This is a genomic window from Rhodococcoides kyotonense, from assembly GCF_001645385.1.
Taxonomy (GTDB): Bacteria; Actinomycetota; Actinomycetes; order Mycobacteriales; family Mycobacteriaceae; genus Rhodococcoides; species Rhodococcoides kyotonensis_B.
On record NZ_LVHI01000023.1, the window covers coordinates 587,885 to 635,472 of the forward strand.

Sequence of the window (47,588 nt, forward strand, 5' to 3'; positions counted from 1 at the left end):
CGACCTCACGAAGCTGTAGCACTGCCGTGCAGCGGTGACGTCTCGCCGACGAGCACCGTCACCGCTCGCGGGACCGCTTCGATGCGGACCGGAAGTGGCGGAAACCGTTCGCCATCGGCATAGGCGACCATCCCCGGCGCCGTCAATCTCACGTGAGACGAGCGGTGCACGTCGACCTCGGGAAGCTCGACGTGCGTTCCCTTGTACAGCGTGGGGGACAGTCGCACGAGACGTGTCCGCGAACTCGCGCGGACCACGGTGACGTCCAGCAGGCCGTCGTCGACGCGGGCGTCGGGGCAGATCGCCATTCCGCCACCGTACGTGGGTCCGTTGCCCACGGTCACCAGCGTCGCCTCGAGATCGAGTGTCACGTCGTCGAGTTCGATCGAATACGGGATGGGGCGCAGCTTCGTCAGTTCGAGCACCATCGCGAGGTTGTAGCGCAGCGGACCCCGCGGCCATCGGAGCCGGTTGGCGCGCTCGGTGACGAGGCTGTCGAATCCGCTGGACAGTACCGTCGCAAACCATCGATTGTCGGCTCGGCCGAGGTCCATCGTGCGCCGAGAATTGCGTGCGACGATGTCCGCGGCAGCGGCCTGATCGCCGTGCGGCACACCGAGCAACCGCGCAAGATCGTTACCGGTGCCCGCAGGCACCACCGCGAGTGCCGTCGACGTGGTGGCGACGGCCTGCAGGGCGAGATTGACCATGCCGTCACCGCCGACGACCACGACGGTGTCGGACCCGGTGCGGACGATGCGCCGGGTCGCGTCGAGTGCGTCGCCGGGGGTGCGGCCCACCACCGTCGTGACATCCAGACCTCGCTCCCGTAGCCGCGTGGTGACGGCCTCGGTGATGGCGGGCGCACGGCCGTTCCCCGCAACGGGGTTGGTCAGGACCGTGACCGATCGAGTCATGGGATCAGCTTGCCAGGATTCAGAATTCCTGCGGGATCGACCGCGGACTTGATCGAACGAAGGATCGCGGCGCCGACTGCACCGACTTCCTGCGGCATCCACGCGCGGTGGTCGCTGCCGACGCCGTGGTGGTGAGTGACGGTTGCGCCCGACCCCACCATCGCGTCGGTCGCGGCGGCTTTCGCGCCTGTCCACTGAGTGATGGGGTCGGCTGCCGCAGCGCAGACGACGGTGAAGTACAGCGATGCGCCGGTCGCGTAGACGTGCGAGATGTGACACATGACGACGGCCGGAGTCCCTGCGGCACCGAGGGATTCGACGAGCGCACTCGCGACGGCCGTTCGGACGGAATTCAGCGACGACCACCGTGCCGCCGTTTCCAGCGTCTCTGCGAGAGCGCCCACGTCCAGCAGCGAATCGCGGAGGTACGGCGCATCGAAGCGGCCGCGTTCCCAAGCCCGTGCCGCACCCTCGTCGACCGAGGACCCGCCGGAGCGCTCGAGCACGTCGTCGACGTCGGCAACCCGGCGTGCGACGTCGGAGGCAGTTCCGTCGAAGGTCATGATCGCGAGGCAGCCGCCCTGGGGTGCATCGTCGTGACCGGACAGCGCTGCGTTGATGCCGGTTTCGGCCTCGTCGGACAGTCGCATGACCGTCGGCCGACCGGGGAGGTCTGCGATGATGCGGAACGCCTCCGCGCCCGCGGCGAAGTCGGGGAATCGCCATGCGCGGTACGCCGTGGTCTCGGGGGCCTCACGCACCCGGACGGTGACGTCGGTGATGATGCCGAGCGTGCCTTCGGATCCGAGAAACACCTGGCGCAGGTCCGGTCCGGCAGCCGACGCAGGTGCTCGGCCCGGCCGGGCGACACCGGTCGGCGTCACGACGGTGAGCGACTCGACCATGTCGTCGAATCGACCGTATCCCGCCGACGCTTGTCCCGACGACCGCGTCGCGGCGAACCCGCCGATGGTGGCGTACTGGAAGGACTGTGGGAAATGCCCGAGTGTGAGGCCGTGTCGGCCCAACAGTTCTTCGGCCTCGGGGCCGGTCACACCCGCCTGGAGTACAGCGGTTCTCGAATCCAGGTCGAGATCCGTCAGCGCACACATCCGTCGGGTGCTGACTGCCACGACGGCGTCGAACCAGTCACGTACCGGATCGAGACCGCCGACGACGCTCGTGCCACCGCCGAACGGGACCACCGCGATCGAGGCGTCGCTGCAGAATCTCAAGATCGCTTCGACCTGACGAGCGTCGGCAGGGAAGACGACGGCGTCGGGCGCGGACTGTGCGTCGGGACTGCGTCGGTTCAGCAGATCGATCGTGCTCTTGCCGCCGAGATGCAACAGCCGCACCGCGTCGCCCGTCGCCACGTGGTTCTCGCCGACGATCTCTTCCAGCGCACGCCGCGCGTCGTGGGTCAGTGCGCTCGAGGTCAGTCGGACGTCGGAGGCGTTCCGGTGCGCGGATTCCGGTGCGTCGAGCCCGAGGACGGTACGCAGGACGGAGCGCGTACGCGCAGGCAGCGGTGTGTGGTGCTCGCGCAACCCCCACGCGTCCCACGCCATCATCGGCGCGCGCGATGCGGGCCGCTCCACCGAGGGTTGTTCGCGCATGATCTATAGTGTTACACAGCATAGGTGTTTGTAACTCGGCAAGCGCGAGTTGCTCCGATGTCTTCTGCGAACGGGGTGTAGTGGTGGTCGAGCCGTCCGTCGTCCAGAGTGTCGCAACCGAAGCGCCGAGGACCGAAGTGACGCAGACCGTCGACGATCAAGTGCTCGACGCCGCGCGCTCGTGCATTCTCGAATTCGGTGTCCGGCGAACCACTTTGGCCGAGATCGCACGCCGCGCAAAGGTCAGTCGGCCTACCGTCTACCGGCGTTGGGCGGACACGCGCGCCGTGGTGTCGAGTCTTCTCACGCGTGAGATCGGCTCGGTGATGCCGTCGTTCGAGGCCGGTGCCGAGGCCCGCGAACAGCTCGCGTCCGCGGTGTCCGTCGTCGCCGATCGGGTGCGGCTCCACCCGTTGTTCGTCAAGATCCTTCGATCCGACCCCGACATTCTCGCGACCTACATCCTGCATCGGCTCGGAACCAGCCAATCGCTCATCATCGACGCTCTGGCGCCGATCCTCGAGAGCGGCCAGCGGGACGGTTCCATTCGTGAGGGACAGCCGGTCCACATGGCGACGGTGTTGCTGTTGATGGTCCAATCCGCCGTTCAGTCCGCCGAGATGGTGGCCGACAGAATTCCCGGTGACGTTCTGGTCGCCGAATTCGCGTACGCCGTCGACGCCTACCTACGTCCACGCGTCGAGTGACGCCTGCGGCGAGCACACGGCTCGACGGCGACCGCCGTCGGCGAGAACTCGCAGCGCTGTTCGACGGCTCGTCGGTCGACGTACTCGTCGTCGGCGGGGGCATCACGGGAGCGGGTATCGCGCTCGACGCCGCGTCGCGCGGACTTCGAACCGTGTTGGTGGACAAGCACGATCTCGCATTCGGCACGAGCCGGTGGAGTTCGAAGCTCGTCCACGGTGGTCTCCGGTACCTCGCGTCGGGCAATGTCGCCATCGCACACGAGAGTGCCGTCGAGCGAGGCATTCTGATGACGCGCACCGCTCCTCATCTGATTCGTCGTCTGGCTCAGGTCGTTCCACTTCTCCCGGAGGTGTCGCGGTCGTCTGCCACGGTCGTGCGCGCCGGATTCCTGGCCGGTGACGTGCTGCGGCGATCCGCAGGCACTTCCGTTGCAGTACTGCCGAATTCGCGGTCCACCGGTGCCGATGCCGTCGCGGCGCAGGTGCCGATCGTGCAGCGACACGGGTTACGCGGGGGTCTGATGGCGTGGGACGGCCAACTCGTCGACGACGCGCGTCTCGTCGTCGCCGTCGCGCGGACGGCCGCGCTGCACGGTGCGTCGATCCTGACGGGTGTGGCCGCGTCGGAGGTCGATCGCACGTCGGCGCTGCTGACGGACGGGGACACCGGCGCGTCGACGCGAGTGCGCGCAGGCGTCGTCGTCAACGCAGCGGGGGTGTGGGCAGGCCAGGTCGATCCACGAATCTCGTTGCGGCCCAGCAGGGGAACGCATCTCGTGTTCGACGCGTCCACGTTCGGCGGGATGACGAGTTCGTTGACCATTCCGATTCCGGGGGAGCGGAACCGGTTCGTGTTCGCGCTGCCTGCACCGCACGGCCGCGTCTACGTGGGACTGACGGACGTCGCGACCGACGGACCCATTCCCGACGAGCCGCGCGCGACCGACGACGAGATCGAGTTCCTGCTCGACGTCGTGGGTACCGCCGTCGATCCCGCACCGACGGTGTTCGACGTCGTGGGTACCTTCGCCGGTCTTCGGCCGTTGCTCGACTCGGGCGGTAGGAATTCGGCCGCTACGCGCACTGCCGACGTCTCGCGTCGGCATGCGATTCTCGACGACGGCGACGGACCGATCGGTGTCGTGGGCGGGAAGCTGACGACGTATCGCAGGATGGCCGAGCATGCCGTCGACGCCGCTGTCGCCGCGACGAGACTGACTGCGGGTCCCTGCAGGACCGCGTCGATTCCGTTGGTCGGCGCAGGGCCGATCGCGGAGCCGGTCCCGGAGCGGCTCGTGACCCGATACGGTGCGGAGGCTGCGCTCGTGGCCGCCCTCGCCGACACGATGCCCGACGGCACTGCGCCCGTCGCGGACGGAATCGACGTGTCCGTCGCCGAACTCGCGTTCGCGGTGCGCTACGAAGGAGCCCGCACCGTTGCCGATCTCCTCGATCGACGGACGAGAATCGGCTTGGTGGAAGCGGATCGCGAACGGGCGGTCGACGCGGCGACACGGGTGCTCGCCGAACACGACTAGCAACCCGCGGGTGTGGCACGCTGAGCGTCGTGCGAGTAGCGGTGGTGGCGGGACCTGATCCAGGACATGCTTTTCCGGCGATCGCACTGTGCCTGAGGCTGATCGAGGCGGGCGACAGTCCGGTTCTGTTCACCGGGTCCCGATGGCTGGTTGCGGGCACCGAGGCCGGCATCGACACTCGCTTGCTGAAGGGACTCGCGCCGCGCCCAGAGGACGACGACATGGATGCGGGTCAGCGCATTCACGCGCGCGCCGCGTTCATCTCGACCGAGTTGCTTCCCGATCTCAGGGACGTAGCACCCGACGTCGTCGTGTCCGACATCCTGACGGCGGGAGGAGGTATCGCTGCCGAACGTCTCGGCATTCCCTGGGTCGAGCTCGCGCCGCACCCCTTGTACGCGCCGTCGAAGGGCTTGCCGCCCATCGGCAGTGGGCTCGCCCCAGGAACCGGTATCCGCGGGAGGATCCGCGACGCACTCATGCGGTCCGCGACGGGACGGTCCATCGCGCGCGGCAAGGCGCAGCGCGGTGTCGCGCGCGAGAGCGTGGGTCTGCCTGCGGAGGATCCTGGGCCCGTTGCACGTCTGATCGCGACCATCCCCGCACTCGAGGTCCCGAGGCCGGACTGGCCCGCGGAGGCACACGTCGTCGGCCCGCTGTTGTGGGAGCCGACGGCCGAGACGTTGTCGGTCCCGGACGGCTCGGGTCCCGTCGTGATGGTGGCGCCGTCGACGGCGTTCACCGGCGCGCACGGCATGCTCGACGCGACCCTGGAGGGCCTGTCCGGACGTGGCGTCCGGGTGGTCGCGTCGATGCTCGACGAACCGCCCGCCGATCTACCGAGCTGGGCCAACGCGGGCCTGGGGCGTCAGGACGAGCTGCTGACGCACGCGGACGTCGTCGTCTGCGGCGGCGGACACGGCATGCTCGCGAAAGCGCTGATCCACGGAGTACCCGTCGTCGCGATTCCCGGAGGCGGGGATCAATGGGAGCTCGCCAATCGCGCCGAACGGCAGGGGAGTGCCGTCGTGGTTCGGCCGCCGAGCCCACAGGCAGTGGCCGACGCGGTTCTGCGTGTGATCGAGGATGCGGCGTTCGCACGTGCCGCGGAGGCGGCCGCAGCCGGTGCGGCCGACGTGAAGGACCCCGTGGAGGTCTGCCACCGCGCGCTGGGGTGACGCATCGTCGGTTACGGTTGACGTGTGCGTCTGACCGAGTTTCGTGAGTTGCTGACAGAAGAGTTCGGCCAGGTTCGGGGAGATTCCATGCTCGTCGATCACGTCATCCAGAGCCTGGGCGGGCAGACCGGGGCCGAAGCGATCGAAGCCGGGGTAGATCCACGCGACGTGTGGCGTGCCCTGTGCAGCGAATTCGACGTGCCGCGCGATCGCTGGTGAAAGTTCCGTCGGCGTGTCGATAGCCCGAATCGAACTATCGAACACGTGTTCGCCTATGCTGGTGTCATTCGGTGCGCAGCGGTTCGAGACGTTTTCTGTCGGTGCCTAGCTCTACCGTTACCGGCAACACGTTCGACGCGAAGCTGAACGAGACCATACGAGGAGATCACGATGCCTGCTTACGATCGCGACAAAGCGCTCGATCTCGCCCTTGCGCAGATCGACAAGAACTTCGGCAAGGGATCGGTGATGCGCCTCGGTGACGAGGTTCGTCAGCCGATCGCTGTCATTCCCACCGGCTCGATTGCTCTGGACGTCGCGCTCGGCATCGGCGGACTGCCGCGCGGCCGCGTCATCGAGGTCTACGGTCCGGAATCCTCCGGTAAGACCACGGTTGCGTTGCACGCTGTGGCGAATGCGCAGCGCAACGGCGGAATCGCCGCGTTCATCGACGCGGAACACGCACTCGATCCCGACTACGCCAAGAAGCTCGGCGTCGACACCGATGCGCTGCTGGTCTCTCAGCCGGACACCGGTGAGCAGGCGCTCGAGATCGCGGACATGCTGATTCGCTCCGGCGCACTCGACATCCTGGTCATCGACTCGGTGGCAGCGCTCGTGCCGCGCGCCGAGATCGAGGGCGAGATGGGTGACAGCCACGTCGGTCTGCAGGCTCGCCTGATGAGCCAGGCGCTGCGCAAGATGACCGGTGCTCTGAGCAACTCGGGCACCACGGCGATCTTCATCAACCAGCTGCGCGAGAAGATCGGTGTCATGTTCGGATCGCCGGAGACCACCACCGGTGGTAAGGCGCTCAAGTTCTACTCGTCCGTCCGCCTCGACGTTCGTCGTATCGAAACCCTCAAGGACGGTACCGAGGCAGTCGGTAACCGTACGCGCGTGAAGATCGTCAAGAACAAGGTCGCACCGCCGTTCAAGCAGGCCGAGTTCGACATCCTGTACGGCAAGGGCATCAGCCGCGAGGGCTCGTTGATCGACATGGGCGTCGAGCACGGATTCATCCGCAAGTCGGGCTCGTGGTTCACCTACGACGGTGACCAGCTCGGCCAGGGCAAGGAGAACGCCCGTAAGTTCCTGCTCGAGAACCCGGACGTTCGCGACGAGATCGAGAAGAAGATCATGGAGAAGCTCCAGATCGGCGCCGACGTCACGGCCACCGACGACGCGGCTGCTCCGGTCGACTTCTGACGCTCCGATGCCGGCAGTGGAGGGTGGTGGAACCGAAGCGCAGGCGAAGGACGTCTGCCTTCGGTTGCTGACCGACCGTGCTCGGAGTCGTCACGAGCTCGAGACGAGTCTGGCGAAGAAGGGCTTCTCTGCGGAAGTGTCCACTGCCGTTCTTGCTCGTCTCGAAGCGGCCAAGCTCGTCGACGACGCCGCGTTCGCGGAGCAGTGGGTGCACTCGCGGCACACGTACTCCGGCAAGGGCAAGCGTGCGATCGGCCTGGAACTCCGCAACAAGGGTGTCACGGGTGCGCACGCGCAGAACGCGCTGGATCAGATCGACAGCGACGACGAACGCGCACGCGCAACGGAACTGGTCCGCAAGAAGTGTCGAACGCTTCGGCTGCCGAGTCCGAATGACCCCGATGCGCGTGCAGAACGAGACAAGATAGTCCGCAGGCTCGTCGGAATGCTTGCGCGCCGGGGCTATTCGCAGGGCATGGCGTTCGGAATCGTCAAGTCCGAACTCGATGCGCTCGGCGCCGACACCGAAGACTTCGACGGTGAACACCTCGGGTGATCGTCCACCCGTAACTACCGTCGAAAACGCGAGGCCCGCAACACGATCGATCCGTGTTGCGGGCCTCGCCTCGTATGTGGGCGCCTCGTAGATCAGGATCCCGTGGAGATCAGGCTGCTCCGGCCGGACCGCCACCGAAGTCCGCGGCTGCCACCACACCGCCGCCGCCGGTCCTGCGCTTCTTCTGCCGCATCCGTCGTTCGACGACGGTCGCGAGCTTCGTCAGCAGCGAGTTCACGATGATCATGATGATCGCGACGATGATCAGAGCCGGCAGGTAGTTGCCGTAGAACGCACCGACCTGCTGACCGGCGCGGACCACTTCGACGTAACCGATGAGGTAGCCGAGCGCGGAGTCCTTCAAGGCGACGACCATCTGCGAGATGATGGCAGGCAGCATCGCCGTGATCGCCTGCGGCAGCAGGACGATTCTCATGACCTGGCCCTTACGCATACCGAGCGCCGAGGCGGCTTCGGTCTGGCCCTTCGGCAGCGAATTGACGCCCGCGCGAACGATTTCCGCGATGACCGAACCGTTGTACAGCGTCAGGCCGGTGACCACCGCGGCGAGAGCCAGGTACTTGACCTTGAAGACCTCGTACTCCGCGTACACCGCGTAGAGGAAGATCATCAGGATCAGAACCGGCACTGCTCGGAACAATTCGACGATCACGCCGCTGACGACGCGGACCGACCGATGATCGGACAGTCGGCCGATGCCGAGGACTGCACCGAGGATCAGCGCGAAGACGATCGACAGCGCGGCCGCGACCAAGGTGCCCTGGAGACCCGGCAAGAGGTAGGTGGTCCAGGTCGTCGATTCGAGGAACGGATCCCATTTGTCCGACGTCAACTGGCCTTTGGCGTCGAGCGCGCGGTAGATCAGGTAGGCGATGCCGAGGGACACCACCAGCACGACACCGGACAGGATGCGATAGCGAATTCGCGCTTTGGGTCCTGGAACGTCATAGAGAACCGCTACGGCGTCACTCATCACTTCACCGCCAATCGCTTGCTGAGGTAGCCGAACAGAAGCCCGGTCGGAAGCGTCAGGATGACGAAGCCGAGTGCGAAGATGCCACCGACGACGAAGATCGCGGCCTCGTTCTCGATCATCGTCTTCATGAGCAGCGAGGCTTCCGCGACGCCGATCACGGACGCGATGGTCGTGTTCTTGGTCAGTGCGATCAGGACGCTGCCGAGCGGCCCGATCACGGCTCGAAACGCCTGTGGGAGAACGACGATCGTGATGTTCTGGGTGAACGTCATACCGAGCGAACGGCCCGCTTCGGCTTGACCGACCGGAACGGTGTTGATGCCGGACCTCAGCGACTCGGCGACGAACGACGCCGTGTAGACACTCAGTCCGAGAATCGCGAGCCGGAAGTTGTTGTCCACCAAGAACGTCGGAGAATCCTGAGGCGCCAGTGCGACACCCATCGTCTGGTACAGGCCGAACGACGTGAACAGAATGATCAGCGTCAGGGGAGTGTTACGGAAGATCGTGACGTATCCGGTGGCGATGGCGCGCGCGATCGGAATCGGTGACACGCGCATCGCCGCGATGATGGTACCGATGATCAGGGCGCCGATCGCGGACAGAACCGTCAACTTGATGGTCATGATGAACGCGTCGACGAGTTGATCGCCGTACTTGCTCAGAAGGTTCAATGTGGGGATGTCCTATCGGCTCGAATGGGCCGCCTCGCCCCGGTGCGCCGACATTCGGTGCGCACCAGGGCGAGGCGCAGAGCGTCAGTAACGGTCGACGGTCGGCTCGGCGGGCAGCTCGTACCCGGATGCACCGACGGTCTCCTCGAACGCGGTCGCCCATGCGCCGCTCGTGACCATCTCCTCGATGGCGTCGTTGATCTGGTTGCGTCCCTCGGTGTCGTCCTTCGCGAGGCCGATGCCGTAGTTCTCGGTGGTGAACGGCTCTCCGACGACCTTCAGCTCACCGGGGTACTGCGCCGCGTAGCCGGCGAGAATGATGTCGTCGGTGGTGACGGCGTCGACGGCGCCGTTACGCAGGGCCTCGACGCATGCGGAGTAGGTGTCGTACTCCTGGAGCTGGACGTCCTGGGCGTACTTGTCCTTCACGTTCTGTGCCGGGGTGGAACCGGTGACCGAGCACAGCTTCTTGCCGCCGTTGAGCGAGTCGGGGCCCGTGATGTCGGTGTTGCTCTCGGAGACCAGGAGCGACTGTCCGGCAACGAAATACGGTCCGGCGAAGCCGACCTTCTCCTTGCGGGCGTCGGTGATCGAGTAGGTAGCGACGACGTAGTCGACCTCGCCGTTCTGGATCAAGGTCTCGCGCTGTGCGGACGGAGCTTCCTTGAATTCGATGTTCTCCTCGGACACGCCGAGCTGTCCGGCGACGTACTTGGCGACCTCGACGTCGAAGCCGCTGAAGGTGCCGTCGGGGTTGCGGAGGCCGAGGCCGGGCTGGTCGTACTTGATGCCGACGATCAAGTTGCCGCTCTCTGCGCTCGACGAGACGCTGCGTGCCTCTTCGCCGCCGCCGCAGGCGGTAGCGACGACGGCGAGAGCTGCGATCCCGGCAGCGAAGCGAAGCGTGCGGTTGATTCTCACTGGTGTTCCTCCATGGTTGGTCCTGCGAGTGATGCTGTGACGGTGAATGATCCGACGAGCTCGAACACGCTCAGTGTCCGAGGATCTTGCCCAGGAAGTCCTTGGCGCGGTCCGATTTCGGCGACGTGAAGAACGTCTCCGGGTCGGTGTCCTCGACGACGGCGCCGTCGGCCATGAAGATGACGCGGTCGCCTGCCTTGCGCGCGAAGCCCATCTCGTGGGTGACGACGAGCATCGTCATGCCTTCCTTCGCGAGCGAGGTCATGACGTCGAGCACTTCGTTGACCATTTCGGGGTCGAGTGCGGACGTCGGCTCGTCGAACAGCATGACCTTCGGGTTCATGGCGAGGGAGCGTGCGATGGCGACGCGCTGCTGCTGTCCACCTGACAGCTGTGCGGGGTACTTGTCGGCCTGGTTGGCGATCCCGACGCGTTCGAGGAGCTTCAGCGCGTTCTCGCGTGCCTCGTCCTTCTTCAGCTTGCGCACCTTGAGCGGAGCCAGCATGACGTTCTCGAGAATCGTCTTGTGCGCGAACAGGTTGAACGATTGGAACACCATGCCGACGTCCGCACGCAACGCGGCAAGCGCCTTGCCTTCGGCGGGGAGGACGGAACCGTCGACCTCGATCGTGCCGGAATCGATGGGCTCGAGCCGGTTGATGGTGCGGCACAAGGTCGACTTACCCGAACCGGACGGTCCGAGCACGATCACGACCTGACCGGTCGGTACGTCCAGATCGATGTTCTTGAGGACGTGCAGATCGCCGAAGTGCTTGTCAACCGACTTCAGTGAGATCATCGGGGGTCGCTTGGCAAGAGCGCCGGAGGCCGGCGCGTCGGTAGCGTGCGTCATACGGCAGAACCCTATTCGTAGTTTGGTTGTCGGCAGCGCTTTTCACCCGACAATGGGGATTATGTAATGGAAACTTTACTGTCGGTCGGTACCGGTCCTCGAGGCGCGTCGGTCCCCGGCGTCGGCACGACCTGCCGGGCCGTACCCTGGAGGGGTGGAAACGAGTCACCTGGATACCCCCCTCGGCACCGACGACACCGCGCGGAGCTACGAAGTTCGGACCCACGGGTGCCAGATGAACGTGCACGATTCGGAGCGTCTGGCGGGCCTGCTCGAGGACGCGGGGTACGTACCCGCAGCCGAAGGCGTCGACGCGGATCTGGTGGTCTTCAACACGTGTGCGGTGCGTGAGAACGCCGACAACAAGCTGTACGGAAATCTCGGCATGCTGCGTCCGGCCAAGCGTCGGAACCCGGGCATGCAGATCGCGGTCGGCGGATGCCTCGCGCAGAAGGACCGCGACACCGTCGTCACCAAGGCGCCGTGGGTCGACGTCGTCTTCGGCACCCACAACATCGGCTCGTTGCCGGTTCTGCTCGAACGCGCGCGACACAACGACGAGGCGCAGGTCGAGATCCTCGAATCTCTCGATGCGTTCCCGTCGACGCTGCCCGCCAAGCGTGAGTCGCCGTACGCGGGCTGGGTGTCGATCTCGGTCGGCTGCAACAACACGTGCACGTTCTGCATCGTTCCGGCGTTGCGCGGCAAGGAGATCGACCGTCGGCCGGGAGACATCCTCGCGGAAGTGCAGGCTCTCGTCGACCAGGGTGTGCTCGAAGTGACGCTGCTCGGCCAGAACGTGAACGCTTACGGCGCATCGTTCGCCGACCCCGAGTTGCCTCGTGACCGAGGTGCATTCGCGTCGTTGCTGAAGGCGTGCGGACACATCGACGGACTCGAACGCGTCCGCTTCACCTCGCCGCATCCGGCCGAATTCACCGACGACGTCATCGAAGCGATGGCGACGACACCCAACATCTGCCCGACGTTGCACATGCCGCTGCAGTCCGGTTCGGACCGCATCTTGAAGGCGATGCGACGTTCGTATCGGCAGACGAAGTTCCTCGGCATCATCGACAAGGTTCGTGCCGCGATGCCGAACGCTGCGATCACCACCGACATCATCGTCGGATTCCCCGGAGAGACCGAAGAGGATTTCGAGCAGACGCTCGAGGTGATGCGTCGCGCACGCTTCTCGAACGCCTACACCTTCCAGTACTCCAAGCGTCCGGGAACGCCGGCCGCCGACATGGACGACCAGGTGCCCAAGGAAGTCGTGCAGGAGCGGTACAACCGGCTGATCGCGCTCCAGGAGGAGATCGTGCTCGAGGCGAACCGCGAACTGGTCGGCACCGAGGTCGAACTGCTCGTCGCCTCGAACGAAGGCCGCAAGAACGCGGCGACGCACCGGATGAGCGGCCGTGCCCGCGACGGCAGGCTCGTCCACTTCGGTACCGAGAATCACCGCGGCGAGCAGATTCGTCCCGGCGACATCGTGACGACGACGGTCACCGCCGCCGCCCCGTACCACCTGATCGCCGATTCCGGAGTTGCGACGCATCGGCGCACCAGGGCCGGCGACGCCTACGAGCGCGGAGAACTACCCAAGACAGCCCCCATCGGCGTCGGTCTGGGGCTGCCGTCCGTCGGCGCCCCGGCTCCGATGCCCGTGCAGACAGGATGCAGCGCATGAGTTCCGATCGCAGGACCCCCGACAACACGACACCCGACGGCCAGAAGCCCGACTACGACACCGCCGAGCGTCGCATCGACTCCGAGATCGATCCGGGAGTGCGAGCGGTGGTCGTCGCCGTCCTCGTGCTCGTTCTGCTCGGCACGCTCGCGTTGCCGCACGCGGGCGGCGCGACGGGCTTCGACGTGCTGTCCGGCAACTCGTCCGCTCTGGGCGAGTCCATCGCACTGCCGTCGCGCATCTTCGAATGGTTCGTGCTTGTCTTCGGCATCGTGTTCTCGGTGCTGGCGTTGGTGACGCGAATCTGGGCGTTGGCCTGGGCGGCGCTGTGCGGATCCGCCGTCGCCTGCGTCTTCGGGATGCTGTCGATCTGGTCGCGTCAGACGTTGCCGTCCGACGTGTCCGGGGGCGGCCCGGGTATCGGCCTGATCGTCGCGTGGATCGCCGTGCTGCTGCTGACGTTCCACTGGCTCAAGGCCGTATGGAACAAGACCACCGCACAGCTCGAGGCGCAGGAACGCCGTCGGCGTGCTGCCACCGAGGCCGAGCAGAACTCGCAGTGGGCCGGACCCGTCCTGGGACGGCCGACCGACCGCAAGCGCTGATCGTCTACCGTTCGCCGACGGCGCCCTCGGCGGCGTCGGCCCATTCACGCCACTGCTGAGCCTGCTCGAGAGCCTTCTTCGCGTCCTTGTCCTTGCCTGCGGCCTGAGCCTTCGCAGCCTGCTCCTCGAACTGCGCGACGCGCTCGCGGAACTGCGCCGCGCGAGCCAATGCCTCCGGATCGGTCCGTCGCCACTGGTCGTCGGCGGCGTCGCGGACCGTCTTCTCGATGGCGCGTAGCTTGCCCTCCAGGTCGTGCATGCGATCGCGGGGAACCTTGCCGATCTCGTCCCACTTCTCCTGAAGATCCCGCAGCGACGCACGGGCAGCTTCGAGATCCTTGGCCGGATCGATGTGGGTGTAGTGGCTCAGCAGTTCTTCCTTCGCGGCGGCGTTGGCCTCGAACTCGGCGTCACGCTCGGAGGCTGCTGCGTTCCGCGCCGCGAAGAACACGTCCTGCGCGGCCTTGAAGTTCTTCCACAGTGCGTCGTCGGCGTCGCGTGGCGCTCGTCCGGCTGCCTTCCATTCGACGAGCAGGTCGCGGAACGCCCCGGCGGTCGGACCCCAATCGGTCGACGACGACAGCGCACGCGCCTGTTCGACGAGCTCTTCCTTGCGTGCCTTGGCGGCCCCGCGCTCGCGGTCGAGGTCGGCGAAGTGCGCGCCTCGACGACGGTTGAAGTTCTCGCGCGCCTTCGAGTAGCGCTTCCAGAGCGCGTCGTCCACCTTGCGGTCGACGCCGCGGATGGTCTTCCACTCGTCGAGGATCTCGCGAAGCCGGTCGCCGGCGTGCTTCCACTGCGTGGACTCGCTACCGATCTGCTCGGCCTCGGCCGCGAGCTCCTCCTTGCGCGAGGTGTGCGCCGCGCGCTCGAGTTCCTTCTCGTGCTTCGCCACGGCCGCCGCGGCCTCCGAATGCTCGACGACGACCTCGAGCCGACGGGTCAGCGCGTCGATGTCACCGATGATCGCCGCGGTCGGAATGGACTCGAGCAGCGCTTGCGCGGCCGCCTTCGTCTTCTTCGCGTCACCGGAGCCTGCCGTCAGCCGAGCTTCGAGGAGTGCCACCTCGGTGGACAGGTCGTCGTAGCGTCGTCCGAAGTGCGCGAGGCCCTCGGCCGCGTCGCCTGCCTGCCACGAGCCGATCTGGCGTTCGCCGTCGGGCGTCGTCACCCAGGCGGTGCCGTCGTCGTCGACGCGGCCGAACTTGCTCGGATCGCTCGGAGGCGCGACGGTGGGCGTCACGGACGCGACGTGCGACGAGACAGGATGAGGTTTGGCCACCCCCGGAGTCGACGGCTTGGCTGCCTTCTGCGATACGCCGCCAGGCTTCGGAGCGCCCGGCTTCGGACCGCCGGGCTTGGGGCTTCCGGGCTTCGGACCTGCAGATTCGGAAGAGCCGCTGCTGGTCGTGCCACTGGGGTCGGTCATTGTTCCTCGTCTCTGCCGCGCGTCACGGCTGCCTCTATCGCGCTGTGGTCACCGATGAACACCATTGAACTCGGTGTCGCCGGTTCCGACCATTGAAACAGGTCGGAGAGCAACAGACGATGTCGTACGCCAACGGCGGCATCCGTGTCGGCGCATTCGCGTCCACCGACTAGCGTGGTCGTCGTGTTCCGCGCAGTGGCCCTGGTGCCGTCCCCGCCCCTGTTGGTTCCGGAGTTGACCGGCGGTGGAGCCTCCGAGACGGACGCAGTACGTCGCGCGGCGCTGGATGCCGCGACCCGACTCGGCCTCGTCGCCACTCGCTGGATTGCGCTCGGTGTGGCCGATGAGCCTGCGACCGTGCCGCCCGTCGCGCGTGGCTCGTTCCGCGGATACGGGGTCGACGTCGAGGTCGGCCTGTCCACCGACGCGGCGCAGACGGACGACCGGATGCCGCTGGCGGCGTTGATCGCCGGGTGGCTGCGCGGCCATGCCGTTCCGGGCGCCGTCGTCGAGGCGCGCATCGTCGCCGCCGACACGGATGCGTCGACCTGCCGCCGCCTGGGCCACGAACTTCGGCAGCGCATGGACGCCGACGACGAGGACTGGGGTGTGCTCGTCGTCGCGGACGGTTGCACGACGCTGACACCGAAGGCGCCCGGCTCGTTCGACGATCGCGCGGCCGCGTTCCAGTCCGGGCTCGACGACGCACTCGAACGCGCCGACGTCTCGTTCCTCGCCGGGATCGACCGCGATCTGTGCCGGGAGCTCGGCGCGTCCGGTGCCGCAGCGTGGCAGGTGTCGGCAGCCGTCGTCGGCGACGTCGTCGTGAGTTCGATTCCGTTGCACAGGGGAGCGCCGTTCGGTGTCGGCTACTTCGCCGGATTCTGGGAGCTGCCGGCATGAGTTCGCGCACCCCGATCGCGGTCGTCGGACCGACCGCGACCGGGAAATCGGACCTCGGGCTCGATCTCGCCGAGACCCTGGACGGTGAGATCGTCAACATCGATGCGATGCAGCTCTATCGCGGCATGGACATCGGCACCGCCAAGCTGCCCGTGCACGAGCGGCGCGGGATTCCGCATCACCAGCTGGACGTACTCGACGTCACCGAAATCGCAACGGTGGCCAAGTACCAGGCGTCGGCCGTCCGGGACGTCGAGGAGATCGCGGCCCGCGGCAAGGTGCCGATCATCGTCGGCGGATCGATGATGTACGTCCAGTCGCTGCTCGACGAGTGGGCGTTCCCTGCAACCGATCCCGAGGTGAGGGCACGCTGGGAGCAGCTACTGGCCGACGGTGGGACCGAGGCGGTGCATCGCGCGCTGACCGCGGCCGATCCGGAGGCGGCGGCGTCCATCCTCCCGACCGACGGCCGTCGCATGGTGCGCGCACTGGAGGTCGTCGAGATCACCGGGCTGCCGTTCGCGGCGTCGGCGCCCACGATCGGGACGCCGCGGTGGGGCACGCGCATCCTGGGAGTGGATCGCGACACCGGCGAACTCGACGAGCGGATCGCCCGACGAACGGATCTGATGTTCGAGTCGGGCCTCGTCGACGAAGTCGCCGCGCTGGTCGATCAGGGGCTGCGTGACGGCGTCACCGCGTCGCGGGCCATCGGATACGCCCAGGTGCTGGACTACCTCGCCGGCGACACCGACCTGGATTACGCGCGGGAGCGCACGTTCATCGGCACGCGCCGTTACGTCCGTCGGCAGCGGTCGTGGTTTCGGCGTGACCCCAGGGTGCAGTGGCTCGACGGCGCGGACGCCCGGTTGTCCGAGACAGCACTTGCAGCCGTCTCCGGGCATGACGCCCAGCGGTAGGATTTCGACCATGCATTTTGCCAAGGGCCACGGAACGCAGAACGACTTCGTCGTGCTGTTCGATCCCGATGTGAAGATCGAACTGCTGCGCACCCGTGTCGCCGCGCTGTGCGATCGACGTCGCGGGATCGGCGCCGACGGTGTCTTGCGTGTCGCTCGAGCAGGCGCGCTGCGCGACGCAGGCGTCCTCGACCGACTGCCGGTCGGCGTCGGCGCGGACGACTGGTTCATGGACTACCGCAACGGTGACGGAACCATCGCCGAGATGTGCGGTAACGGTGTTCGGGTCTTCGCGCATTACGTGCGTGCACACGGCCTCGTGGACGGCGACCGGTTCGTCGTCGGGTCGCGGGCAGGAGCGCGACCGGTCACCGTGCACAAGTTCGACGAGACGAACGCAGACGTGTCGGTCGAGATGGGCGACGTGCAGCTACTGGGGGCCAGCAGCACGACGCTGGGTGGTCGGACGTTCGACGGCATCGGCATCGATGTCGGCAACCCGCATCTGGCCTGCGTCGACGCGTCTGCCGACGTCGTGTCGCTGCGAGAGCTGGATTTGTCGACTCCTCCCGATCTGGACGCGGACTTCTTCCGGAACGGCGCGAACGTCGAGATCGTGACGCGTCTGCAGTTCGGCCGGGTCGACATGCGTGTGTTCGAGCGCGGCGTCGGCGAGACCCGCTCGTGCGGCACGGGGACGGTCGCGGCGGCGGCAGCGGCATTGTCCTACGAGGGCCTCGATTCGGGTTCCGTCGTCGTCGGCGTTCCCGGTGGCGAGGTCACCGTGACGATCGACGACTCCGGCTCGATGCTGCGCGGACCCTCGGTTCTGCTCGCCGAAGGCACCGTCGACGACACGTGGTGGCAGGAGCTCGGCTGAAACTCACGTGCATGCGCTGCCGATTTCGTGGATGATGGACAGTACATGACTGAGACACATCACCCTGAAAACCACGTGGGCCCGCAGGCCGACACCGATTCCGCCGAGCGCTGGACGCCGCAGGAATCGGAAGCGTGGTCGAGGCGCATCGCCCGATCCCCACTTCCACTCGACGAGGACACTCCCTCGTCCGGTGACATGCAGCTCGAAGAGCGCACGGCGCTTCGACGCGTCGCAGGCCTGTCCACCGAGCTCGCCGACGTCACCGAGGTCGAATACCGACAGCTGCGCCTCGAACGCGTCGTGCTCGTCGGTGTCTGGACCAGCGGCACGGCCGCGCAGGCCGAGAACAGCATGGCCGAGCTGGCCGCGCTCGCCGAGACCGCCGGCTCCGAGGTGCTCGACGCATTGATGCAGCGTCGCGACAAGCCCGACCCCGCCACCTACATCGGTTCGGGTAAGGCACACGAGCTACGCGACGTCGTCCTGTCCACCGGCGCCGACACCGTCATCTGCGACGGTGAACTGACTCCCGCACAGCTCAATGCGCTGGAGAAGGTCGTCAAGGTCAAGGTCATCGACCGTACGGCGTTGATCCTCGACATCTTCGCCCAGCACGCGACGTCACGCGAGGGCAAGGCTCAGGTCGCGTTCGCGCAGATGGAGTACATGCTTCCGCGACTGCGCGGTTGGGGTGAATCGATGTCCCGGCAGGCCGGTGGTCGTGCCGGCAGCAACGGCGGTGTGGGTCTGCGTGGTCCCGGTGAGACCAAGATCGAGACCGATCGTCGTCGTATTCGCGAACGTATGGCCAAGCTGCGACGCGAGATCAAGGGCATGAAGCAGGCCCGTGACACCAAGCGTGAACGCCGGGTGGGAAGCACGACGCCCAACATCGCGATCGTCGGATACACCAACGCCGGCAAGTCGAGTCTGCTCAACAAGCTCACCGGTTCCGGTGTGCTCGTGCAGAACGCTCTCTTCGCGACGCTGGATCCGACGTCGCGGAAGTCGACGCTCGACGACGGTCGCGCGATCGTGCTCACCGACACCGTCGGATTCGTGCGGCACCTGCCGACCCAGCTCGTCGAAGCATTTCGTTCGACGCTGGAAGAGGTGACCGACGCAGATCTGCTGCTGCACGTCGTCGACGGGTCGGATCCGCTGCCGACCGACCAGATCAAGGCCGTGCGCGAGGTCATCATGGACGTCGTCAAGGAACACGACGCCCCGATGCCACCCGAGTTGATCGTCGTCAACAAGATCGACGCCGCCGATCCCGTCCAGCTGACGCAGCTGCGTGGACTGCTTCCCGGGGCACGGTTCGTCTCGGCGCGCACGGGAGAGGGCGTCGCCGAATTGCGCGACCATCTCGGCGAGATCCTTGCCTGGCCCGAAGCGGAGGTCGACGTGTTGATCCCGTACACGCGTGGCGATCTCGTCGCTCGTATCCACTCCGAGGGACGCATCAGCGAGTCGACGCACGAGGCGGGGGGCACGCACGTCGCTGCGCGAGTTCCCCACGCTCTCGCGTCGGTGTTGTCGGACTTCGCCTACGACGCCGTCACCGCCTGACCTTCACATGAGGGGTGTTGCCGTCACCGGTCTCGTCGGTGCGCTGATGCTCGTCCCGGCGACCGCCGACGCAGAGCCCGACGTTCGACAGGAACAGTTCGAGACCCTGTGCACACCCACCGATCCGGGCCTGGACGAGTTGTCGGGGCTCACGGCCATCGAGGGTGAGCTGTACGCGATCGGGGACAGCGGAACCGATCACCGGCTCGCGGTCCTCGACAGCTCGTGCGCTGTGACGCGGTGGCTCGACGTGCCGGTCGATCCGTACGACGTCGAGGATCTCGGCTCGCACGACGGCCGACTGTGGCTGTCCGATACCGGCGACAACCTGCGTAGCCGCGACACCGTCGCACTCGCGAGCATGGATCCGTCGTCCGGTGAGGGTGAGCTGCACCGGCTGACTTTTCCGGACGGCCCGCACGACGCCGAAACCGTCCTGATCGAACCCGGCGGACGTCCGGTGATCGTCACGAAGGAAGTGTCGGGCGTCAGCGGGATCTACGTCCCGGCCGGCGACGAGACCGTCGAGCAACTGGCGTCGCCCGGTCCCACTCCACTGAAGAGGGTGGGGGAGCGCGCATTCCAGCGGACCGACACGCCCGGGGGCCCGCCGTTCATCACCGGATCGATTCTCGCGACGGGTGGTGCGGTCAGTCGGGACGGTGCCGTCGCGGCCGTGCGCACCTACACCGATGTCTACCTGTTTCCGGTGACCGATGGTGACGTCGCGGGTGCGCTGACCGGAGACCCGGTCGTCGTCGCGCTGCCGTCGCAGCCTCAGGGTGAGGCAGTCGCTTTCGACACCGACGGCAACCTTCTCGTCGCGTCGGAGGCCGCGGGTGGACCGTTGCCTCCCATCCACGTGCTGCGTGACGCGACATCGTTGGTGGAAACGCCGCCGGCGACGGCAGCGACCGAGACGCCATCGGGTGGCCGATGGTCGTTCGGTGCGCTTGCCGTCGCCGGTGTTCTTGCTCTTGCGTCGACTGCCTACGCGTTCGGGCGGACCCGAACGCGTAGCTAGCTGGGAATCAGGCGTCGAGGTCGGACTCGACGAGAGCCACGATCTTGTCGAGCGTCGCCTGGTCGTCGCTCTCGACGGTCACCTCGGTGCCCTTGGTGGCGCCAAGGGTCATGATCATCAGAGCGGATCCGGCGTCGACCGGCTCCTGGTCCGCCACCGCGAGGGTGACGTCGACGCCGGCTTCGGCGACTGCCTCGGCGATCAACGCTGCGGGACGAGCGTGCAGACCGATGGACGATCCGACGGTGACTGTGGTGCTGGGCATGTGATTCTCCTGCAGGGTTCGAGAAGTGGGTGGGGATCAGGCGGGGACGACGTCGGGGTCGAGCGCTTCTTCGGTCGGAGCGTTCTTACCCTTGACGAACTGCTTGGCAAACACGACGAGCAGAGCCGACACGACGGTTCCGGCCGCGAGAGCGATGAGGAACCAGACGATCTTGCCGATGGCGAAGAAGACGAAGATGCCACCGTGCGGGGCACTGAGCGTGACGTCGGTTGCCATGATGAGGGCACCGGTGACAGCACCGCCCGCCATCATCGACGGAATGACACGCAGCGGGTCGGCTGCGGCGAACGGGATGGCGCCTTCGGAGATGAACGCCGCGCCGAGGAACCATGCCGCCTTACCGTTCTCGCGCTCGGCCTCGGTGAACAGCCTCGGGCGAATGGCCGACGCGAGTGCCATCGCGAGCGGCGGAACCATACCGGCAGCCATGACAGCAGCCATGATGCGCAGCGATGCGGTGTCGGTCACCGACAGGCCCGCGGTGGCGAATGCGTACGCGGCCTTGTTGACCGGGCCACCGAGGTCGAAGCACATCATCAGGCCGAGAATGACGCCGAGGATGACCACCGAGCTGCCGCTGAGGCCGTTGAGCCAGTTGGTGAGTCCGCTGGTGATCGCGGCGAGCGGCTTGCCGAGCACGAGGAACATGATTCCGCCGACGATCAGCGTCGCGAACAACGGAATGATGACGACGGGCATGAGGCCACGCAGCACGGCCGGAATGCGCCACTTGCTGATCCACAATGCGACGAAGCCTGCGATCAGACCACCGACGAGACCGCCGATGAAGCCTGCTCCGACGAGCACCGCAACGGCACCGGCCGTGAATCCTGGTGCGAGACCCGGCCTGTCGGCGATGGCGTACGAGATGTAGCCGGCCAGGGCGGGCACGAGGAAGCTGAACGACAGCGCGCCGATCTGGAACAACACGGCTCCGAGGTAGGCGGTCAATCCGCCGTCGGGAAGAGACGTGATGGAGTTGTTGACGACGATGTCCTCGGCGACGCCGGAGATCTCGTATCCGCCGAGCAGGAAGCCGAGCGCGATGAGCAGACCGCCTGCCGCGACGAACGGGATCATGTAGCTGACGCCCGTCAGTAGGATCTGCCGAATTCGCGTGCCCCAGCCGAGTTCACCTGCGGCCGCGCTGCTTCCGCTCGAGGATGCTGCGGTGCCGGACACGCGAGCTGCGTTCGGGTCGTAGGACGCACGCAGTGCCTCGGTGACCATGACGTCGGGCTCGTTGATGGCGCGCTTGACGCCGGACGACACGACGGGCTTGCCCGCGAAGCGTTCCTTGCCCTTGACGCCGACGTCGGTGGCGAAGATGACGGCTTCTGCGCTCGCGATGACCGACGGGTCGAGGGGAGTGCTTCCGCTCGATCCCTGGGTCTCGACGTGCACCGTGACGCCGGCTCGCTCCCCGGCTGCGACGAGGGAGTCGGCGGCCATGTAGGTGTGCGCGATGCCGGTCGGGCAGGCCGTGACGGCGACGATGTGCTTCGGCGCGTCGGCGGGTGCGTCGGCAGCGGGTTCCGCAGTGGCAGGCGCAGCTGCGGGAGCGGCGGCAGGTGCCTCGGCGGGTGCAGCCTTCGGTGCCGGGTTGATCACGCCGTCGACCAGTGCGACCACGTCGGCCGCGGTGGCGGCGTTGCGCAGCGACGCGACGAACTCCGGCTTGACGAGAGCACGCGCGAGGCTCGACAGCAGCTTCATGTGCGCGGATCCGGCTCCGGTCGGAGCTGCGATCAGGAACACGAGATCGGCAGGGCCGTCCGGTGCTCCGAAGTCGACCTTCGGGTTCAGCCGAGCGAAACCGAGCGAGGCCGAGGTGACGGCGTCGGCGCGGCAGTGCGGGATCGCGATCCCACCGGGCAGGCCGGTCGCGGACTGAGCCTCGCGGGCGAGGGCGGCGTCACGCAGCGGCGCGGCGTCGGTCGCGCGGCCTGCGGCGGCAAGAGTCTCGGACAGTCGTTCGATGACAGCATCTTTGGACTCGCCGAGGTCCGCATCGAGGAGGATGAGCTCCTCCGCGATGATCGCGGGATCGTGGGTTGGTGTGGACATGACGGCTCCTAGGAGAGTGTCGACGAACTGGAAGGGGTAGAGGACGAGCTGGCGGGAGGTGAATCGAGAGCATGCACGGTGACGGCGTCGGGCCGTGCTTGATTCGGCGTCGGCAGCGTCGTACCCGGTAGGGCGGTGGCTGCAGTTCCGAAAGCGACTGCGCGACGGAGACGATCGGCCGGCGAACAGTGTTCGATGTCGGCCAGGATGTAGCCGGCAAGAGAGGAGTCGCCCGCGCCGACCGTGCTGATGGCATCGATCCGTGGCGGGCTGGCGAACCAGGCACCCTCGGCGGTGACGAGGACGGCCCCGGCGCTGCCGAGAGTGGCGAGCACGCTGCCGACGCCGCGACCGAGCAGAATGCGGCTGGCTTCGACCGCTGCGGTCGGGTCGCCGGCTGACGCCGCCTGCTCGAGCGCGTCGCCGTCGACGCCGGTCAGCTGGGCGAGTTCCTCGGAGTTCGGCTTGATCAGGTCGGGAGCGGATTCGGGGAACGATTCGGCGAGCGACAGCAATGGCTCGTCCGAGGTGTCGACGGCGACCCTGCACGGCGTCTCGCGCAGTGCGCGAACGAGTTCCGCGTACCAACCGGGTGCGATTCCGGGCGGCAGCGATCCCGACAATGCAACCCACGCAGCGTCGCGGCCGAGATCGACGACGGTCTCGAACAGCGCGTCACGCGTTGCCGCGGTGAGCACGGCGCCGGGTTCGTTGATCTTGGTCGTCGTGCCACCGGGCTCGCTGACGGTGATGTTGGTGCGTGCGAGGCCGTCGGTCGGCACGCTCCAGAAGCGAACGCCCTTGGTGCTCAGTGCTTCCAACAGCGGGTCGCCGCTTGCCGCAGGCAGGACGGCCATGGACTGGACGCCCGCGCCCGTCAGCACTCGCGCGACGTTGACGCCTTTGCCACCGGGGTCGTTGACGGTGGTGCGTGCTCGATGCACTCCGCCGCGAACCAGTTCCGAATCGAGTACGACGGTTCTGTCGATACTCGGGTTCGCTGTCAGTGTGACGATCATGCGGTCACGACCTCGATTCCGTTGTCGGTCAAACTCTTACGATCCGTGTCCTCGATGTCGCCGTCGGTGACGACGACGTCGATGTGGTCCAGTCTGGCGAAGCTCACGAGGTGTTCGCGGCCGATCTTCGTCGAATCCGCGAGAACGACAACATGGTTGGCGCAATTGACCATCGCTCGTTTCACGGCGGCTTCGTCGCTGTCCGGTGTGGACAGCCCGTGGCCGATACTGAGGGCGTTGGTGCCGATGAACGCGACGTCGACGCGCAGCCATTCGAGCGCCTGCATGGCCTCGGGTCCGACGGCGGCCTGCGTCGTACCGCGCACGCGGCCGCCGAGCATCCGCAGGTTCACGCCGGTGAGCGGCGCAACCCTCGCGGCGATCGGTACCGAATTGGTGACGAGAGTCAGGTCGCGGTCGCCGGTCAGCAGGGAGGCCAGTCGCCCGGTGGTGGTTCCGGCGTCGAAGACGGCGCTGCCGCCCGCGGGAGGAAGGTAGTCGAGCGCTGCGGACGCGATCGCGTCCTTCTGCTCCGCGCGCGTGTACTCGCGCTCTCCGACACCGGGCTCGGTGGCCGTCAGCGCCGATGCGGGCACCGCTCCGCCGTGCACTCGACGCACGACGCCGAGGCGGTCGAGCACTGCGAGATCGCGTCGCACCGTTTCGGTGGTGACGCCGTAGGCAACGGACAGGTCGGCGACGGAGACGCGGCCGCGGGTGCTGATCAGTTCCGCGATGGATTGCTGTCGTTCTTCTGCGTACACCCCCGACTCCTTCCTGATTACTGTTGGTTTATGTTGTTTTACGCCCGTATCTGTTGACATGTCAAGGCCGACGAGTAATCTCGATCACAGACAACGGCGGGTGACGGGTCGAACACACCGAACGACGAAGGAGGACACATGACGGGATCGCTGCGATCCGATGCGCAGGACACGGTGTTGCGGGGGACTCCTGTCGTTCCCGGTGTGGGATTCGGCCCGGTCATCCGACCCGGCCGTCGCCCGGAAGTTCCGACCGACACGACCGTCGTCGACGACGCGGCGCGCGGCGAAGAGCTCGAACGCTTCCGCACGGCCGCCGCGACCGTGGCCGCCCGGCTGCGGGGACGAGCGGAACTCGCGACCGGGGCCGCGTCGGAAGTCCTGTCGGCGAACGCCGCGATGGCCCAGGATCGCGGATGGCTCGGTGCCGCCGAGAAGCTGATCTCCAAGGGCACCCGCGCGACGGCAGCGACGGAAGCAGCAACGCAACAGATCGCGACGATGTTCGAGAAGCTCGGCGGACTGATGGCCGAGCGCGTCACCGACCTTCGCGACATCCGCGACCGGGTCGTCGCCGAAATTCTCGGAGTCGACGAGCCCGGCGTGCCGGTGCCGACCGAGCCGTCGATCCTCTTCGCCGACGACCTGGCGCCGGCCGACACCGCAGGTCTCGACGCCACCCTCGTCGTCGGCTTGGCGACGTCGCTCGGCGGGCCCACCAGTCACACCGCGATCATCGCGCGTCAGCTGGGCATCCCCTGCATCGTCGCCGTTGCCGGTCTCGACGACGTGCCCGCGGGCACGACGGCCATGGTCGACGGCACGACGGGCGACGTGGTGCTCGACCCGAACGCGGACGACGCGGCGAGGCTCGTCGCCGACGCGAAAGCCGAACTCGCCCGTGTGTCGGGCTGGAGCGGTCCGGGCGCCACGGCGGACGGTCACCCCGTCGACATCCTCGCGAACGTCCAGGACGGCGCAGGCGCGCGCGCAGCCCGCAGTTCCGCGGCGGACGGCGTCGGACTGTTTCGGACGGAGTTGTGCTTCTTGGACCGCGAGGCCGAGCCGACCGTCGACGAGCAAGCCGCGATCTACGGGGAGGTGCTGGAGGCGTTCGCCGGACACAAGGTCGTCGTCCGCACACTGGACGCAGGCTCGGACAAGCCGCTGCGCTTCGCCAATCACGCCGACGAGGCCAACCCTGCCCTCGGTGTTCGTGGAATCCGCATCGCGGAACAGGATCGTGGCATCCTGTATCGCCAGCTCGACGGCATCGCCGCCGCAGCGAAGGCGACCGGCTCGAACCCGTGGGTCATGGCCCCGATGATCGCGACCGCCGCCGAGGCCGCTGCGTTCGCGGCCGACGTGCGTGAGCGCGGGCTGAAACCCGGGGTGATGATCGAGGTTCCCGCCGCGGCCCTGCTGGCCGAGCACATTCTCGAGCACGTCGACTTCCTGTCGATCGGCACGAACGACCTCGCCCAGTACACGATGGCAGCCGACCGGATGTCCTCTCAACTGGCCGCGCTGACCGATCCGTGGCAGCCTGCCGTGCTCGCGCTCGTCTCGCACACCGCCAAGGCAGGTGCCGCCGCAGGCAAGCCGGTCGGTGTATGCGGCGAGGCAGCGGCCGATCCGTTGCTCGCGTGTGTGCTCGTGGGTCTGGGCATCACGTCGCTGTCGGCTGCGTCGGCCGCCGTCGCCCACGTCGGAGCGAAGCTGTCGACCGTCACGTTCGACAAGTGTGTCGAGGCAGCCGACGCAGCTCTGCGCGCGGACAGCGCTTCCGCCGCACGCGCGGCGGTTGCTGCAATCCTGAACTGAATGCCCTCTAGGATTCATTCCTTGTGAGTCGAAACTTCGGATGGACCCTGCACGGCAACGGAAAGACTGTCGCTGCAGGCGCGGTGGTGGCCCCGGACGAACGTCTGTCGTGGCCGCGCACGATCGGTATCGGAATGCAGCACGTCATCGCCATGTTCGGTGCGACGCTGTTGGTTCCGACGGTCACCGGATTCCCGGTGACCACCACCTTGCTGTTCTCCGGAATCGGCACCGCGCTCTTCCTGGTGATCACACGCGGACGCATTCCGAGCTACCTCGGATCGTCGTTCGCGTTCATCGCCCCGCTCAGTGCTGCGCAGGCAGACGGGCCGGCAGCGCAACTCGGCGCCGTCATGTCCGTCGGAATCGTCCTGGCCGCAATCGGTTTCGTCGTCAGGTTCGCGGGCGGACGGGTGATCGAAGCCGTCATGCCGCCGGTCGTCACCGGAGCCGTCGTCGTCTTGATCGGGCTCAACCTGGCTCCGGCCGCGACGTCGTCGTTCGAGGCGCAGCCGCTCGTCGCGGCGGTGACGTTGATCGCGATTCTGCTCGTCACCGTCGTCGGTCCAGGACTTCTCGGTCGGCTCGGCATTCTGGTCGGCGTCGTGATCGGATGGGTCTTCGCGGCCGTTCTCGGCGAGATCGACCAGACCAGGCTCGACGCTATGCGCGACGCGGCCTGGATCGGCGTGCCCGAGTTCCGCGGGCCGACGTTCGAGCTGTCCGTCGTACTCATCGCCCTGCCGGTCGTGATCGTGTTGATCGCGGAGAACGTCGGACACGTCAAGGCCGTGTCGGCCATGACGGGGAAGTCGCTCGACGACCTGGCCGGTGACGCGTTGATCGCCGACGGCCTGGCCACCACCCTGGCCGGCGCGGCAGGTGGGTCGGGGACGACGACGTACGCGGAGAACATCGGCGTCATGGCCGCCACCCGTGTCTACTCGACGGCCGCGTACTGGGTTGCCGCCGCGACCGCCGTGGTTCTCGCGTTCTCGCCGAAGTTCGGGGCTCTCGTCTTCACCGTTCCCTCCGGGGTCATCGGCGGTGCGACGCTGGTGCTGTACGGCCTGATCGGTCTCCTCGGAGTACGTATCTGGTTCGACAACAAGGTCGACTTCACCGACCCGGTCAACCTGATGGTCGTGGCCGCGGCGCTCGTCGCAGGCATCGGGGACCTGACGCTGACGGTCGGCTCGGTCGAACTCGGCGGCATCGCATGGGGCTCGGTGGGCATCCTCGTCGGCTATCCGATCGTGCGCAGCCTGGCTCGGGCGCGACAGAACTGACGTACCGCGCGTTCGGTCACCGATGACGCACGAAACGGTCATCGACTGCGAACTCGGTTCGGTCGTAATGTTCGAACTACGCCAACCGTCGGCGGCGAGGTTCCATGCCGTCCGGCAGTACCGATGAGGAGTGATGAAGTGGAACGCACCCTGTTCGATTCGGAGCACGATCTCTTCCGCGAGTCGTACCGCAAGTTCCTCGAACAACACGTCGCTCCGAATCACGCGACGTGGGAAGAGCAGAACATCGTCGACCGTGACGTGTGGGTCGAAGCCGGAAAGCAAGGCTTTCTCGGTATGGCCGTGCCCGAGGAGTACGGCGGCGGGGGAGTCGAGGACTTCCGGTACAACTCCATCGTCACCGAGGAGACGACCAGGGGTGGCTACAGCGGCATCGGCTTCACACTGCACAACGACGTCGTCGCGCCGTACCTGATCAAGCTCACCAACGAGGAGCAGAAGAAGCGGTGGCTGCCCGGATTCTGTTCGGGCGAACTGATTTCCGCGATCGCGATGACCGAGCCCGGCACCGGCAGCGACCTGCAGGGCATCAAGACCAAAGCCGTTCGTGACGGTGACGAATGGGTGCTGAACGGCTCGAAGACGTTCATCACCAACGGGATCAACGCCGACATCGTCATCGTCGTCGCGTGCACCGATCCGGACAAGGGCGCGCAGGGCTTCAGCCTGCTCGTCGTCGAACGGGACATGCCCGGCTTCGAACGCGGCCGCAATCTCGACAAGATCGGCATGAAGGCGCAGGACACCGCCGAGCTCAGCTTCACCGACGTTCGAGTGCCTGCTGCCAACCTGCTCGGCGAAGAAGGCATGGGCTTCATCTACCTCATGCAGAATCTGCCGCAGGAGCGACTGTCCATCGCCGTCGTCGCTGCCGCCGCCATGGAGGCCGCCCTCGATATGACGGTCCAGTACTGCCGCGACCGCAAGGCGTTCGGCAAGTCGATCGGCAAGTTCCAGAACACCCGCTTCGTACTGGCCGAACTGGCCACCGAGACCACGGCGACCCGCATCATGGTCGACAAGTTCATCGAACTGCTCAACGCCGGAACGCTGACGGTGCAGGAAGCTGCGATGGCAAAGTGGTGGACGACCGAGAACCAGGTCAAGCTGATCGATCGGTGCCTGCAGCTGCACGGCGGCTACGGCTACATGAAGGAATACCCGATCGCCAAGGCGTACATGGACTCACGCGTCCAGACGATCTACGGCGGCACCACCGAGATCATGAAGGAGATCATCGGGCGCGGGCTGGACCTGTAGTCCCGCCTTCCCGTTTCCTGTCGCTTTCCCGACCGAGGGTGACATTCGGTCACTCCGAGTGACCGGAAGGCCACATTCGCTCCGGCCGGGGTGTGGCCCCGACGACAGCACGAAGCCCGCGCTCACCGAGTACGACCTCGGTGGGCGCGGGCTTCGTCGTTCGTGGAATCAGAGCTTGCGCATCACGGTGACGACCTTGCCCAGGATTGCGGCGTCGTTGCCCGGAATGGGTTCGAACAAAGGGTTGTGCGGCATGAGCCAGATATCGCCCTTGGACCGCTTGAACGTCTTCACGGTGGCCTCGCCGTCGATCATCGCCGCGACGATGTCACCGTTGTCGGCGACGCTCTGCTGCCGTACGACCACCCAGTCGCCGTCGCAGATCGCGGCGTCGATCATCGACTCGCCGACGACCTTGAGTAGGAACAGCGACCCCTGGCCGACGAGTTCGCGGGGCAGCGGGAAGACGTCCTCGACGGCTTCCTCGGCGAGAATCGGGCCACCGGCGGCGATACGTCCGAGGACGGGCACGAACGTGGGTGTCGGCAGCTGATCCTCGGCGGCAGCCGAACCGTCGGCGACGGCGGCTGCGTGATCGGCCTGCACCTCGTCGAGTCCGCGAACATCCACCGCACGGGGACGGTTCGCGTCACGGCGCAGGAATCCCTTGCGTTCGAGCGTCCGCAGCTGATGGGCGACCGACGACGTCGACGTCAGACCGACCGCGTCACCGATCTCACGGATGCTCGGCGGGTACCCGCGCTCGGTGACCGATGCGCGAATGACCTCGAGTACCTTGCGCTGACGCTCCGTGAGCCCCGCGTTGATGTCGGTGCCTTCTCCTTCGAAGGCCTTCGCCGTCGGCACGGCGGCAGGCTTGCCCGCCGAACTCTTGCCGGCAGACCTGGATCCGGCGGACTTCGGTGCCGGTGTAGACCCTGACGAGGTCTCGTCCTTCATACGTGCATCCTCCTGCCGTCTCGGCGTGCGTTGCCGATGCTGGTGTGGCTGTCGCCTGTGGTTCTGTGACGCCATTTCGAGTGGTGCCGGTGTGACGTGTGGTTTCTGACACGAATCTAGCCCGTCGACGCTGTTCGATCAAACATCTGTTCGATCCGTGTCGCATTTTCTACTGACTTTGTCGGACCCGCGTGATAGAACTTCGAACAAGCGTTCATCGAACGCCTGATCGAATGGAACGAAGGCAAGTGGTTCGATCATCGTCGACAGCAGTGGAGATCTCGATGAGCATCACGGTTTCAGACCCTCGGGTGGTCCGCCCGGTCGCGCGTCCCTCCCGTCGACGCGCAACGCCTGCGCGACGTCGCTACGTGCACTCGGCCCCGTCGGCACATCAGCCGTCGTCGATGGGTGCGTACGCGGACTCGTGCGTCGAAGAACGCCGTTCCGATCAGTCGATCTCGTGGCAGGCCACCGTGGCAGGCGTCGTGGGTACCGCAGTGGTGATCCTCGCACTGGTCGGGCTCGCCAACCTTCGCGCGGGGCAGCTCGAACCGGCGTCGCAGCCGCCCAGTCAATCGGTGGAGCACGTCGTACCGTCGGCCACGGGAGAATGATCTCGTCATGTCGCCGGTGGTCGGCTTTCCGTCCCAGACGGGTGATCGAGTTCAGCACGTAGCGCTCCGAGTATTCTCGGAGCCTGCACCTCCCGTGCGTCCTAGGTGTTTCACGGGTCCTACGCGTTCGACCGGTGATGGCGGGGAGTGCATCGGCTACGACGGAGGCTCCGACATGCATTGCCCGTTCTGCAGGCACCCTGATTCGCGCGTGGTGGATTCCCGCGAGGCGGACGAAGGCCAGGCGATTCGTCGGCGTCGGTCGTGCCCGGAATGCGGTCGTCGGTTCACCACCGTCGAAACGGCGGTCCTCGCGGTCGTGAAGCGCAGCGGCGTCACCGAGCCGTTCAGCCGCGAGAAGGTCGTCAAAGGTGTGCGACGCGCGTGCCAGGGCCGGGATGTCGACAACGACGCGTTGAACCTCCTGGCTCAGCAGGTGGAGGACGCGGTTCGTGCGTCCGGATCCGCCGAAATCCCCAGCCACGAGGTCGGATTGGCCATTCTCGGCCCACTCCGCGATCTCGACGAAGTAGCCTACTTGCGCTTCGCGTCCGTGTACCGATCCTTCAGCTCGGCCGAGGATTTCGAGAAGGAGATCCTCGAATTGCGCGCGCATCGCGAGGCCGGCGTCAGCGACTGACTGCGTCCATCGCCTTCATGATTCGTTTCTCGGACACCGGATAGGCAGTTCGAATCCCCTGCGCGAACAGGCCGATGCGAAGTTCCTCGATAGACCAGAACACGTCCTGGACAGCCGAACTTCTCTGTCGTGCCTCGGGAAGCGACTTCAACAGGCGGTCGTACGCTTCGTAGACGCGATCCAGCACGTCCATGCCCGCGTCGTCACGAGACGCGCTGCTCGGCAACGACTTCAGGCGAGCGGTTGCGCCCTGCAGGTAGCGGGGAATGTCCGCGAGTCGAGCGGACCCGAACTCGAAGACGAAGCCGTCGAACACCAGACCGTCGAGTTGCTCACGGACGTCGTCGGCGGCATCGCCCTTCTTCGTGTCCAGGATCGATCGAAGTTCCATCGCGGCAGTCAGAATCGGCCGCACGAGCGCGACGATCCGGGACGTGCGGGCTGCGGTGTCTGCGTTGACCGCCTTCGACAGTGCGGCGAACTTCTCGGGGCTGCGCACCGGACCGCCGTGCGCCATCATCGCTTCGTCGACGGCGGTTCGGCGGCAGTCCTCGAGCAGTGCCTCGACGCTGCCGTACGGGTTCTGTCCGAGCGCGAGACGTTCCTTCGTCGGAATGCCCGCGAGCAGCGCTTTGGTGCCCCGGGGCGCGGACTCGAGCAGGAGGGCGCGTGTTCCGTCCCGCATCGACGCGCGCTGCTGAGCGGGTGTGCTCAACACACGCACGGCCACACCACCGTTCTCGGGAACGAGCGCGGGGTAGCCCGTGACGGTCTGCCCGCCGACGGACCGGGTGACGGTGTCCTCCAACGTGCCGAGCGAGGACGACGTCCAGGCCAGTGTCGGTGCGCGTTCGGCCTGTCCGACGGCGCTGGCGACCTCGCGATCGACGCGCGGCGACAACGTCTTTCGCAACCGAACCAGATCCTTGTCGGAGCCGAGAACGGTGCCGCTCCCGTCGACCGCGACGAAGGTCATGCGCAGATGCGGCGGCAACGACGCCACGTCGAAGTCCGTCGGGTCGATGCGGCAGGCGCCGAGGCGGGAAAGCTCCCTCGCGAGGGCCGTGACGACGGGCTCCGACCTGGGCTTCATCGACCTCAATGCCGCAGTAGCGAAATCCGGTGCCGGAACGACGTTTCGACGCACAGCTTTCGGAAGAAGTTTGATGAGTGTCGCCACCAACTCGGCGCGCATACCGGGGACCAGCCAGTCGAAGCCCACGGGCTGCACCTGCGCGAGGAGCGCGATCGGAATGCGGGCGGTGACGCCGTCGGCCGCCGATCCCGGTTCGAACTGATACGTGAGTGGGAATTGAATTTCGCCTTGCCGCCACGCATCCGGGTAGTCGCCACCGAGGACCGAGGCCGCGTCGGGGTTGACGACAGTGGCAGCGGTGAAGTCCAGAAGTTCCGGAGCGGCCTTGCGCGCCTTCTTCCACCACGTGTCGAAGTGGCGTGCCGACACAGCCTCTTTTCCGACTCGGGCGTCGTAGAAGTCGAACAGTGCGTCGTCGTCGACGACGATGTCACGCCGTCGAGCTCGGTTCTCGAGTTCTCCGACGTCCTCGAGCAGCGTGCGGTTCTTGTGGAAGAACGGATGCTGTGTCTTCCACTCACCCTGTACGAGAGCATGTCTGATGAACAGTTCGCGCGAGATCTCCGGGTCGATGCGGTGATAGTTCACCGGACGTCCCGTCACGAGCGGGATGCCGTACAGCGTGACACGCTCGTAGGCCATCGCGGTCTGTCGTTTGATGGACCAATGCGGTTCGGAGTACGTCCGCTTCACCAGATGCGGGGCGAGTCGTTCGGCCCATTCGGGTTCGATGCGGGCGGCCATCCGGCCCCACAATCGCCCGGTCTCGACCAATTCGGCTGCCATCACCCAACGCGGCGGTTTCTTGAACAACCCCGATCCGGGGAAGATCGCGAAGTGGGTACCGCGGGCGCCGAGAAACTCGCGCTTCTCGCCCTCGCGTAGTCCGATATGCGACAGCAGACCGGACAGCAACGCTTGGTGCAGTGCCACCGGAGTGCTGTCGTTCTCGGGGACGGTCCAGCCGAGTCCGCGCGTGATCTGACGTAGCTGACCGTGCAGATCCTGCCATTCCCGAATGCGCAGGTAGTGCAGGAACTCGTTACGGCACATGCGCCGAAACTGGTTCGACGACAATTCGTTTCGTTGTTCGCGCAGGTACTTCCACAACTCGATGTAGGCGAGGAAGTCGGAATTCTCGACCGCGAACCGTGCGTGCTTCTCGTCTGCAGCCTGTTGGTGCTCGACCGGCCGCTCTCGGACGTCCTGGATCGACAGCGCGGAGACGACGACCAGCGCGTCCACGAGCGCGCCGGTGGCATTGGCTTCGACGAGCATCCGCGCCATTCGTGGATCGACGGGGAGTTGCGCGAGTTCACGTCCGATCGGGGTGAGCTCCGGTTCGCCGCTCTTCCCGGCCGAGAGCGCTCCCAGCTCCTCGAGAAGTCCGACGCCGTCGCGAATGCTCCGCGGGTCCGGCGGCTCGACGAACGGGAACTGGTCTATCTTTCCGAGGCCGAGGGACGTCATCTGCAGAATCACCGACGCGAGGTTGGTACGCAGGATCTCCGGCTCGGTGAAGTGCGGCCTGGCCTCGAAGTCCTCCTCGGAGTACAGCCGAATGCAGATGCCGTCCGCCACGCGACCGCAACGGCCTGCGCGCTGCCGTGCGGACGCCTGGGAGATCTTCTCGATCGGAAGGCGTTGCACCTTCGTCCGTATCGAGTACCTCGAGATGCGCGCGGTGCCCGGATCCACGACGTAGCGAATGCCGGGCACGGTCAGTGACGTCTCGGCGACGTTGGTGGACAACACCACTCGCCGTCCCGTGTGCGGCGTGAACACCCGGTGCTGCTCGGCCGCGGACAGGCGCGCATACAGCGGAACGATCTCGGTGTTGCGTAGTTTCCGGTCCCGCAGTGCGTCCGCGGTGTCTCGAATCTCGCGTTCGCCGGACAGGAACACCAGGATGTCGCCGTCGCCCTCGCCGAGCAGCTCGTCGACGGCGTCGCACGTCGCGTCGACGGGATCGAGATCGATCGTCGTGTCGCCGACGTCGACCGACAAAGGGCGATAACGCATCTCGACGGGGAACGTTCGACCGGAGACCTCGATGATCGGAGCCGGCACTCCGTCACGAGCGAAGTGCTGTGCGAAACGTTCGGGGTCGATCGTCGCCGACGTGATGATCACCTTGAGATCAGGGCGGCGGGGGAGGAGCTGAGCGAGGTACCCGAGAATGAAGTCGATGTTCAGGCTGCGTTCGTGGGCTTCGTCGATGATGAGCGTGTCGTACTGTCGCAGCAGCCGGTCGCGCTGGATCTCGGCGAGCAGAATGCCGTCGGTCATCAGTTTGACGAGCGTCGAATCCGAGGACTGGTCGGTGAATCGCACCTTGTAGCCGACGGTTTCGCCGATCTCCTGGCCGACTTCCTCGGCGATGCGTTCGGCGACCGTGCGGGCCGCGAGACGCCTCGGTTGGGTGTGGCCGATGGACCCTCGGACGCCCCGGCCGAGTTCGAGACATATCTTCGGAATCTGCGTCGTCTTGCCCGATCCGGTCTCACCCGCGACGACGACCACCTGATGCTGTTCGATCGCAGCCGCGATGTCGTCCTTGCGTTGGCTGACCGGAAGAGATTCGGGATATTCGACGACGGGAACGGCCGTGCGACGGTTCGCCACCACGAGCTCGGCGCGCGCGACGTCGCTCTCGATCGCGTTCAGTGCGTCGTCCGTGCGTGCCCGGTCGAGCCGACGACGGAGACGATGTTCGTCGCGCAGCGTGACACCCTCGAGACGAGCGGTGAGGGTGCGACGACGGTGCGAGACGGTTTCAGTAGACATGCTGCCTCCAGGATAATCGGTCGAACCGACTTCCCTTCGTGTGGTGAACGCCGCGGAACGACTCGGTGCCGAGTGGAGAGACGGCTCACACTCGACGAACGGGGTCCGACTAAGCTCTCTGGCATGTCTACTCCGGCCGAGCCGACCTACGAATCCACCCATTCCGCGCTGTGGCACGGCTTCGCCGACATGGGCGCAGTCACCACCAAGGGGCCGTTCGTCGTATCGCGCGGCGAGGGTGCCTACATCTGGGACCGTGAGGGCAACAAGTACCTCGATGCCACCGCCGGCCTGTGGTTCACGAACGTCGGGCACGGGCGTCGGGAGATCGCCGACGCCGTCGCAGCCCAGCTCGGGTCGCTGGCGCATTACTCGAACTTCGGCGACTTCGTCCCCGAGACGACACTCGCGTTGGCGGAACGCCTCGGCGAGATCGCGCCGGTCGCGGGCAGCAAGGTGTTCTTCACCTCCGGCGGTTCCGATTCGATCGACACCGCAGCGAAGCTCGCCCGGAGGTACTGGCACGAGACGGGAAAGCCCGGGAAGAAGCTCATCGTCGGCCGTCAGAAGGCGTATCACGGCATGCACGTCGCCGGCACCGCCTTGGCGGGCATTCCGGTCAACCGTGAGAACTACGGCGAACTGATGCCCGACGCACGGACGGTGGCCTGGGACGATGCGAAGGCCTTGCTCGCGCTGATCGAGGAAGTGGGCGCGGACCAGATCGCCGCGTTCTTCTGCGAACCGATCATCGGCGCGGGTGGCGTCTATCTGCCCCCGCAGGGATATCTGCAGGAAGTGCGTCAGATCTGCCGCGACCACGACGTTCTGTTCGTCGCCGACGAGGTGGTGACGGGATTCGGTCGCATCGGCGGGTCGTGGTTCGCGTCGACGCGCTTCGATCTGCAGCCGGACCTGATGACGACGGCCAAGGGCCTGACGTCGGGCTACGTGCCGATGGGTGCGGTGTTCGTCGCGCCGCACATCGCCGAACCGTTCTTCTCCGGTGGGGTCTGGTGGCGCCACGGCTACACGTACGGCGGCCATGCGGGCGCTGCGGCGGCCGCGATGGCGACGCTCGACATCATGGAACGTGAGAACCTGCTGCAGGAATCGGCGCGCCTCGAGACGTCGCTGCATACTCATCTCGCGCCGCTCGCCGACCATCCGCGCGTCCAAGAGGTGCGCAGTGGTCTCGGTGCCGTCGCCGCGGTGCAACTCGCCGATCCGGCCGAGGCACTGCCGTTCGTCGGGACGCTGCGCGAGCACGGCGTGTCCGGGCGCGCCGCAGGCCAGGGTGCGATGCAGATCTCGCCGTCGTTCGTGATGACCGACGCCGAAGTCGAGGAACTCGCGGGACGAATTCTCAGCGCGCTCGGCTGAACCGAGAGCGCAAGCGGTGCAACCCCGTCGGGGAAGCGGGGGCGTCGGGCGTTGCGGCCGATGCCTCCGCGAACCGCTTGTGCAGCTCCTGCCGAACCTCGTCGGGGGCGTAGGCGCGCCGCGCACGTTCCGATCGCACGACGAGAGCTCCGGTGGCGGCGACGCCCGCGACGCCCGCGAGGCCCAGGATCTTCCACAGCTTCATGGCTTCACCGTACTGGTTAAGCTCGACCGTATGAATGCGTCGCGAATCGATCTGGATACAGCGGTGGACGCGACCAGGACCGGTGACATCTGGATCTTCCGTGGCCGTTCGGCGGCCGACAGGGCGATTCAAACTCTGACGAACAGTCCCGTCAACCATGTGGGGATGGCCGTCGTCGTGGACGATCTGCCTCCGCTGATGTGGCATGCGGAGCTGGGAAAGTCGTTGCAGGACATGTGGACCGGCAACTTCCAGCGCGGTGTGCAACTGCACGATCTTCGCGCTGCCGTGCTCCAGTGGACGCTGAAATACGAACAGCGGTGCTGGCTGCGGCAATTGGGGACGGCCGTGACACGAGAGCAGGAAGATGCGTTGATGCGGACCATCGCTCGCATGGACGGCACCGCGTTTCCGACGACGGCGAAGTTGGCGGGGCGCTGGTTCAAAGGACGCGTCCCCACGTTGATTCGGCGTCAGGAGCCCTCGGCTGCGATCGAGACGGCCTACTGCGCGGAAGTGGTTGCGACGACGTACGAGTCGATGGGCCTGCTCGCCGGGCACAAGAAGGCGAACTGGTTCGACCCGGGCAAATTCTGGAGCGGCGATCGGTTACCGCTGGCCGACGGCGTCACGCTGGGTGCCGAGATCGCTGTCGACGTGCCGCACGAAGAACCGCCTACCGCACGGTGATCGACGAGTCCGCGACGGTCCGGCCGCCCAGCTCGATCCAACCGTCGTCCAGACAGGTCGTCAGCAGCCTCGATCCGCGGCCTTGGTGAATGCGGATCCCCAGTCCCAGCGAGGCGGTGATGCGAACTGCTGCCGCGCCGGTCGCTTCGTCCTCGGCAATCCCCATCTCGGGCGCGAACATTCGCGAACGTATCGCCTCGTGTTCGGCGTCCATCCATGCCCACACGTAGTGGTGCCCTTCGGTGAAGGTCGACGGGTCGACCGACTCGACCTCATCGACGGTCGTCAACGGATGCATCGTGAACTCCGGAGCCCAGTCGGCTCGTGCCCGCACCGCCGTCGTGCCGTCACCGTAGGTCACCTGCAGCTCTCCGGCAGGGACGACGAGGGTGTCGATCGGGTGCCCCTGCGCGCCGAGCCACCACGACAGGCCGACGGTCGGGTGCCCCGCGAACGGGAGTTCGACGGCGGGAGTGAAGATGGCGGCGGATGCCGTCGACCCGCCGTCGTGGTCGACGAAGATCGTCTCGCTGAAGCCGAGTTCGGTGGCCAGCGACTGACGCTCGGCGGGCGGCACGGCGTGGCTGCGGACGATTCCGAGTGGATTGCCGTACCGGCCTGCGTCGTCGGTGAACACGCGAACGACTGCCACGTCGATACTCATGTCGGGGAATCTACCAAAGGCGCAGGCGATAGCCCTCGCTAAACTGATAGGCATGGCTGATCAAAGTTTCCAACCCACGCTGTCGCAACTGCGTGCGTTCGTCGCCGTGGCCGAGCACCGGCACTTCGGAACGGCCGCGGCACGACTGAAGGTCAGCCAGCCGACGCTGTCGCAGGCGCTCGCGTCGTTGGAACAGGGCCTCGGGGTGCAACTCGTGGAACGCAGTACACGCAAAGTCCTCATGACGACGGCCGGAAGCCAATTGCTCGACCGCGCGCGGGCCACGCTCGAGGCCGCCGACGGATTCACGGTGGCGGCGTCGGGATTGGGCGGTGGGCTGTCCGGACCGCTTCGACTGGGTCTCATTCCGACGGTTGCGCCGTACGTCCTGCCCGCGCTGCTGCCGGCGCTGCGCCGTGAGTATCCGGCGCTGGAGCCGTTCATCGTCGAGGATCGGACCGAGCGCCTCCTCGCGTCGTTGCGTTCGGGCGCGATAGAGGCCGCCGTTCTCGCCTTGCCGACCGAGGAGTCGGGAGTCGTCGATCTGCCCTTGTACAGCGAGGATTTCGTGCTGATCGTGCCCTCGGGGCATCCTCTCGACGGTCGTACGGATCTGACGTTGTCGGCTCTCGTCGATCAGCCGATACTGCTGTTGGACGAAGGGCATTGCCTGCGCGACCAGACGCTCGATCTGTGTCGTTCCGTCGACGCCGTTCCCGCGGCCGGCGACACACGCGCGACGTCACTGGCGACGGTCGTGCAGTGCGTCGCGGGCGGGCTCGGCGTGACGCTCGTGCCCCGGTCGGCTGTCGCGGTCGAGACGGCCAAGGGAAATCTGGGCGTCGCCGAGTTCGCCGATCCGAAGCCCGGGCGCACGATGGGGCTCGTCTACCGCGCCTCGAGTGCACGCGCCGAAGAGTACGGTGCCATCGCGGCATCGATCTCGTCCGTCGGCGCCGGTCTGCACGCCTGAACGTCAGCCCGCGGTGATCGTCACCTCGTCGAACACGATCTCGCCTGATGCGTTCGATTCGTCGACGTCGACCACGGCATTCAACGACCAGCCCTGATCGCCTTCGGGATCTTCCAGGATCTGCCGAACCGTCGTGCGGTTCGGTCCGACGGTGAGATCGAACAGAGCGGGGCCGCGCGCCGACGGACCGGTGCCCAGCTCGCCGTACTCGTCGAAGAACGGCGCGAGCTCGGCCTCCCAGTCCGGCCCGTCGTCGAGCTCGTCGAGCGCCGCCCACCGACCTGCGGCGGCGAGCTCGACGCGCTTGAACATCGCGTTGCGGACCATGACACGGAACGCGCGCGGGTTGGCCGAGATCGGCCTCGGCGAATCCCCGCCGTAGGCTTCGGGTTTCGCTTCCGGCTCCTCACCCGGATCGGTGAGGTTCTCCCACTCGTCCAGCAGGCTCGAATCGACTTGACGCACAAGCTCTCCGAGCCATTCGGTGATGTCCTGCACTTCATCGGTCCTGGCCTCGGGAGGTACCGTCTGGCGCAATGCGCGATACGCGTCGGCGAGATACCGCAGCACGAGGCCCTCGGAACGAGTCAGTCCGTAGTGGCTGATCAACTCGGCGAACGTCATCGTTCGTTCGATCATGTCGCGGACGACGGTCTTCGGCGACAGCGCGAACTCGCTCACCCACGGGTGGCCACCGCGATAGATCTCGAACGCCGGAACGAGAAGCTCGGCAAGGGGTTTCGGCCACGTGACCTCTTCCAGCAACTCCATGCGCTCGTCGTACTCGATACCGTCGGCCTTCATCTGTGCGACGGCTTCACCTCGGGCCGCGTGCTGCTGCGCCATCAGGATCTGGCGGGGATCGTCGAGCGTCGCTTCGATGACCGAGACGACGTCGAGGGCATGCGTCGGCGACTCGGCGTCGAGCAGTTCGAAGGTTGCCAGTGCGAACGGGGACAGTGGCTGGTTCAGGGCGAAGTCCGGCTGCAGATCGACCGTCAACCGAGCATGCCTGCCATCGGCGTCCGGCTCGTCGAGTTGCTCCACGATCCCCGCGGCCACGAGTCCTCGATACAGCGTGATCGCCCGAAGGATGTGCTTACGCTGCGCAGGTCGGCTCTCGTGATTGTCCTCGAGCAGGTGGCGCATCGCGTCGAAGCAATTACCGGGTCGCGCAATGACATTGAGCAACATCGAATTGCTGACGGCGAACCGCGACTGCAGCGGCTCCGGGCTGGCGGCGACGATCCGGTCGAACGTCGGTTCGCCCCACGAGACGAATCCGTCCGGCGCTTTCTTGCGTTGGACGCGCTTGAGTTTCTTCGGGTCGTCACCGGCCTTGGCGATCAGTCGCGCGTTCTCGATGTCGTGCTCGGGCGCCTCGACGACGACGGTTCCCAACGTGTCGTATCCGGCTCGTCCGGCCCGGCCTGCGATCTGGTGGAATTCCCTCGCACGTAGCTGGCGGGTACGGATGCCGTCGTACTTGGTCAGTCCGGTGAACAGCACCGTTCGGATGGGCACGTTGATTCCCACGCCGAGAGTGTCCGTGCCGCAGATGACCTTGAGCAGGCCGTCCTGCGCGAGCTTCTCGACGAGGCGTCGATATTTCGGCAGCATGCCCGCGTGGTGGACGCCGATGCCGTGACGGACCAAGCGAGACAACGTCTTTCCGAAGCCGGTCGTGAAGCGGAACTGACCGATCGCGTCGGCGATTTGTTGCTTCTCCTCTTTCGACGCGACGTTGACGCTCGTCAGAGCCTGCGCACGTTCGAGGGCGGCGGCCTGCGTGAAGTGCACGACGTACACCGGCGCGAGATGAGTGTCGACGAGTTCTTCGATGGTTTCGCCGATCGGCGTCGTCACGTACGAGAACATCAGCGGGACAGGGCGTTCCGAGCCGGACACCACCGTCGTCGCGCGGCCGGTGCGCCTGGTCAGGTCGTCGCGGAAGAACGAGACGTCACCGAGCGTGGCGGACATGAGCAGGAACTGCGCGTTCGGGAGTTCGATCAGTGGCACCTGCCACGCCCAGCCGCGATCGGGCTCGGAGTAGTAGTGGAACTCGTCCATGATCACCTGACCGATGTCCGAGTTCGCGCCCTGACGCAACGCCAGGTTCGCGACGATCTCCGCGGTGGCGCAGATGATGGGCGCTCCCGCATTGACCGACGCGTCGCCCGTCATCATTCCGACGTTCTGGGCGCCGAAGATCTCGCACAGCGCGAAGAACTTCTCGCTGACGAGCGCCTTGATCGGCGCGGTGTAGAAGCTCCGAATGCCCGACGCCATCGCCGCGAAATGCGCACCGACGGCCACCATCGACTTCCCGGAACCGGTCGGCGTCGCGAGGATGACGTTCGAGCCCGACACCAGCTCGATGAGCGCCTCTTCCTGCGCGGGATACAGCGTCAGGCCGCGGTCGACGGTCCACGACGTGAAGACGTCGAACAATGTGTCAGGGTCCTGTGCTTCGTCGGTCGTGGGATCGGGGACGAGATCGGTGAGAAGCACGTCTACAGGTTATGGGTCGAGTGCGTGGGAGGCGCCATCGCCCCTTGTCACGTCGCGCTGCGCTCGTCCGACCCCATCGCGCCGAGTACGGCGAGGCGCGTGCTCGCGCTACCGGTGATCGTGTCCTCACCGATGCCGTTCAGCAACAGGTTGCGCCACCGTGCCTCGTCGAAGTCCAAGGGGGGAGTGGACGCCAGGAACGTCTCGAGGACCTGCAGGAAACGGATGGGATCGTCCCGGAACGGGAAATGGCCCGATCCACGGAAGATCTCGAGGACGGAGCCGGGCATCGCAGAATGGGCGAGATGCGCATGGCTTACCGGAATCACCGAATCGCTGCCACCCCAGACGAGCAGTACGGGGAGGTTCTCGGTCAGGTAACAGCGGTCGAGCATCGTGACGACCTGGCCCCGCCAATCGACCACGGCGCGCAGAGTTCGCAGGTACGCCTCGTGCGCGGTCGGATCGGGGAGTCCGCTGAGGACACGCACCAGATCGGGAGTGTCGTGCAGCATCGCGCCCGGTCGGAACGGGGAACGGTTCAGCTTTCCGACGAGGTCGCCCGCCAGCTTCACCATCGTCATGGCCCCGGGAACGCGAAGAACCTTGACGACGTCGCTGGCGAGTGGGATGGACGCCAGACGCAGAATCGGGTGTACGTCTCGGGTGACGCCGCCGGCCGACACGAGGACGAGCCTGTCGACCATGTGCGGAAACTGGTAGGCGAACTGCATTGCGACGCCGCCGCCGAGGGAGTGGCCGACCACGGTGACCCGATCGATGCCCAGCACCGACAGCAGGTCACGCATCCCGTTCGCGTACGCCGCGACGGAGTAGTCGGCGCGAGGCTTGTCGGACTTGCCGTGACCCAGCAAATCCGGCGCAATCACGGTGTAGTTCTGGGCGAGATGCGGGACGATGTCGTTCCACGTCTCGGAGTTGTCGCCGATGCCGTGGATGAGCAACAGGACAGGTCCGTCTCCGGCCATACGAAAGGCGCGGCGGTACCCGTGGATGGTTCGGTACATCAAGCGTGGCTCGGCGTCGGGAACCGGCCGAAGCTTCCGCGTGCGTAGGGTGCTCATGCTGCCTCTTGTAGTCCTTGCACGTATCTCGGCGCCGGACCGCGGTGCGTGACGGGCTGGGTCGCGCCGGTTCCGACTCGAATTACATTTATGACTCTCGCACGAGCACGTGCGATCGGCGAGAGAAGAGAGCGTATTTGTAGTTACAGATATGTTTCGCGAGTCGTCGGCATATTCCCGGTCACACAAAGATACGTGCGTCCGTGTGAGCAGTCACACGGACGCACGTTCGGTCGTCGGTTCAGTTCTCACGATCGGTGTCGTCGGTATCCGAGTCGAATCCGCTTTGCTCGGCGAGGAAGCGTTCGAACTCCGCTCCGAGCTCGTCTCCACTCGGCAACGGCTCGTCACCGGCCAGAAGTGTCGACTGCTGCTCCTGCGCGGCGACGTAGGTGTCGTACTGGCGTTCCAGCGCGTGGACGACCGACTGAACTTCTTCGTTGCCCGTGATGTGCTCGTCGACCTGCTCGCGTACGCGCGCTGCGGCCTGTCCCAGTGCCGCCAACGGCAGATCCAGGTCACCGGCTTCGCTCACGTTCTCGAGCAGTGTCTCGGCGGCGGCCGGGTAGTCGGTCTGGGCCAGGTAGTGCGGCACATGCACCGAGAAGCCCATCGAGTCGTGTCCGTGCTGCGCGAGCCGGAATTCGAGCAACGACGAGACGCTGCCCGGCACCTGCAGTTCACCCGACCAACTCTGATCCGACGGCACCATCGACTTGTCCGACGAGTGCGCCGTCACGCCGAGCGGACGCGTGTGCGGGATGGCCATGGGAATCGACCCGAGTCCGATCGTGCGGCGAACGCCCAGCTGCTCCGCCAGAAGGCGCACCGCCGTCGTGAACTTCTCCCAGCGCAGGTCCGGCTCCAGACCCGACAGCAGAAGAAACGGCACCCCGGCGTTGTCCTTGACGGCGTACAGATTCAGCTCCGGCGCATCGTAATCCGAGAAGTGGTCGGCCTTGAACGTCATCGTCGGACGCCGCGAGCGGTAGTCGATCAGCTCGTCGACGTCGAACGACGCCACCAACTCCGTCTCCAACGTGTCGCGCAGGTGCTGCGTCGCGAGACGGACGGCGTGGCCCGCGTCGGAGAATCCTTCGAGGCCGTGAACGAGAACGGGGCCGACGCCGTCGCCCGACGAGGTCTGCGGAGCGGGAAACTCCAGTTCGTACATACTCGACTTCGCGTCCACCACGGACCCCTTTCGTAGACTCGCCGACGGCGCTGGTGCGGCACCGGAAGGCGAAACCGACTTCGCGACAGAATACCCACGAGTGCTACTACCTAACGCACCCGTAGTCACGACTCGATTCGTACGAAAGGAACGCGGGTGTCGCCGTGTTCATTCCCGTTCGCGTCATTCCTGTCGAGACGCGCGGCCCGCGAAATTCTGCAGAGCCCGAATCTTGTTGGTGACGTCGAGCGCGGCGACCTTGTACGCCTCGGACAGGGTGGGGTAGTTGAACACCGCGTCGACGAGATAGTCGACCGTGCCGCCGCATCCCATGACGGCTTGGCCGATGTGAATCAGATCCGTGGCGCCGGAGCCGAAGATGTGAACGCCGAGCAGAGTTCTGTCCTCGGTGGAGACCAGAAGCTTCAGCATCCCGTACGAGTCGCCTGCGATCTGGCCGCGGGCGAGCTCGCGATAGCGGGAGACGCCGACTTCGTACGGGACCGAGTTCCTGGTGAGCTCGACCTCGGTCGCGCCCACGTACGACACCTCCGGAATGGAGTAGATGCCGATGGGTTGCAGATCCATCAAGCCTTGACTCGACTCGCCGAACGCGTGGTACGCGGCGAGCCTGCCCTGATCCATGGACGTCGCCGCGAGCGCGGGGAAGCCGATGACGTCGCCGACGGCGTAGATATGGTCGACCTTCGTCTGGAAGTTCTCGTCGACGAAGATGCGCCCGCGAGCATCCGCTTCCAGTCCCGCCTTCTCGAGATCGAGCGATCGGGTCATGCCCTGACGCCCCGCGGAATACATCACCGCCTCGGCGGGGATTCGCTTCCCGCTCGCGAGCGTCGTGACGGTGCCCGCCGGGCCGACGTCGACGGCGGTCACCGCTTCGCCGAACCGGAAGGTCACTGCGAGGTCGCGCAGATGGAATTGCAGCGACTCGACGATCTCGCGGTCGCAGAAGTCGAGCATCGTGTCGCGCTTCTCGACGACGGTCACCTTCGTGCCGAGTGCCGCGAACATCGACGCGTATTCGATGCCGATGACGCCTGCGCCCACGACGACCATCGATGCAGGGATGAATTCGAGATTCAGGATGCCGTCGGAATCGAGAACCCGATAGTCGTCGAATTCGACGTCGGCGGGACGGGCCGGCGACGTGCCCGTCGCGATGACGACGTTCTTGGCCGTCACCGTGATGCGCTCTCCGCGCTGAGGATCGTCGACGACGACCGTGCGCGGGTCGAGGAATGCTCCTGTCCCGGTGATGAGTTCGATCCGATTGCGCAACAGTTGCGATCGGACGACCTCGATCTCCTTGCCGATGACGTGCGTCGTCCGCGCGAGCAGGTCGGCGGGGGTGATGTTGGCTTTGACGCGGTAGCTGGCGCCGTACAGCTCTCGCTGATTCATGCCGGTCAGGTACAGCACGGCCTCGCGCAGCGTCTTCGACGGGATGGTTCCCGTGTTCACGCACACTCCGCCGAGCATCTTGCCCTTTTCGACGATCGCGACGCGTTTGCCCAGCTTGGCGGCCGCAATTGCCGCCTTCTGACCGCCCGGTCCAGATCCGATCACGACGAGGTCGTATTCCATCGCAGCAGACATGGCTCATAGGTACTCCTCGCACGCAAAGTCCATGTGCCACCCGGATCACGAACGCGTGAACAGCTCGGGCCCCACGAGGTGCGTATGTCGCTACACGTGCATGGGTTGTGGAAGGCTGATGTCAAGACAAATCCAGTCGAAAGTGGAGGTTGCAATGCCACAGCAGGTGCGTGCCGTCGTCGCGAAGGCGAAGGGTGAGGCGGTGTCTCTCGAGACGATCGTGATTCCTGATCCGGGTCCGAACGACGTGGTCGTGAAGATCTCCGCATGCGGGGTGTGTCATACCGATCTGCATTACCGCGAGGGTGGCATCAACGACGAGTTCCCGTTCCTGCTCGGGCACGAGGCAGCCGGGATCGTCGAAACCGTCGGCGACGCGGTCACCCATGTCGAGGTCGGCGACTTCGTCGTCCTGAACTGGCGTGCGGTGTGTGGTGAGTGCCGGGCCTGCAAGAAGGGCAAGCCCTGGTACTGCTTCGACACCCACAACGCGTCGAAGAAGATGACCCTCGAAGACGGCACCGAACTCTCGCCCGCGTTGGGTATCGGCGCGTTCGCGGACAAGACACTCGTCCACGAGGGCCAGTGCACCAAGGTGAACCCGGAGTCCGATCCTGCAGTCGTCGGGTTGCTCGGTTGCGGCGTGATGGCCGGGTTGGGTGCGGCGATGAACACCGGCGACATCTCGCGCGGTGACTCGGTCGCGGTGATCGGGTGTGGTGGCGTCGGCGATGCGGCGATCGCGGGTGCGCGTCTGGCGGGTGCGACGACGATCATCGCCGTCGACCGGGATCCGGGCAAGCTCGAGTGGGCAAAGGACCTGGGGGCGACGCACACCGTCGATGCGTCGACGGTCGATGCGGTCGAGGCGATACAGGAGTTGACCGGCGGTTTCGGTGCCGACGTCGTCATCGACGCGGTCGGTCGTCCCGAGACGTGGCGGCAGGCGTTCTACGGCCGCGACCTCGCGGGCACCGTGGTGTTGGTGGGTGTGCCGACGCCGGAGATGACGCTCGAGATGCCGTTGATCGACTTCTTCTCTCGCGGTGGATCGCTCAAGTCGTCGTGGTACGGAGATTGCCTGCCCGAGCGTGACTTCCCGCTGCTGGTCGATCTGTACGAGCAGGGACGGTTGCCGCTCGAGAAGTTCGTGACCGAGCGAATCGGGATCGAGGACATCGAGGCCGCGTTCGAGAAGATGCACAAGGGCGAGGTACTGCGATCGGTGGTCGAACTATGAGCCTGCGTATCGACAGGGTCGTCACGTCCGGGACGTTCGCGCTCGACGGCGGTGAGTGGGATGTCGACAACAACATCTGGTTGATCGGCGACGACAACGAGGTCGTGATCGTCGACGCCGCGCACGATGCGCGGCCGATCATCGACGCCGTCGGGGGCCGAACGGTGAAGGCGATCGTCTGCACCCACGGCCACAACGACCATGTCACCGTCGCGCCGGAGTTGTCCCGCGCGCTCGACGCGCCGATTCTTCTGAATCCGGCCGACGACGTGCTGTGGGAACAGACCCACCCCGGCGTCGGTCACGGGACGCTCGAGGACGAGCAGCGCATCTCGGTGGCGGGGACCGACATCGTCGCGTTCCACACCCCGGGTCACTCGCCCGGGTCGACGTGCCTGTATCTGCCCGAGGCGGGGCAGTTGTTCTCCGGGGACACGTTGTTCTCCGGGGGACCTGGTGCGACGGGCCGGTCGTATTCGGACTTCCCGACGATCATCGGCTCGATCCGAGACCGGTTGTTCGCGCTGCCTGCCGAGACCGCGGTCAACACGGGCCACGGTGACGGCACCAGCATCGGCGACGAATCGCCGCACCTCGAGGAGTGGATCAAGCGCGGTAGCTGATACAGCTGCGCTACCCGTGCGCGGATAGTAGGTCCAGAGTCCGACTATCCGCGCAGTGATACTGGAATGGTTCGTCGATGCAGTGGTTTGACTCGTTTCCGCGCTGACGCCGATGGCTGTCTTTCCCGTGATGTGTCGGCTGCTGCATCGATGGACACCTGAAGCACACGCGACCGGTGGGGCGGAGTGACTTGATAGGAGCCTGACCAAAGAGTCCCGTCACTGTGTTGTCCGCCGTCCCGGCCGGTGCGTGGTCACCTCGTGAAGGGATAACCAGTGTCCAGCATGACCGAAAACCCACCCGATGTCAGCCTGACCGTGTTCGCCGGTGTCGACACCCACAAAGACACCCACCACGCCGCGATCATCGACC

At 66.2% G+C, this 47,588-nt stretch carries 43 protein-coding genes (1 of these 43 cut by a window edge); 24 read left to right on the forward strand and 19 right to left on the reverse strand.

Annotated features, from left to right (window positions below; genetic code table 11):
- Positions 1-19 carry the 3' end of a hypothetical protein gene (locus tag A3K89_RS26045; RefSeq protein WP_165839664.1) on the forward strand. Its footprint begins 155 nt before the window's first position, so only the last 19 of its 174 coding nucleotides appear in the window; its start codon lies beyond the left edge, outside the window; the stop codon is at positions 17-19.
- On the opposite strand, the gene A3K89_RS18665 is transcribed toward A3K89_RS26045, so the two are convergent.
- Both A3K89_RS18665 and A3K89_RS18670 read right to left on the reverse strand, forming a co-directional pair.
- Complete coding sequence (locus tag A3K89_RS18665) at positions 6-917, reverse strand: diacylglycerol kinase (protein WP_068428882.1); 912 nt, start codon at positions 915-917, stop codon at positions 6-8. The genes A3K89_RS26045 and A3K89_RS18665 overlap by 14 nt on opposite strands.
- On the reverse strand, positions 914-2,536 hold the full coding sequence (locus A3K89_RS18670; RefSeq protein WP_068428885.1) for an FAD-binding oxidoreductase: 1,623 nt from the start codon (positions 2,534-2,536) through the stop codon (positions 914-916). The genes A3K89_RS18665 and A3K89_RS18670 overlap by 4 nt, the downstream gene beginning before the upstream one ends.
- A gap of 83 nt (positions 2,537-2,619) precedes the next feature.
- Between A3K89_RS18670 and A3K89_RS18675 the strand changes: the two genes are divergently transcribed.
- The 6 genes from A3K89_RS18675 (at position 2,620) to A3K89_RS18700 (ending at position 7,943) form a co-directional block, all read left to right on the forward strand.
- Entirely contained in the window at positions 2,620-3,243 is a 624-nt protein-coding gene (locus A3K89_RS18675) for a TetR/AcrR family transcriptional regulator (RefSeq protein WP_084423887.1), read from the forward strand.
- Positions 3,240-4,781 carry a glycerol-3-phosphate dehydrogenase/oxidase gene (locus A3K89_RS18680; RefSeq protein ID WP_068428887.1) on the forward strand — a complete coding sequence of 514 codons (1,542 nt, stop codon included), beginning with the start codon at positions 3,240-3,242 and terminating at the stop codon, positions 4,779-4,781. Before A3K89_RS18675 ends, A3K89_RS18680 begins: the two co-directional genes overlap by 4 nt.
- Before the next feature lie 29 nt (positions 4,782-4,810).
- Positions 4,811-5,959, forward strand: a complete 1,149-nt coding sequence (locus A3K89_RS18685) for a glycosyltransferase (protein WP_068428888.1) — start codon at positions 4,811-4,813, stop codon at positions 5,957-5,959.
- 24 nt (positions 5,960-5,983) lie between these two features.
- Positions 5,984-6,178 (forward strand): DUF3046 domain-containing protein, encoded by a 195-nt coding sequence (locus A3K89_RS18690; RefSeq protein WP_068428893.1) that lies wholly within the window; start codon positions 5,984-5,986, stop codon positions 6,176-6,178.
- Positions 6,179-6,349: 171 nt separating this feature from the next.
- A complete protein-coding gene (gene recA, locus A3K89_RS18695; protein ID WP_068428896.1) occupies positions 6,350-7,387 on the forward strand; it encodes a recombinase RecA in 1,038 nt (345 codons plus the stop codon).
- 7 nt (positions 7,388-7,394) lie between these two features.
- Positions 7,395-7,943: a regulatory protein RecX gene (locus tag A3K89_RS18700; protein ID WP_068428899.1), complete on the forward strand. Its 549-nt coding sequence runs from the start codon at positions 7,395-7,397 to the stop codon at positions 7,941-7,943.
- A gap of 109 nt (positions 7,944-8,052) precedes the next feature.
- On the opposite strand, the gene A3K89_RS18705 is transcribed toward A3K89_RS18700, so the two are convergent.
- The 4 genes from A3K89_RS18705 to A3K89_RS18720 form a co-directional block, all read right to left on the reverse strand.
- Positions 8,053-8,937 carry an amino acid ABC transporter permease gene (locus tag A3K89_RS18705; protein WP_068428900.1) on the reverse strand — a complete coding sequence of 295 codons (885 nt, stop codon included), beginning with the start codon at positions 8,935-8,937 and terminating at the stop codon, positions 8,053-8,055.
- Positions 8,937-9,614, reverse strand: coding sequence for an amino acid ABC transporter permease (locus A3K89_RS18710; protein ID WP_068428901.1), 678 nt, complete (start codon positions 9,612-9,614; stop codon positions 8,937-8,939). Before A3K89_RS18710 ends, A3K89_RS18705 begins: the two co-directional genes overlap by 1 nt.
- A gap of 84 nt (positions 9,615-9,698) precedes the next feature.
- Positions 9,699-10,535, reverse strand: a complete 837-nt coding sequence (locus tag A3K89_RS18715; RefSeq protein WP_068428906.1) for a glutamate ABC transporter substrate-binding protein — start codon at positions 10,533-10,535, stop codon at positions 9,699-9,701.
- Between the two features lie 70 nt (positions 10,536-10,605).
- Positions 10,606-11,334 carry an amino acid ABC transporter ATP-binding protein gene (locus A3K89_RS18720; RefSeq protein WP_174551469.1) on the reverse strand — a complete coding sequence of 243 codons (729 nt, stop codon included), beginning with the start codon at positions 11,332-11,334 and terminating at the stop codon, positions 10,606-10,608.
- Positions 11,335-11,557: 223 nt separating this feature from the next.
- Between A3K89_RS18720 and miaB the strand changes: the two genes are divergently transcribed.
- Both miaB and A3K89_RS18730 read left to right on the forward strand, forming a co-directional pair.
- Positions 11,558-13,081 (forward strand): tRNA (N6-isopentenyl adenosine(37)-C2)-methylthiotransferase MiaB, encoded by a 1,524-nt coding sequence (miaB, locus tag A3K89_RS18725; RefSeq protein WP_084423889.1) that lies wholly within the window; start codon positions 11,558-11,560, stop codon positions 13,079-13,081.
- Positions 13,078-13,686 carry an Rv2732c family membrane protein gene (locus A3K89_RS18730; protein WP_068429207.1) on the forward strand — a complete coding sequence of 203 codons (609 nt, stop codon included), beginning with the start codon at positions 13,078-13,080 and terminating at the stop codon, positions 13,684-13,686. Before miaB ends, A3K89_RS18730 begins: the two co-directional genes overlap by 4 nt.
- Before the next feature lie 4 nt (positions 13,687-13,690).
- Here A3K89_RS18730 and A3K89_RS18735 read toward each other — a convergent pair whose 3' ends face one another.
- A complete protein-coding gene (locus tag A3K89_RS18735) occupies positions 13,691-15,115 on the reverse strand; it encodes a DUF349 domain-containing protein (protein WP_068428916.1) in 1,425 nt (474 codons plus the stop codon).
- A gap of 183 nt (positions 15,116-15,298) precedes the next feature.
- Between A3K89_RS18735 and A3K89_RS18740 the strand changes: the two genes are divergently transcribed.
- From A3K89_RS18740 to A3K89_RS18760, 5 genes are read left to right on the forward strand one after another with little or no spacing between them, the layout of a single operon-like run.
- Positions 15,299-16,018 carry a hypothetical protein gene (locus A3K89_RS18740; protein WP_254303571.1) on the forward strand — a complete coding sequence of 240 codons (720 nt, stop codon included), beginning with the start codon at positions 15,299-15,301 and terminating at the stop codon, positions 16,016-16,018.
- Positions 16,015-16,938 carry a tRNA (adenosine(37)-N6)-dimethylallyltransferase MiaA gene (gene miaA, locus A3K89_RS18745; protein ID WP_157105375.1) on the forward strand — a complete coding sequence of 308 codons (924 nt, stop codon included), beginning with the start codon at positions 16,015-16,017 and terminating at the stop codon, positions 16,936-16,938. Before A3K89_RS18740 ends, miaA begins: the two co-directional genes overlap by 4 nt.
- 10 nt (positions 16,939-16,948) lie before the next feature.
- Positions 16,949-17,818, forward strand: coding sequence for a diaminopimelate epimerase (gene dapF, locus A3K89_RS18750; protein WP_068428918.1), 870 nt, complete (start codon positions 16,949-16,951; stop codon positions 17,816-17,818).
- A gap of 45 nt (positions 17,819-17,863) precedes the next feature.
- Positions 17,864-19,393, forward strand: a complete 1,530-nt coding sequence (hflX, locus tag A3K89_RS18755) for a GTPase HflX (RefSeq protein WP_084423873.1) — start codon at positions 17,864-17,866, stop codon at positions 19,391-19,393.
- Positions 19,394-19,400: 7 nt separating this feature from the next.
- Complete coding sequence (locus tag A3K89_RS18760) at positions 19,401-20,417, forward strand: hypothetical protein (RefSeq protein WP_068428921.1); 1,017 nt, start codon at positions 19,401-19,403, stop codon at positions 20,415-20,417.
- A gap of 7 nt (positions 20,418-20,424) precedes the next feature.
- On the opposite strand, the gene A3K89_RS18765 is transcribed toward A3K89_RS18760, so the two are convergent.
- The 4 genes from A3K89_RS18765 to A3K89_RS18780 are packed head-to-tail and all read right to left on the reverse strand — an operon-like array spanning position 20,425 to position 24,553.
- Positions 20,425-20,682 carry an HPr family phosphocarrier protein gene (locus tag A3K89_RS18765; RefSeq protein WP_068428923.1) on the reverse strand — a complete coding sequence of 86 codons (258 nt, stop codon included), beginning with the start codon at positions 20,680-20,682 and terminating at the stop codon, positions 20,425-20,427.
- A 36-nt stretch (positions 20,683-20,718) separates the two neighbouring features.
- Positions 20,719-22,770, reverse strand: coding sequence for a PTS fructose transporter subunit IIABC (locus A3K89_RS18770; protein ID WP_068428924.1), 2,052 nt, complete (start codon positions 22,768-22,770; stop codon positions 20,719-20,721).
- Between the two features lie 8 nt (positions 22,771-22,778).
- Positions 22,779-23,789, reverse strand: coding sequence for a 1-phosphofructokinase family hexose kinase (locus A3K89_RS18775; protein ID WP_068428926.1), 1,011 nt, complete (start codon positions 23,787-23,789; stop codon positions 22,779-22,781).
- The gene (locus tag A3K89_RS18780; protein WP_068428929.1) at positions 23,786-24,553 is read right to left on the reverse strand and encodes a DeoR/GlpR family DNA-binding transcription regulator; all 768 of its coding nucleotides are present in this window, start codon (positions 24,551-24,553) and stop codon (positions 23,786-23,788) included. The genes A3K89_RS18775 and A3K89_RS18780 overlap by 4 nt, the downstream gene beginning before the upstream one ends.
- A 138-nt stretch (positions 24,554-24,691) precedes the next feature.
- Between A3K89_RS18780 and ptsP the strand changes: the two genes are divergently transcribed.
- The 3 genes from ptsP to A3K89_RS18795 all read left to right on the forward strand — a co-directional run bounded on the left by ptsP (position 24,692) and on the right by A3K89_RS18795 (position 28,947).
- The gene (gene ptsP, locus A3K89_RS18785) at positions 24,692-26,377 is read left to right on the forward strand and encodes a phosphoenolpyruvate--protein phosphotransferase (protein WP_068428933.1); all 1,686 of its coding nucleotides are present in this window, start codon (positions 24,692-24,694) and stop codon (positions 26,375-26,377) included.
- 23 nt (positions 26,378-26,400) lie between these two features.
- Positions 26,401-27,666 carry a uracil-xanthine permease family protein gene (locus tag A3K89_RS18790; protein WP_068428934.1) on the forward strand — a complete coding sequence of 422 codons (1,266 nt, stop codon included), beginning with the start codon at positions 26,401-26,403 and terminating at the stop codon, positions 27,664-27,666.
- 138 nt (positions 27,667-27,804) lie between these two features.
- A complete protein-coding gene (locus A3K89_RS18795) occupies positions 27,805-28,947 on the forward strand; it encodes an acyl-CoA dehydrogenase family protein (protein ID WP_068428935.1) in 1,143 nt (380 codons plus the stop codon).
- Between the two features lie 168 nt (positions 28,948-29,115).
- Here the strand turns inward: A3K89_RS18795 and lexA are convergent, their stop codons facing one another.
- On the reverse strand, positions 29,116-29,907 hold the full coding sequence (lexA, locus tag A3K89_RS18800; protein WP_206030689.1) for a transcriptional repressor LexA: 792 nt from the start codon (positions 29,905-29,907) through the stop codon (positions 29,116-29,118).
- Positions 29,908-30,191: 284 nt separating this feature from the next.
- Here lexA and A3K89_RS18805 point away from each other — a divergent pair, with 284 nt between their 5' ends.
- Positions 30,192-30,524, forward strand: coding sequence for a hypothetical protein (locus tag A3K89_RS18805; protein ID WP_125833460.1), 333 nt, complete (start codon positions 30,192-30,194; stop codon positions 30,522-30,524).
- Between the two features lie 175 nt (positions 30,525-30,699).
- Entirely contained in the window at positions 30,700-31,164 is a 465-nt protein-coding gene (gene nrdR / locus A3K89_RS18810; RefSeq protein ID WP_068428940.1) for a transcriptional regulator NrdR, read from the forward strand.
- Here nrdR and hrpA read toward each other — a convergent pair.
- Positions 31,154-35,047: an ATP-dependent RNA helicase HrpA gene (hrpA, locus tag A3K89_RS18815; RefSeq protein WP_068428943.1), complete on the reverse strand. Its 3,894-nt coding sequence runs from the start codon at positions 35,045-35,047 to the stop codon at positions 31,154-31,156. The two genes, nrdR and hrpA, sit on opposite strands and share 11 nt — an antisense overlap.
- 123 nt (positions 35,048-35,170) lie before the next feature.
- Between hrpA and A3K89_RS18820 the strand changes: the two genes are divergently transcribed.
- Positions 35,171-36,430, forward strand: coding sequence for an aminotransferase family protein (locus A3K89_RS18820; protein WP_068428948.1), 1,260 nt, complete (start codon positions 35,171-35,173; stop codon positions 36,428-36,430).
- Here A3K89_RS18820 and A3K89_RS18825 read toward each other — a convergent pair.
- Entirely contained in the window at positions 36,414-36,635 is a 222-nt protein-coding gene (locus tag A3K89_RS18825; RefSeq protein ID WP_068428952.1) for a hypothetical protein, read from the reverse strand. The genes A3K89_RS18820 and A3K89_RS18825 overlap by 17 nt on opposite strands.
- Positions 36,636-36,665: 30 nt before the next feature.
- Here A3K89_RS18825 and A3K89_RS18830 point away from each other — a divergent pair, with 30 nt between their 5' ends.
- On the forward strand, positions 36,666-37,325 hold the full coding sequence (locus A3K89_RS18830; RefSeq protein ID WP_068428954.1) for a hypothetical protein: 660 nt from the start codon (positions 36,666-36,668) through the stop codon (positions 37,323-37,325).
- Here the strand turns inward: A3K89_RS18830 and A3K89_RS18835 are convergent.
- Positions 37,312-37,989, reverse strand: coding sequence for a PhzF family phenazine biosynthesis protein (locus A3K89_RS18835; protein WP_068428957.1), 678 nt, complete (start codon positions 37,987-37,989; stop codon positions 37,312-37,314). The two genes, A3K89_RS18830 and A3K89_RS18835, sit on opposite strands and share 14 nt — an antisense overlap.
- 52 nt (positions 37,990-38,041) lie before the next feature.
- Here A3K89_RS18835 and A3K89_RS18840 point away from each other — a divergent pair, with 52 nt between their 5' ends.
- Positions 38,042-38,962 carry a hydrogen peroxide-inducible genes activator gene (locus A3K89_RS18840; RefSeq protein WP_068428960.1) on the forward strand — a complete coding sequence of 307 codons (921 nt, stop codon included), beginning with the start codon at positions 38,042-38,044 and terminating at the stop codon, positions 38,960-38,962.
- Positions 38,963-38,965: 3 nt separating this feature from the next.
- Here A3K89_RS18840 and A3K89_RS18845 read toward each other — a convergent pair whose 3' ends face one another.
- From A3K89_RS18845 to sthA, 4 genes are all read right to left on the reverse strand, one after another.
- Complete coding sequence (locus tag A3K89_RS18845; protein WP_068428962.1) at positions 38,966-41,476, reverse strand: DEAD/DEAH box helicase; 2,511 nt, start codon at positions 41,474-41,476, stop codon at positions 38,966-38,968.
- Positions 41,477-41,523: 47 nt separating this feature from the next.
- Positions 41,524-42,561 carry an alpha/beta fold hydrolase gene (locus A3K89_RS18850; protein WP_068428963.1) on the reverse strand — a complete coding sequence of 346 codons (1,038 nt, stop codon included), beginning with the start codon at positions 42,559-42,561 and terminating at the stop codon, positions 41,524-41,526.
- Between the two features lie 241 nt (positions 42,562-42,802).
- Complete coding sequence (locus A3K89_RS18855) at positions 42,803-43,753, reverse strand: proteasome assembly chaperone family protein (protein WP_068428965.1); 951 nt, start codon at positions 43,751-43,753, stop codon at positions 42,803-42,805.
- A 165-nt stretch (positions 43,754-43,918) separates the two neighbouring features.
- A complete protein-coding gene (sthA, locus tag A3K89_RS18860) occupies positions 43,919-45,352 on the reverse strand; it encodes a Si-specific NAD(P)(+) transhydrogenase (protein WP_068428967.1) in 1,434 nt (477 codons plus the stop codon).
- A 154-nt stretch (positions 45,353-45,506) separates the two neighbouring features.
- On the opposite strand from sthA, the gene A3K89_RS18865 reads away from it, so the two are divergent.
- Both A3K89_RS18865 and A3K89_RS18870 read left to right on the forward strand, forming a co-directional pair.
- A complete protein-coding gene (locus A3K89_RS18865; RefSeq protein ID WP_068428970.1) occupies positions 45,507-46,592 on the forward strand; it encodes an S-(hydroxymethyl)mycothiol dehydrogenase in 1,086 nt (361 codons plus the stop codon).
- On the forward strand, positions 46,589-47,215 hold the full coding sequence (locus A3K89_RS18870; RefSeq protein ID WP_068428972.1) for an MBL fold metallo-hydrolase: 627 nt from the start codon (positions 46,589-46,591) through the stop codon (positions 47,213-47,215). Before A3K89_RS18865 ends, A3K89_RS18870 begins: the two co-directional genes overlap by 4 nt.
- Positions 47,216-47,588: the final 373 nt, after the last annotated feature.

Coding starts and splice junctions, on each gene's coding strand:
- A3K89_RS18760 (WP_068428921.1), top strand. CDS start 19,401: ATGAGGGGTGTTGCCGTCACCGGTCTCGTCGGTGCGCTGATGCTCGTC.
- hflX (WP_084423873.1), top strand. CDS start 17,864: ATGACTGAGACACATCACCCTGAAAACCACGTGGGCCCGCAGGCCGAC.
- A3K89_RS18720 (WP_174551469.1), bottom strand. CDS start 11,334: ATGATCTCACTGAAGTCGGTTGACAAGCACTTCGGCGATCTGCACGTC.
- A3K89_RS18735 (WP_068428916.1), bottom strand. CDS start 15,115: ATGACCGACCCCAGTGGCACGACCAGCAGCGGCTCTTCCGAATCTGCA.
- A3K89_RS18835 (WP_068428957.1), bottom strand. CDS start 37,989: ATGAGTATCGACGTGGCAGTCGTTCGCGTGTTCACCGACGACGCAGGC.
- A3K89_RS18870 (WP_068428972.1), top strand. CDS start 46,589: ATGAGCCTGCGTATCGACAGGGTCGTCACGTCCGGGACGTTCGCGCTC.
- A3K89_RS18840 (WP_068428960.1), top strand. CDS start 38,042: ATGGCTGATCAAAGTTTCCAACCCACGCTGTCGCAACTGCGTGCGTTC.
- A3K89_RS18665 (WP_068428882.1), bottom strand. CDS start 917: ATGACTCGATCGGTCACGGTCCTGACCAACCCCGTTGCGGGGAACGGC.
- A3K89_RS18770 (WP_068428924.1), bottom strand. CDS start 22,770: ATGTCCACACCAACCCACGATCCCGCGATCATCGCGGAGGAGCTCATC.
- A3K89_RS18805 (WP_125833460.1), top strand. CDS start 30,192: ATGAGCATCACGGTTTCAGACCCTCGGGTGGTCCGCCCGGTCGCGCGT.
- dapF (WP_068428918.1), top strand. CDS start 16,949: ATGCATTTTGCCAAGGGCCACGGAACGCAGAACGACTTCGTCGTGCTG.
- A3K89_RS18700 (WP_068428899.1), top strand. CDS start 7,395: ATGCCGGCAGTGGAGGGTGGTGGAACCGAAGCGCAGGCGAAGGACGTC.
- A3K89_RS18850 (WP_068428963.1), bottom strand. CDS start 42,561: ATGAGCACCCTACGCACGCGGAAGCTTCGGCCGGTTCCCGACGCCGAG.
- A3K89_RS18775 (WP_068428926.1), bottom strand. CDS start 23,789: ATGATCGTCACACTGACAGCGAACCCGAGTATCGACAGAACCGTCGTA.
- recA (WP_068428896.1), top strand. CDS start 6,350: ATGCCTGCTTACGATCGCGACAAAGCGCTCGATCTCGCCCTTGCGCAG.
- A3K89_RS18820 (WP_068428948.1), top strand. CDS start 35,171: ATGTCTACTCCGGCCGAGCCGACCTACGAATCCACCCATTCCGCGCTG.
- A3K89_RS18825 (WP_068428952.1), bottom strand. CDS start 36,635: ATGAAGCTGTGGAAGATCCTGGGCCTCGCGGGCGTCGCGGGCGTCGCC.
- A3K89_RS18830 (WP_068428954.1), top strand. CDS start 36,666: ATGAATGCGTCGCGAATCGATCTGGATACAGCGGTGGACGCGACCAGG.
- A3K89_RS18765 (WP_068428923.1), bottom strand. CDS start 20,682: ATGCCCAGCACCACAGTCACCGTCGGATCGTCCATCGGTCTGCACGCT.
- A3K89_RS18670 (WP_068428885.1), bottom strand. CDS start 2,536: ATGCGCGAACAACCCTCGGTGGAGCGGCCCGCATCGCGCGCGCCGATG.
- A3K89_RS18705 (WP_068428900.1), bottom strand. CDS start 8,937: ATGAGTGACGCCGTAGCGGTTCTCTATGACGTTCCAGGACCCAAAGCG.
- ptsP (WP_068428933.1), top strand. CDS start 24,692: ATGACGGGATCGCTGCGATCCGATGCGCAGGACACGGTGTTGCGGGGG.
- A3K89_RS18865 (WP_068428970.1), top strand. CDS start 45,507: ATGCCACAGCAGGTGCGTGCCGTCGTCGCGAAGGCGAAGGGTGAGGCG.
- lexA (WP_206030689.1), bottom strand. CDS start 29,907: ATGAAGGACGAGACCTCGTCAGGGTCTACACCGGCACCGAAGTCCGCC.
- nrdR (WP_068428940.1), top strand. CDS start 30,700: ATGCATTGCCCGTTCTGCAGGCACCCTGATTCGCGCGTGGTGGATTCC.
- A3K89_RS18730 (WP_068429207.1), top strand. CDS start 13,078: ATGAGTTCCGATCGCAGGACCCCCGACAACACGACACCCGACGGCCAG.
- miaA (WP_157105375.1), top strand. CDS start 16,015: ATGAGTTCGCGCACCCCGATCGCGGTCGTCGGACCGACCGCGACCGGG.
- sthA (WP_068428967.1), bottom strand. CDS start 45,352: ATGTCTGCTGCGATGGAATACGACCTCGTCGTGATCGGATCTGGACCG.
- hrpA (WP_068428943.1), bottom strand. CDS start 35,047: ATGTCTACTGAAACCGTCTCGCACCGTCGTCGCACCCTCACCGCTCGT.